53 protein-coding genes (1 of these 53 only partly in view) are annotated in these 56,719 nt (G+C 71.3%); 21 read left to right on the forward strand and 32 right to left on the reverse strand.

Features of this window, described 5'->3' with window-relative positions:
• The 3 genes in view from ACFYL4_RS20565 to ACFYL4_RS20575 are tightly spaced (at most 7 nt apart) and all read left to right on the forward strand, a layout consistent with a single transcriptional unit that may run on beyond the window.
• On the forward strand, positions 1-387 hold the end of the coding sequence (locus ACFYL4_RS20565; protein ID WP_387520013.1) for an ABC transporter substrate-binding protein. 663 nt of this gene lie to the left of the window's left edge; 387 of the gene's 1,050 nt are visible here — the last part of the coding sequence; the start codon falls outside the window, past its left edge; the stop codon is at positions 385-387.
• A gap of 7 nt (positions 388-394) precedes the next feature.
• Positions 395-1,165, forward strand: a complete 771-nt coding sequence (locus ACFYL4_RS20570; RefSeq protein ID WP_357759634.1) for an ABC transporter ATP-binding protein — start codon at positions 395-397, stop codon at positions 1,163-1,165.
• Complete coding sequence (locus ACFYL4_RS20575) at positions 1,158-2,030, forward strand: ABC transporter permease (protein ID WP_357759631.1); 873 nt, start codon at positions 1,158-1,160, stop codon at positions 2,028-2,030. The genes ACFYL4_RS20570 and ACFYL4_RS20575 overlap by 8 nt, the downstream gene beginning before the upstream one ends.
• Here the strand turns inward: ACFYL4_RS20575 and ACFYL4_RS20580 are convergent.
• From ACFYL4_RS20580 to ACFYL4_RS20600, 5 genes are all read right to left on the reverse strand, one after another.
• On the reverse strand, positions 2,020-2,814 hold the full coding sequence (locus tag ACFYL4_RS20580) for a sulfite exporter TauE/SafE family protein (RefSeq protein ID WP_387520016.1): 795 nt from the start codon (positions 2,812-2,814) through the stop codon (positions 2,020-2,022). The two genes, ACFYL4_RS20575 and ACFYL4_RS20580, sit on opposite strands and share 11 nt — an antisense overlap.
• Before the next feature lie 43 nt (positions 2,815-2,857).
• Positions 2,858-4,018 (reverse strand): iron-containing alcohol dehydrogenase, encoded by a 1,161-nt coding sequence (locus tag ACFYL4_RS20585; RefSeq protein WP_387520018.1) that lies wholly within the window; start codon positions 4,016-4,018, stop codon positions 2,858-2,860.
• Positions 4,019-4,170: 152 nt separating this feature from the next.
• Positions 4,171-4,767: a Dps family protein gene (locus ACFYL4_RS20590; RefSeq protein ID WP_387520020.1), complete on the reverse strand. Its 597-nt coding sequence runs from the start codon at positions 4,765-4,767 to the stop codon at positions 4,171-4,173.
• Positions 4,768-4,878: 111 nt separating this feature from the next.
• Positions 4,879-6,093, reverse strand: a complete 1,215-nt coding sequence (locus tag ACFYL4_RS20595) for a cytochrome P450 (RefSeq protein ID WP_387520022.1) — start codon at positions 6,091-6,093, stop codon at positions 4,879-4,881.
• Between the two features lie 36 nt (positions 6,094-6,129).
• Complete coding sequence (locus ACFYL4_RS20600; protein ID WP_387520024.1) at positions 6,130-7,323, reverse strand: PucR family transcriptional regulator; 1,194 nt, start codon at positions 7,321-7,323, stop codon at positions 6,130-6,132.
• 307 nt (positions 7,324-7,630) lie between these two features.
• Between ACFYL4_RS20600 and ACFYL4_RS20605 the strand changes: the two genes are divergently transcribed.
• Positions 7,631-8,458: an aldo/keto reductase gene (locus tag ACFYL4_RS20605; protein WP_387520075.1), complete on the forward strand. Its 828-nt coding sequence runs from the start codon at positions 7,631-7,633 to the stop codon at positions 8,456-8,458.
• 50 nt (positions 8,459-8,508) lie between these two features.
• Here the strand turns inward: ACFYL4_RS20605 and ACFYL4_RS20610 are convergent, their stop codons facing one another.
• Positions 8,509-8,664, reverse strand: a complete 156-nt coding sequence (locus tag ACFYL4_RS20610) for a hypothetical protein (protein ID WP_352388736.1) — start codon at positions 8,662-8,664, stop codon at positions 8,509-8,511.
• An 82-nt stretch (positions 8,665-8,746) separates the two neighbouring features.
• Here ACFYL4_RS20610 and ACFYL4_RS20615 point away from each other — a divergent pair, with 82 nt between their 5' ends.
• Positions 8,747-9,280, forward strand: a complete 534-nt coding sequence (locus tag ACFYL4_RS20615; RefSeq protein WP_357759614.1) for a RidA family protein — start codon at positions 8,747-8,749, stop codon at positions 9,278-9,280.
• 49 nt (positions 9,281-9,329) lie between these two features.
• Here ACFYL4_RS20615 and ACFYL4_RS20620 read toward each other — a convergent pair whose 3' ends face one another.
• Positions 9,330-10,253: a DMT family transporter gene (locus ACFYL4_RS20620; RefSeq protein ID WP_387520027.1), complete on the reverse strand. Its 924-nt coding sequence runs from the start codon at positions 10,251-10,253 to the stop codon at positions 9,330-9,332.
• Positions 10,254-10,317: 64 nt separating this feature from the next.
• Here ACFYL4_RS20620 and ACFYL4_RS20625 point away from each other — a divergent pair, with 64 nt between their 5' ends.
• Positions 10,318-10,908: a TetR/AcrR family transcriptional regulator gene (locus tag ACFYL4_RS20625; RefSeq protein WP_387520029.1), complete on the forward strand. Its 591-nt coding sequence runs from the start codon at positions 10,318-10,320 to the stop codon at positions 10,906-10,908.
• 10 nt (positions 10,909-10,918) lie between these two features.
• Here ACFYL4_RS20625 and ACFYL4_RS20630 read toward each other — a convergent pair whose 3' ends face one another.
• Positions 10,919-11,803 carry a sulfotransferase gene (locus ACFYL4_RS20630; protein ID WP_357759605.1) on the reverse strand — a complete coding sequence of 295 codons (885 nt, stop codon included), beginning with the start codon at positions 11,801-11,803 and terminating at the stop codon, positions 10,919-10,921.
• Positions 11,804-11,969: 166 nt separating this feature from the next.
• Here ACFYL4_RS20630 and ACFYL4_RS20635 point away from each other — a divergent pair, with 166 nt between their 5' ends.
• A complete protein-coding gene (locus tag ACFYL4_RS20635) occupies positions 11,970-12,767 on the forward strand; it encodes a Sir2 family NAD-dependent protein deacetylase (RefSeq protein ID WP_357759602.1) in 798 nt (265 codons plus the stop codon).
• A 181-nt stretch (positions 12,768-12,948) separates the two neighbouring features.
• Here ACFYL4_RS20635 and ACFYL4_RS20640 read toward each other — a convergent pair whose 3' ends face one another.
• The 7 genes from ACFYL4_RS20640 to ACFYL4_RS20670 form a co-directional block, all read right to left on the reverse strand.
• Positions 12,949-16,200 (reverse strand): NACHT domain-containing protein, encoded by a 3,252-nt coding sequence (locus ACFYL4_RS20640; protein ID WP_387520031.1) that lies wholly within the window; start codon positions 16,198-16,200, stop codon positions 12,949-12,951.
• Between the two features lie 162 nt (positions 16,201-16,362).
• Entirely contained in the window at positions 16,363-17,037 is a 675-nt protein-coding gene (locus ACFYL4_RS20645) for a uracil-DNA glycosylase (RefSeq protein ID WP_357759596.1), read from the reverse strand.
• A 93-nt stretch (positions 17,038-17,130) separates the two neighbouring features.
• Positions 17,131-17,658: a hypothetical protein gene (locus tag ACFYL4_RS20650; protein ID WP_357759593.1), complete on the reverse strand. Its 528-nt coding sequence runs from the start codon at positions 17,656-17,658 to the stop codon at positions 17,131-17,133.
• A gap of 17 nt (positions 17,659-17,675) precedes the next feature.
• Positions 17,676-18,026, reverse strand: coding sequence for a hypothetical protein (locus ACFYL4_RS20655; RefSeq protein WP_357759590.1), 351 nt, complete (start codon positions 18,024-18,026; stop codon positions 17,676-17,678).
• Positions 18,023-18,793 (reverse strand): hypothetical protein, encoded by a 771-nt coding sequence (locus tag ACFYL4_RS20660; protein ID WP_387520034.1) that lies wholly within the window; start codon positions 18,791-18,793, stop codon positions 18,023-18,025. Before ACFYL4_RS20660 ends, ACFYL4_RS20655 begins: the two co-directional genes overlap by 4 nt.
• Positions 18,790-19,188: a hypothetical protein gene (locus ACFYL4_RS20665; protein ID WP_387520036.1), complete on the reverse strand. Its 399-nt coding sequence runs from the start codon at positions 19,186-19,188 to the stop codon at positions 18,790-18,792. The genes ACFYL4_RS20660 and ACFYL4_RS20665 overlap by 4 nt, the downstream gene beginning before the upstream one ends.
• A gap of 144 nt (positions 19,189-19,332) precedes the next feature.
• A complete protein-coding gene (locus ACFYL4_RS20670; protein ID WP_387520038.1) occupies positions 19,333-20,982 on the reverse strand; it encodes a protein kinase in 1,650 nt (549 codons plus the stop codon).
• 168 nt (positions 20,983-21,150) lie between these two features.
• On the opposite strand from ACFYL4_RS20670, the gene ACFYL4_RS20675 reads away from it, so the two are divergent.
• Positions 21,151-23,343, forward strand: a complete 2,193-nt coding sequence (locus ACFYL4_RS20675; protein WP_387520040.1) for a protein kinase — start codon at positions 21,151-21,153, stop codon at positions 23,341-23,343.
• Between the two features lie 221 nt (positions 23,344-23,564).
• On the opposite strand, the gene ACFYL4_RS20680 is transcribed toward ACFYL4_RS20675, so the two are convergent.
• From ACFYL4_RS20680 to ACFYL4_RS20705, 6 genes are all read right to left on the reverse strand, one after another.
• A complete protein-coding gene (locus ACFYL4_RS20680; RefSeq protein ID WP_387520042.1) occupies positions 23,565-24,098 on the reverse strand; it encodes a hypothetical protein in 534 nt (177 codons plus the stop codon).
• Positions 24,095-25,042: a hypothetical protein gene (locus ACFYL4_RS20685; RefSeq protein ID WP_387520044.1), complete on the reverse strand. Its 948-nt coding sequence runs from the start codon at positions 25,040-25,042 to the stop codon at positions 24,095-24,097. Before ACFYL4_RS20685 ends, ACFYL4_RS20680 begins: the two co-directional genes overlap by 4 nt.
• A 40-nt stretch (positions 25,043-25,082) precedes the next feature.
• A complete protein-coding gene (locus tag ACFYL4_RS20690) occupies positions 25,083-25,430 on the reverse strand; it encodes a hypothetical protein (RefSeq protein WP_387520046.1) in 348 nt (115 codons plus the stop codon).
• Between the two features lie 5 nt (positions 25,431-25,435).
• Complete coding sequence (locus ACFYL4_RS20695) at positions 25,436-25,984, reverse strand: hypothetical protein (protein ID WP_387520048.1); 549 nt, start codon at positions 25,982-25,984, stop codon at positions 25,436-25,438.
• A 289-nt stretch (positions 25,985-26,273) separates the two neighbouring features.
• Positions 26,274-28,079, reverse strand: coding sequence for a glycoside hydrolase family 15 protein (locus ACFYL4_RS20700; protein ID WP_387520077.1), 1,806 nt, complete (start codon positions 28,077-28,079; stop codon positions 26,274-26,276).
• 411 nt (positions 28,080-28,490) lie between these two features.
• A complete protein-coding gene (locus ACFYL4_RS20705; RefSeq protein WP_357759568.1) occupies positions 28,491-29,171 on the reverse strand; it encodes a hypothetical protein in 681 nt (226 codons plus the stop codon).
• Positions 29,172-29,341: 170 nt separating this feature from the next.
• Here ACFYL4_RS20705 and ACFYL4_RS20710 point away from each other — a divergent pair, with 170 nt between their 5' ends.
• Positions 29,342-30,802: a PLP-dependent aminotransferase family protein gene (locus ACFYL4_RS20710; protein ID WP_357759565.1), complete on the forward strand. Its 1,461-nt coding sequence runs from the start codon at positions 29,342-29,344 to the stop codon at positions 30,800-30,802.
• Positions 30,803-30,863: 61 nt separating this feature from the next.
• Here the strand turns inward: ACFYL4_RS20710 and ACFYL4_RS20715 are convergent, their stop codons facing one another.
• Positions 30,864-31,685, reverse strand: coding sequence for an alpha/beta hydrolase (locus tag ACFYL4_RS20715; protein ID WP_387520050.1), 822 nt, complete (start codon positions 31,683-31,685; stop codon positions 30,864-30,866).
• Positions 31,686-31,996: 311 nt separating this feature from the next.
• On the opposite strand from ACFYL4_RS20715, the gene moaA reads away from it, so the two are divergent.
• The 4 genes from moaA to ACFYL4_RS20735 all read left to right on the forward strand — a co-directional run bounded on the left by moaA (position 31,997) and on the right by ACFYL4_RS20735 (position 38,595).
• On the forward strand, positions 31,997-33,004 hold the full coding sequence (gene moaA / locus ACFYL4_RS20720; RefSeq protein ID WP_357759936.1) for a GTP 3',8-cyclase MoaA: 1,008 nt from the start codon (positions 31,997-31,999) through the stop codon (positions 33,002-33,004).
• Positions 33,005-33,155: 151 nt separating this feature from the next.
• A complete protein-coding gene (locus ACFYL4_RS20725) occupies positions 33,156-34,343 on the forward strand; it encodes an RtcB family protein (protein ID WP_387520052.1) in 1,188 nt (395 codons plus the stop codon).
• 43 nt (positions 34,344-34,386) lie between these two features.
• Complete coding sequence (locus ACFYL4_RS20730; RefSeq protein WP_387520054.1) at positions 34,387-34,986, forward strand: molybdenum cofactor guanylyltransferase; 600 nt, start codon at positions 34,387-34,389, stop codon at positions 34,984-34,986.
• A 123-nt stretch (positions 34,987-35,109) separates the two neighbouring features.
• Positions 35,110-38,595, forward strand: coding sequence for a hypothetical protein (locus ACFYL4_RS20735; RefSeq protein ID WP_387520056.1), 3,486 nt, complete (start codon positions 35,110-35,112; stop codon positions 38,593-38,595).
• A gap of 4 nt (positions 38,596-38,599) precedes the next feature.
• Here the strand turns inward: ACFYL4_RS20735 and ACFYL4_RS20740 are convergent, their stop codons facing one another.
• The gene (locus ACFYL4_RS20740; protein ID WP_387520058.1) at positions 38,600-38,860 is read right to left on the reverse strand and encodes a hypothetical protein; all 261 of its coding nucleotides are present in this window, start codon (positions 38,858-38,860) and stop codon (positions 38,600-38,602) included.
• Positions 38,861-39,406: 546 nt separating this feature from the next.
• Between ACFYL4_RS20740 and ACFYL4_RS20745 the strand changes: the two genes are divergently transcribed.
• The gene (locus ACFYL4_RS20745; protein WP_357759547.1) at positions 39,407-39,616 is read left to right on the forward strand and encodes a dodecin; all 210 of its coding nucleotides are present in this window, start codon (positions 39,407-39,409) and stop codon (positions 39,614-39,616) included.
• Positions 39,617-39,684: 68 nt separating this feature from the next.
• Here ACFYL4_RS20745 and ACFYL4_RS20750 read toward each other — a convergent pair whose 3' ends face one another.
• The 3 genes from ACFYL4_RS20750 to ACFYL4_RS20760 all read right to left on the reverse strand — a co-directional run bounded on the left by ACFYL4_RS20750 (position 39,685) and on the right by ACFYL4_RS20760 (position 43,109).
• Positions 39,685-40,473 (reverse strand): hypothetical protein, encoded by a 789-nt coding sequence (locus ACFYL4_RS20750; RefSeq protein WP_387520060.1) that lies wholly within the window; start codon positions 40,471-40,473, stop codon positions 39,685-39,687.
• 174 nt (positions 40,474-40,647) lie between these two features.
• The gene (locus tag ACFYL4_RS20755; protein WP_357759541.1) at positions 40,648-41,367 is read right to left on the reverse strand and encodes a cell wall anchor protein; all 720 of its coding nucleotides are present in this window, start codon (positions 41,365-41,367) and stop codon (positions 40,648-40,650) included.
• Between the two features lie 194 nt (positions 41,368-41,561).
• Positions 41,562-43,109 (reverse strand): LCP family protein, encoded by a 1,548-nt coding sequence (locus ACFYL4_RS20760; RefSeq protein ID WP_387520062.1) that lies wholly within the window; start codon positions 43,107-43,109, stop codon positions 41,562-41,564.
• Between the two features lie 445 nt (positions 43,110-43,554).
• Between ACFYL4_RS20760 and ACFYL4_RS20765 the strand changes: the two genes are divergently transcribed.
• The 3 genes from ACFYL4_RS20765 to ACFYL4_RS20775 all read left to right on the forward strand — a co-directional run bounded on the left by ACFYL4_RS20765 (position 43,555) and on the right by ACFYL4_RS20775 (position 46,454).
• Positions 43,555-44,463: an Lrp/AsnC family transcriptional regulator gene (locus ACFYL4_RS20765; RefSeq protein WP_357759536.1), complete on the forward strand. Its 909-nt coding sequence runs from the start codon at positions 43,555-43,557 to the stop codon at positions 44,461-44,463.
• 111 nt (positions 44,464-44,574) lie between these two features.
• Complete coding sequence (gene folP / locus ACFYL4_RS20770) at positions 44,575-45,483, forward strand: dihydropteroate synthase (RefSeq protein ID WP_387520065.1); 909 nt, start codon at positions 44,575-44,577, stop codon at positions 45,481-45,483.
• 224 nt (positions 45,484-45,707) lie between these two features.
• The gene (locus ACFYL4_RS20775) at positions 45,708-46,454 is read left to right on the forward strand and encodes an RraA family protein (protein WP_387520079.1); all 747 of its coding nucleotides are present in this window, start codon (positions 45,708-45,710) and stop codon (positions 46,452-46,454) included.
• Positions 46,455-46,539: 85 nt separating this feature from the next.
• On the opposite strand, the gene ACFYL4_RS20780 is transcribed toward ACFYL4_RS20775, so the two are convergent.
• The gene (locus ACFYL4_RS20780) at positions 46,540-47,241 is read right to left on the reverse strand and encodes a FadR/GntR family transcriptional regulator (RefSeq protein ID WP_357769421.1); all 702 of its coding nucleotides are present in this window, start codon (positions 47,239-47,241) and stop codon (positions 46,540-46,542) included.
• Between the two features lie 168 nt (positions 47,242-47,409).
• Here ACFYL4_RS20780 and ACFYL4_RS20785 point away from each other — a divergent pair, with 168 nt between their 5' ends.
• Positions 47,410-48,678, forward strand: a complete 1,269-nt coding sequence (locus tag ACFYL4_RS20785) for an MFS transporter (protein WP_357769415.1) — start codon at positions 47,410-47,412, stop codon at positions 48,676-48,678.
• Positions 48,679-48,697: 19 nt separating this feature from the next.
• On the opposite strand, the gene ACFYL4_RS20790 is transcribed toward ACFYL4_RS20785, so the two are convergent.
• From ACFYL4_RS20790 to aceA, 3 genes are all read right to left on the reverse strand, one after another.
• Positions 48,698-49,546, reverse strand: coding sequence for a type II CAAX endopeptidase family protein (locus ACFYL4_RS20790; protein WP_357769413.1), 849 nt, complete (start codon positions 49,544-49,546; stop codon positions 48,698-48,700).
• Positions 49,547-49,583: 37 nt separating this feature from the next.
• The gene (locus ACFYL4_RS20795) at positions 49,584-49,829 is read right to left on the reverse strand and encodes a hypothetical protein (RefSeq protein ID WP_357769411.1); all 246 of its coding nucleotides are present in this window, start codon (positions 49,827-49,829) and stop codon (positions 49,584-49,586) included.
• A 279-nt stretch (positions 49,830-50,108) separates the two neighbouring features.
• The gene (aceA, locus tag ACFYL4_RS20800) at positions 50,109-51,407 is read right to left on the reverse strand and encodes an isocitrate lyase (protein ID WP_357769409.1); all 1,299 of its coding nucleotides are present in this window, start codon (positions 51,405-51,407) and stop codon (positions 50,109-50,111) included.
• Between the two features lie 218 nt (positions 51,408-51,625).
• On the opposite strand from aceA, the gene ACFYL4_RS20805 reads away from it, so the two are divergent.
• Complete coding sequence (locus ACFYL4_RS20805; protein WP_357769408.1) at positions 51,626-53,065, forward strand: helix-turn-helix domain-containing protein; 1,440 nt, start codon at positions 51,626-51,628, stop codon at positions 53,063-53,065.
• Positions 53,066-53,160: 95 nt separating this feature from the next.
• On the opposite strand, the gene ACFYL4_RS20810 is transcribed toward ACFYL4_RS20805, so the two are convergent.
• Positions 53,161-54,321, reverse strand: a complete 1,161-nt coding sequence (locus ACFYL4_RS20810; protein ID WP_387520068.1) for an alpha-hydroxy-acid oxidizing protein — start codon at positions 54,319-54,321, stop codon at positions 53,161-53,163.
• Positions 54,322-54,485: 164 nt separating this feature from the next.
• Here ACFYL4_RS20810 and ACFYL4_RS20815 point away from each other — a divergent pair, with 164 nt between their 5' ends.
• Positions 54,486-55,433, forward strand: a complete 948-nt coding sequence (locus ACFYL4_RS20815) for an ATP-dependent DNA ligase (protein ID WP_387520081.1) — start codon at positions 54,486-54,488, stop codon at positions 55,431-55,433.
• A 3-nt stretch (positions 55,434-55,436) separates the two neighbouring features.
• Here ACFYL4_RS20815 and ACFYL4_RS20820 read toward each other — a convergent pair whose 3' ends face one another.
• Positions 55,437-56,390 (reverse strand): Ku protein, encoded by a 954-nt coding sequence (locus tag ACFYL4_RS20820; protein ID WP_387520070.1) that lies wholly within the window; start codon positions 56,388-56,390, stop codon positions 55,437-55,439.
• Positions 56,391-56,572: 182 nt separating this feature from the next.
• Here ACFYL4_RS20820 and ACFYL4_RS20825 point away from each other — a divergent pair.
• Positions 56,573-56,719 (forward strand): acyl-CoA dehydrogenase family protein (locus ACFYL4_RS20825; protein WP_387520083.1); only part of this gene is annotated, 147 nt, incomplete at its 3' end.

Below are 56,719 nucleotides of genomic sequence, written 5' to 3' on the forward strand. Positions count from 1 at the left end.
ACCGACGGGCAGTACGTCACCACGCTCCTCGTCGTCAGCGCCGCCTACCTGGAGGACAACCCCCGGGCCGTCGCCGACCTGTTGCGCGGGCACGTGGAGTCCGTCGACTGGATCAACGACCATCCGGAGGAGGCCGCCGAGACCTCCAGGACCCACCTGGAAGAGCTCACCGGTGGCGAACTCGACCCCGAGCTGACCACCGCGGCCTTCGAGAACGTCACGTTCACCGTGGACCCGGTCGCGCCGTCGCTCCTGGTCCAGGCGGAACAGGCCGAGGCCATCGGCCTGCTGGACCCCGTCGACCTCAACGGAATCTACGCCCTCGACCCACTCAACGACGTCCTGGCCGAGGCCGGGCACGAGCCGGTCGCCGGGCTGGAAGGGTAAGCGCACCATGACCGCCATCACCGAACCCCGGACCGGCACGAACGCCGTGGAGATCGACACCGTCTCCAAGGTCTTCGGCCGTGGCCGGGGCGCCGTCACCGCGATCGACGGCATGTCGATCACCGTCGGCACCGGGGAGTTCCTGGCCATCGTCGGCGCCTCCGGCTGCGGCAAGAGCACCCTGCTCTCACTGGTCGCCGGACTGGAACAGCCCACCACCGGCGCCGTGGACGTCGGAGACCACCGCGTCGCCATGATGTTCCAGGAGGCCGCGCTCTTCCCGTGGCTCACCGTGGGAGCCAACATCGAGGTTCCCATGAAGGTGAACAGGGTTCCCGCGGCCGAACGCCGCAGGCGGGTGATCGAGCTCCTGGACCTGGTCCGCCTGACCGGGTTCGAACGCAAGCGGCCCCACGAGCTCTCCGGCGGCATGCGCCAGCGCGTGGCCCTGGCCCGCGCCCTGGCCCAGGACGCCGACGTGCTGCTCATGGACGAGCCCTTCGGCGCACTCGACGCCATGACCCGCGACATCCTCCACGACGAGCTGGAGCGCATCTGGCAGGAGAGGTCGCTGACCGTCCTCTTCGTCACCCACAACGTGCGGGAGGCCGTGCGCCTGGGCGACCGCGTGGTGCTCCTGTCCAGCCGACCGGGGCGGGTCATCGAGGAGTTCACGGTGGACGGCGAACGGCCCCGGCGGATCGACTCCGTCCCCATCGCCGAACAGGCCGCCGCCATCACCGACCGACTGCGTGAGGAGGTTTCGCGCCATGCCTGAGACCGACGTGCGGGACCGCCAGGTCCAGGGGCTCGACGCCCTCGAACTCCAGCCCCAGAGGGGAGTCGGCGAACGCGGGGCCGCCGAGGTCGCGCGCGGGATCTGGTCCGCCACCTGGCCCAAGCTGGCGGCCGTGGTCATCGTGCTCGCGGCCTGGCAGGCGGTCGTGTGGTCCGGCTGGCGGACGGAGTTCGTCTTCCCCGGCCCCGACCGGGTGCTGCCCACCCTGTTCCACGAGGTCACCAGCCCCGAGTTCTGGACCGCCGTCCAGGTCACCATGCGCCGCGCCTTCGTGGGGTTCGTGCTGGCACTGGCCGTGGGCGTGGTCGTCGGACTCGCGGTGTCGCAGTTCAAGCCGCTGCGCGCGGCGATCGGCTCGCTGATCACCGGCCTCCAGACGATGCCCTCGATCGTGTGGTTCCCGTTCGCGATGCTGTTGTACGGCATCAGTGAGTCCGCGATCATGTTCGTGATCATCCTGGGGGCGGCCCCGTCGATCGCGGGCGGCCTGACCTCGGGCATCGACTACGTCTCGCCCTCCCTCCTGCGGGCGGGCCAGGTCATGGGGCTGCGCGGGGTCCAGCGCTACACGCTGCTGGTCATCCCGGCGGCACTGCCGATGTTCGTCACGGGGCTCAAACAGGGGTGGGCGTTCGCCTGGCGCTCGCTGATGGCCGGCGAACTGCTGGTCATCATCAACCAGCAGAACTCGATCGGCTGGGCGCTGAGCCAGGCCCGCCAGCTCAACGACGCCGAGCGCCTGCTCAGCTACATCATCATCGTGCTGGTCATCGGCATCATGATCGACGTCTTCTTCAGCTGGGCCGACCGTTCGCTGCGCCGCCGGTGGGGCATCACCCAGTAGCCAGCCCTGCCAGGGTGGCGGCTCCCGCGGCGGTGACCAGCACGCCCAGCAGGAGCCGCAGCCGCCGCTCCCCGAGTCGGCGGCCCAGTGCGGCGCCCACGAGGGCGCCCAGGGCGCCGCCCGCCCCCATCGCGACTCCCACACCCCAGTCGGGAGCCGCGGGGGCGGCGCCGAACCCGATCCGGTCGAAGACGGCGTAGGCGCACAGCCCCACCACGGACGTGACCAGGGTGGTGGTCAGCCCGGCCACGGCCGCGCGGGAGGCGGCCCACCCGCCCGCGACGATCAGGAGCGGGGCGAGCAGGGAGCCGCCGCCGATCCCCACGGCCGCGCCGAGCAGGGCACAGGTCCCGGCGGCCGCGGCCAGGGGGAGGCCGCCGCCGTGTCGGTGCCCGGGTGAGCCGGTGCCGGGCCGCGGGCGGGCCCGTGTCACGAGCAGGCGGGCGCCCATACCGAGCATGAGCACCGCGAGCAGACCCCGGAACAGCGCCGGGTCGGCCAGCCACGTCACGCGCACGGCCGCCCCCGCGACCGCGCAGGGCACCGCTGCCCCGGCCGCGACGAGGGGGCCGATCCCCGCACCGTGCGCGGAGCGGGCCAGTCGGCCGAGCCCGAACGGGGTGGACACCACGTTGTAGAGCAGGTTGGTGGCGCTGACCGCCGGGCCGTGCAGGCCGAGTACGCCAATCTGCACGGGCAGGAGCAGAACGGCACCGGAGACACCGACCGGCGTGGTCAAGGCGGCCACGCACAGGCCGGCCAGGGCGGCGAGGAGCAGGATCACGACGAAACCCTACCGTTGAAGTAGGAATTTCGGGGTGCTTCCGTCACGCGTACACGGCGTGGTACAGCTCGACCACCTCCTCGACGTCGGGCACCCTCGGGTTGTTGCCGGGCGAACCGGAGGCCAGCGCCTGCTCGGCCATCAGCGGCGCCAGCTCCCACCAGCGCTCGGCCCCGATCCCGTACTCGTGCGGGGTCGGTACCTCCAGCTCCTGGTTGAGCAGTCTCAGCTCCCACACGAGGGCGCCGGTGGCCTCTCCGTCGGTGCTGTCCGGGGCGGCCAGCCCCATGGCGCGGGCGCAGTCGGCGTACCGGGCGGGCGCGGAGGGCAGTGAGAACTCCGTGACGGCGGGCAGCAGCATCGCGTTGGACAGCCCGTGCGCCACCCCGAAGTGCGCTCCCACCGGACGGCTCATCCCGTGCACCAGGGCCACGCTGGAGTTGGAGAAGGCCATCCCCGCCTGGGTGGCGCCCACCATCACCGCCTCGCGGGCCGACCGGTCGCGCGGGTCGGCGTACACCGCCCTCAGGTGGGTGAAGATCGTCCGCATCGCCTCCCGCGCGAAGCCGTCGGAGACCGGGTTGGCCCGGACGCTCACGTACGCCTCGATCGCGTGGGTGAGGGCGTCGATCCCGGTGTCGGCGGTCAGCCGCCGGGGCATGTCCAGGGTGAGCTCGAAGTCCACCAGGGCGGCCCGGGGAAGCATCGCCAGCCCCGCGCACAGCATCTTCTCCCCGGACTCCGCGTCCGTGATGATGCTGTAGCGCGTGCACTCCGAACCGCTACCGGCGGTGGTGGGCACCGCCACCACCGGCAGTGCGGGCGAGTCCGTCACCGCGGGGGCCCGGTAGTCGCGCATCCGGCCGCCGTGCGCGCCCAGCAGGGCCACGGCCTTGGCGGTGTCGATGGGGCTGCCGCCGCCCACCCCGACCAGGGAGTCGAAGCCGCCCTCCCTCAGGGCCCGCACTCCCTCGTCGACCACGGTGGTCGTGGGGTCGGGGACGGTCTCGGCGAAGACGCCGGGGGACAGGCCGGCCCCCCCCAGCCCGACCACGAGCTGCCGGAAGAACGGCTGTCGGGCTATGAAGGGGTCGGTGACCAGGAGAGGTCGGGACAGTCCGAGGGAGTCCAGGGTCCCGGCCAGTTCGGCCGAGGCCCCCGCACCCACACGGATGACCTGGGGCAGGACGATGGAAGCGGACACTCGGGGTACCTCCGGGGGCGGTATCGGGCACCGGTGCCCCCGGAAAGGCCGGGGGCACGGATCGACCACCGGTACCTACCCCTCACTCCGGTTCGACTCCTCCCGGGTCGTACCGATTTCGTACCGACCCCTCCGTCGCGGGTCGCCCCCGGTCAGGCGTGGACGAGCGGCGTGTCCACGAGGTGCTCGGCCACGAACCAGGCCTCGAGTTCGTTGGTGCGGATCACGTCCGAGACCAGGACGTCGTTGGTGCCGTCGTCCCCCATCTCCTGCACGCGCGCGGCCGCGTCGTGGGCGTCCTCCAGGATGGCCTCGTGCGCCTCCAAGAGGCGGGACAGCATCGCCGGGACCTCCTCGACACCGTTCGGCGGCCGGGGGATGTGGGTCAGCTCCGCGACGTGTCTCGGGTCGCCCACCGCCACCCCGCCCAGGGTCTGCACGCGCTCGGCGACGGTGTCGATGAGCTCCGTCTGCTCGTCGGCGTGCTTGTCCATCAGCAGGTGCAGCTGGTAGAAGGTGTGACCCCGCATCAGCCAGTGGTGCTTCTTGTACATGTCGTGCAGGATGCGCAGGTCGCACAGCACCTGGTTGAGCCGCTGGCACGAGTACATGCGCGTGTCGTAGGACAGGCCGACCGGGAGCTGTCGGACCGTCCCGAACTTCTGGATCTCCTCGCCCCTCTGGTGCAGCCACGGCTGGCTGCTGCGCGGCTTGGGCGTTTGGCTCGAACTCTGATCGGCGGTGGTCACTGCGCTCCCCCTCAGGGTCGGTGTGCTGCTCGGGGCAGGGAGCCCCGCCAGCCAGTCTTGGTCACCGACCGTTGTCGGAAGAGAAAACGCACGCCATGCGGGGGCAAGGATTCAGGCGGCCGTGCGGTCGAACGCGACGGGGAGGGCGAACAGCCCGTGCATGATCATGCTGGGCCACCACCGCAGCTCGTCCTCGCGTACGGCGAGCCGCAGCCCGGGGAACCGCCGCAGGACGGCGGTCACGGCCACCCGCGCCTGCACCCGGGCCAGCCGCGCGCCCAGACAGAAGTGCGCGCCGTGCCCGAAGGACAGGTGCGAGGCCCCGCGCCCGGGGTCGAAGGAGTCCGGGTCCTCGTAGCGCTCCGGGTCGCGTCCGGCGGACAGGAGGGACACCAGGACCGGTTCGCCCGCCTCCAGCCGGACCCCGCCCACGGTCGCCGGTACGGCCGGGAACCGCCAGGTCGCGTTCTGCAACGGACTCTCCAGCCGCAGGGACTCCTCGATCGCGGGTCCGACCAGCTCGGGGTCCTCCCGCAGGCGCGCCATCTCCTCCGGGTGGCGCAGCAGGAGCAGGAACATGGTGCCGATCAGCGCGACCGTGGTCTCGTGCCCGGCCACGAGCAGCAGGAACGCCGTCGAGGTGACCTCGTCGCGCATGAGCTCGCCCGAGCGGTGCGCCTCCACCAGGTCGCCCAGGAGGTCGTCTGAGGGCGAGCGCAGCCGCGCGTCCACCAGCTCTCCCAGATAGGCGTCGAACCAGTCCGTGGCGGCGCCGATCGCGTCGAGCTCGTCCGGGGAGGAGGAGTCGATCACGGCCGCCTGCCGGTGGAACTCCGGCCGGTTCGCCCGGGGGACCCCGAGGATGTCGCAGATGATCGCGATGGGCAACGGGTAGGCCAGGTCCCGCACCAGGTCCGGGGCGGGCTCCCTCTCCACCGCGTCGAGGAGTTCGCCGGTGATCCGTTCCGCGCTCTCCTGCAATTCCCGGACCCGGCGCGGGGTGAACGCCCCGGCGGTCACACCGCGGAGCCGGGCGTGGTCGGGCGCGTCCGCGTTGACCATGCTGCGCACGAGACTGGGCCGGTGGTCGAAGGGCAGCCCCAGTCCCGCCCGGTACCAGACGGGGTCGGCGCGCGCCGGGTCCTTGAGCATGTTCGGGTCGGCCAGCACGTCCCGCGCGTCGCCGTACCGCGTCACCAGCCAGGCCCGCGCCCCGCCGGGCAGGTCGACGCGGTGGACGGGGGAGTGTTCGCGCAGCCACCGGTAGGCCGGGTGCGGGTCCGCCTCGAACCCGGGTCCGTGCGTGGCGGGAGGTGTGGGGGACATGGCGGGCCTCTCAACGGGGGGTGTCACGCCCGTTTCCTACCCGTCCGGGCCCCGTTCAGTACCCGTCCGGTCGGCCACGGCGCAGGCGGTCTCCAGGACGAAGCGGGGCCAGGGGCGGTGCGGGTCGTGGCCGGTCAGTTCCCGGACCCGTCGCAGCCGGTAGCGCAGTGTCTGGGCGTGGACGTGCAGCGACTCCGCCGCCGTGGTGGCCGCTCCCGTGTGGAAGTAGGCGCGCAGTGTCTCCAGCAGGTGCCGGTGTTCGTGGGTCAGCAGGGGGCCCAGCACCACGCGGCGTACGGTGGCGGGGGTGACGGTGCCCCCGTTGATCAGCGCCAGCACGTGGGCGTCGGCCTCGCGCAGCAGACCGTCCGGCTCGAAGGCGTGCGGGGGCGCGGTCTCCACGGCCCCGTCCGCCAGGCGGTACGCACCGGACAGGTCCGCGAGTCCGCGCGGCTCCAGGACGCAGGCCCGCCATCCCCGGCCCACCAGGGAGGCGGTGACCGTCCCGGCCTCCTCGGGAGCGGTCAGGACCACCACCCGGCCCGAACGCGTGGTCACCAGGGGGTCCGCGGCGTCCGGTGAGGCCTGCGCCAGCAGCTCCAGACCCACCGCCACGGTGGCGTCCGCGACGGACACGGGTTCGGCGACCACCAGCACCGCCGGGTCGGGCGGGCTCAGACCCAGGGTCCGCGCCCGGTCGCGGACGGCCCCCCGCGAAGCCTGGCGGCCGATCAGCAGGTCGTCCAGGAGTGCCCGCCGTGCCCGTTCGCGGTCCGCGTCCAGGCGCTGGGCGGCCTCGGCGTGGCCCGTTTCCAGGCTCTCGGAGATCTGGTCGAGGGAGGTCAGCCAGAGTTCGCTGAGGGCGAACACGTCCGCGGCGTCGAGGGTGTGGCCCGCCCGTTCGCGCAGGAGCCGCACCGCGGCGGCCGACCCGACCCGGTGCGCGCGCACCACGGCCCCGATCGAACGGCCGTCGGCGGCCCGGGCCCGGCCGATCCCCCGGAGCCGTTCCACGTCCTCCGGGGGCAGCCGGAGCTCCCCGCGCACCCACAGCTCCAGCGAACGCCGGACCAGCCATCCGGTGATCGCCCGCACCTCCGCGAGTTGGGAGCCGTGGAGCGCCCGGTAGGCGGGCACTTCGGTGTACACCTCGGTGACGATCCGCTCCACCAGATCCGCCCGGTCGCGTTCCAGTGCGACGCTGACCCGCGCGCGCTCGTCGCGCCCCATGCCCTCCCCGTCCGTACCGGCGCCGTGGCGCCCCCGGCACCGCCGCGCGCGGTGCCCCGCCCGAGGGGCGGAGCGGGCAGCCTATCGCCCGCGCGCGTCTGCGGCCGAGACCGGCCATCCGGGTAAAAACCGTGCACATGCGCGGCGCAGCCTCAGGGGTCGGCCCGCGCTGACATGGCAGTATGCGCACACGAGCCCGGGTGAGAACGCGTGTCCAACACCGAGCGACGGCGTGCCGGGTGCGCCGCTCACACCGGTCGGGTCGGGGGAACGGCCTGACCGGACGGGGAAACGGGGGATGAGGACGATGACGGTTCCCGGCATCACGCTGAACAACGGGCTACGGATGCCGCAGCTGGGATTCGGTGTGTGGCAGGTGCCCGACGACGCCGTGATCGAGGCGGTCTCGCACGCCCTCGCGGCGGGCTACCGCAGTATCGACACCGCCGCCGCCTACGGCAACGAGCGGGGGGTGGGCGAGGCACTGCGGAGCTCGGGGCTGCCGAGGGAGGACGTGTTCGTCACCACCAAGCTCGCCAACTCCGACCAGGGCTACGACGCGGCCCTGCGCGCCTTCGACACCAGCGCGGACCAGCTCGGCGTGGAGGTGGTGGACCTCTACCTCATCCACTGGCCGCTGCCCGAACGCGACCTCTACGTGCCCACCTGGAAGGCGCTGGAGCGCCTGTACGCGGAGGGGCGCGCCCGCGCCATCGGCGTGTGCAACTTCCAGCGCCCGCACCTGGAGAGGGTCATGAAGGAGGGCGGGATCACGCCCATGGTCAACCAGATCGAGCTGCACCCGCTGCTCTCCCAGGGGGAGCTGCGCGGCTTCGACGCCGACCACAACATCGCCACGGAGGCCTGGAGTCCGCTCGGTCAGGGGGAGCTCCTGCGCCACCCGCTCGTCACCGAGATCGCCGAGGAACTCGGACGCACCCCGGCGCAGGTCCTGCTGCGGTGGCACGTGCAGCTGGGCAACGTGGTCATCCCGAAGTCGGTGACCCCGGAGCGCATCCGCTCCAACTTCGACGTCTTCGACTTCGAACTGTCGGAGGAGGACATGGAACGCCTCGACGGCCTCAACGAGGACCACCGTTTCGGGCCCGACCCGGACACCTTCGACGCGGACTGAGGCGGACACCGACCCGGCCGACGGCGCGGTCGGGCCGTGTTCGGCGCGGCCTAGCGGAGCTCGCGGAGCCTGCGGGCCCCCGCGAGGGTGGCGTCGATGCCGTCACGGCGCACGCGGGCGACGTACACGCCGCCGCCGACGAAGATGGCGAGGAACAGCCCGACCACGGCGGTCAGGGCCAGCACGGACAGCACGGAAGAGATCATGCGGCCATGGTAGCCGCATGTCGGACGACGCTCTCACCGGGGGAGTCCCGGGTGCGCGCCGAGCGAGACGGAGGGTCCGCCGATGGACCGGACACCGCACGAGATCATCAACCCGCTCTCCCTCCCCGACCCCGTGGGCTACTCACACGCCCTGGTGGTGAACCCGGGGCGCACGGTCTACGTGGGCGGCCAGACCGCGCTGCGCTCCGACGGAGTGCTCACCGGCGCATCGCTGGTGCAGCAGTTCGACCACGCCCTGGCCAACGTGGTGGAGGCACTGCGCGCGGCGGGGGCCCGGCCCGCGCACGTGGTGAGCATGCGCGTCTACACCACGTCGGTGGGCGTCTACCGGGTCAACCTGAAGGCCCTCGGCTCGATCTACCGCCGCCACATGGGCCGCTACTACCCGCCGATGGCCGTCCTCGGCGTCACGGAGCTGCTGGAGAACCGGGCCCAGGTCGAGCTGGAGTGCGTGGCGGTGATCCCGGAGGCCAGCGACGACGCGGAGCTCGCGGAGGGGGAACCCCGCGAGCTCGTGGAGGAGGTCGACGACCCGTTCGTGGACGATCCAGCCACGGAGGAGCCCGAGGAGGGGTCCGAGGAGTCGCGGATCTGACCCGTGGGCCCCGGGCGGGTGGTGTCCGTGCCCCGCCCGGAGCGCCCCCTCACCGTCCGGGTGAGCGCACCAGGAGCACCGCGGCCACGCACACGGCCATTCCGGCCAGCGCTCCCGGGCCCACCGGGTCGCCGAACATCAGCCAGGTCCACACCAGGGTGGTCGGCGGGGTCAGGTAGAGCAGCGCCGACACCCGGGCGACACTGGTCCGGGCCAGGTTGACCCAGTACAGCCCGTACCCGCCGAGGGTGGACAGCACGACCACCCATGCCACCGCGGCCCAAAAACCCGGTGTGGCGGGCGGTGCCAGGGTCCCCGTCGAGGCCGCGAGGCCGGTGAACAGCACCGCGCTCACCGCGCACTGCACGGCCAGCGCCTCCATCAGGCTCCCGCCCGGGCGCGAGCGCCGTTCCACCAGGGTCGCGGCCACCAGGGACAGCATCGCTCCGAACGGGAGCGCGTAGGCCCACCACGGGGCGGCACCGGCCCTGAGCAGGTCCGCGCCGACCACCAGGCCCACTCCGGCCAGGCCCACCACCAGGCCGAGCACCTGTCGCCCCCGGACGCGCTCGCCGAGCAGCGGCACCGCGAGCGCCGCGGCCACCATCGGCTGGAGGGCGGCCACCAGCGCACTCGTTCCCGCGGGCACCCCCGCCTCGGCGGCGGCGACCACCCCGTACAGGTACCCGGCCTGGGCCAGCAGACCCAGGAGCGCGTGCAGGGCCAGGTCGCGCGGTGCCATGCGCGCCCCCCGCCACAGGCACCACCCCACCAGCAGCGCGCCCACCACCAGGAAGCGCCAGGCCAGCAGGGTGGTCGCCGGGGCCTGCCGGGTTCCCAGCTCGGCGCCGACGAACCCCGAGCTCCACATGACCACCAGCCCGGCGGCCAGCAGGAGGGGGAGCGCGGCGCCGGCGCGGGAGCGGTTCGTCGGGTCCGGTCGGGTGCTCTGGTGCGGGGTCGAGACGTCCATGGGGCAGAGGTAAACACACCGGTCGGTATACTCACAATGTAGTCACGGGGAAGGAAATCCGAACATGGCCAGCGTCACCACGTCACCCCAGCTCACCCCGGCCGCCCGCCGCGTCCTGGACACCGCCTCCGAGCTCTTCTACACGCGGGGCATCAACACCGTCGGCATGGAACTGGTCGCCGAACGCGCCGGAGTCACCAAGAAGACCATCTACGACCGGTTCGGCTCCAAACAGCGGCTGGTCGTCGCCTACCTGAGGGCCCGCGACGCCCGATGGCGCGACTTCCTGGCCGCCCGGATCGACCCGCGGGCCACACCGCGCGCACGCGTCGCCGCGACCTTCGAGGCCCTGGACGCGTGGATGCGCGAGGAGAACGAGCGCGGATGCGCCATGGTCAACGCCTACGCGGAACTGTCGGAGCCCGAACATCCCGGCCGCACCGTCGCCGAGGAACAGAAGCGGTGGCTGCGCGACCTCTACGCCGGGCTCGCCCGTGAGGCCGGCGCCACCGCGCCCGAGGAGCTGGGGGAGGTCCTCGCCATGCTGCACGAGGGAGCCGTCGTGGCGCGCAACGTCACCGGGACCGCCGACGCCGCCCTGACCGCCCGGGCGGCCGGGAACGCCCTGCTCACCGCCCACGGGGTGTCCGAGTGAACCCGTCCCCCTACAGGTAGCCCAGGCGGGAGAGCTCGTTGCGGGCCACCCCGTGCACGTCGCCGTGGTCGTCGCGGGACAACCGCTCCCGCCACGAGCCCACGCCCCAGGAACGGTCGGCCAGCAGTTCGCTGGCCGAGACCCGGGCACCGGTGAACCCGAGCAGCCGCTCGGCGGTCTCCACCTCCCGACCGTGCACGTCCTCATAGCGCAGGGTCATCAGCTGGTCGGGGCCGATCTCCTTGCGCAACCGAGCGGACATGCGCACCGCGCCCCGCCAGCGCATCGCGCACTTGGTCGCCACCGAACCGTCCGTGAACGCGCCCAGGTCCGACTCCTCCTCCAGACCGAAGAAGTGGTTGGGGAACTCGTGGTCCAGCTTCATGAAGCTGGGTTTGAGCCAGGCCAGCGACCGCTCGTCCTCCATCATGTCCGCGACCACGTCCCGCCCGTCCCGGATGATCTGCACGAAGCGCGCGTCGGGGAAGGCGGCGTGCAGGGCGTTCGCGGAGTACAGCAGATCGGGGCTGGCGTCGCCGTAGCGGAGCGCGGAGGCGCTGTGCGCGCAGGGCTCGGCCGAGGCGTTGGCGGGAACCCCCGCGCCCGGCCCCGGGCAGCGGGGGCAGGTCAGGGGAGTGAGCTGCCAGCTCTCCGCGTAGGCCTCGCGCAACAGGGTCGCGGTGCCCGACACCTTCTCCTGGGCCAGGGAGGGGCGTCTGGCCACGGCGTAGACCGCGTTGAGCACGCCCGGGGAACCGGCGCCGAGATGGAAGCCGGGGGCTCGGGCCAGGGCGTGGGCGATCACCGGGACCCCGGAGTGGGGTGCTCCGAGCACGAACACGGGGCGCTCGACCTTGGTCCCGTTGACCACGAGGATGTAGGAGGGCTGCTTCATGATTGTGTCGTATTTTTGCACCCTTTGCCCTCCTCGTGTGCATCGGTCGGTACCTGGAGGCACCCGCCCCACACGTTCCCCGAGGTTAAGGGCAGGAACGGTCCGGAAAGCGCCGTGCTACGCCAAGACCGGGGAAAGCCCCGCAAAGACGCTGTAAGAATGGGGTATGGCCTCGATGACCGACGACACCACGCCGTTCCACGACCCCGAGGGGTACGAACGGGCGGCGGAGCTGCTCGCCCGCGCGCGACGCATCACCGTCCTGACCGGCGCCGGAGTGTCCACGGACTCCGGTATCCCGGACTTCCGCGGCCCGCACGGGCTGTGGACCACCGACCCGGACGCCGAGGCGATGTCGGACATCGACAGCTACATGGGCGACGTCGACGTGCGCCGCCGCACCTGGCTGGCCCGCCGCGCCCACCCGGTCTGGCGCGCCGAGCCCAACGCCGCCCACAGGGCCCTGGCCGACCTCGCCGCCTCCGGGCGCCTGCACGCCCTCGTCACCCAGAACATCGACGGTCTCCACCAGCGGGCCGGGGTCCCCGCGGACGAGGTCGTCGAGGTCCACGGCACCATGCTCCGGGTGACCTGTATGTCCTGCGGGCTGCTCAGCCCCAGCCCCGAGGTGCTCGACCGACTGGACGAGGAGTCCGACCCCCACTGCGTCGTGTGCGGGGGCATCCAGAAGACCGACACCATCTCGTTCGGCCAGCGCCTGGACCCCGAGGTCCTCGAACGCGCCGCGCGGGCCGCCCGCGAGTGCGACGTGTTCGTGGCCGTGGGCACCTCCCTCACGGTGCACCCGGTGGCCGGGCTGTGCGACGTCGCCATGATGGCGCGGGCCTCGCTGGTGATCGTCAACGCCGAGCCCACGCCCTACGACGACTACGCCAGCGCGGTCCTGCACGACCCCATCGGCGACGTACTCCCGGCCCTGGTCGAACGGGCCCTGGCGGACTAGGGCGTGTTTTTCAGATCATTCCGCGCTCGCGTGGCCAGGCTGCCTCTCGCTGCGCCGATGAAGCTCGGACAGCCAAACCCGGGCTGACCTTCGCTCATCGTCTTGCGAGAGATGGCCTGGCGGCCGCTCGCGGAGCTGGCGGCTCCGCCGCCAGAAGGCGAAAGCACCCAAAAAACACACCCTAGGAGCGGCCGTCCGGCGGCGGCCCGGCCGAGCCGAAGGGCGGGGTGGACCGTCTGACCCTGCGAACGCGGGCCGGACGTTCGTCCTCGGCGTCGGCCGCCGGACGCGCCGCCGGTGAACCAAGGACACGACTTCTCCAACGCAGGAGCAGGCCCGCGTCCCAGTGATCGATGTGAGGGCGCAGCTGATCCAGCAGCAGGACCACGGACCCGGTCGAGGCTCGGAGCCGGTCGTCGATGTCCCGACACCTGTTGAGGAAGTCCATCACCTGCTTCTCCAGGATCGTCCTCCGGTCCAGGTGCGACGGCCACAGCGCGAGGTCCTCCATCGCCTGACGGAGCGTCACGAGTTCGACCCCGCCGAGCACGGGACCGGCCAGGAGCCGCTCATAGCTCCGGAGCCGCTCCGGCAACTGGTGTTCGGTGAGCTGGTCGAGGGGTTCCAGGCGCAGCCGCAACACCTCGTGGGTCTCCACCCAGGCCTTCCCGTCCTCGTCCGTCAACCAGGTGCCGATGTCGTGGGAGACGTGGCGCATGTAGGGGGTCAGGAGCAGCGCGAGCCGTGAGGCCGTTCCGTTGGCCCGGATCGCCGTGGACCGCAGCAGCCGGGAACTCACCGTCCGGTACGGCACCTCCACCTCGTACGGGTTGAAGGTCGCGGGGTTCCCGGGGGAGTCGGCGCGCAGTTCGAATCCCACGCACTCGCCGAGGTTGACCGGTTCGCCGTGGTCACGGCTGAGCACGCTGTGGGGCCGCCGCAGATCCCAGTATCCGAGGTGACGCATGCGCACGAGGTCGACGATGCCGAACCACTGGGAGGCGGACAGCGCCCGCCACAGCGACACCGTGCGCCGCCAGGAGTGCCAGGTGTCGGTGGCGTCGGGGTAGAGGCGCTCCAGGGGGATCGGCCCCTCGCTCACCAACACGAGCAGGGTCACCAGGTTGGCCGTGTACCGGGCCTCGCGTCCGGTGACGGGCAGCCGCACCGGCTCGTACCCCGCGAACGATCGGTTCGGCGCTGGGAAGGGAGCCTCCCGGAACAGTTCCACCAGCAGTTCCAGGACCTCCTCGCGTAGCCCCGGCTCCCCCTCCAGCCGCCGAGTGAGGAGCTCGTCCAGGAAGCCCACGACCCGGTCCCGGCCAGCGAAGGCGGCGAAGGAGGCCAGCGCGTACAGCTCGCCGTCGTCCAGGTGCGCGACGCGGCTCCGGCGCCGGGACGCCCGGGACCGGTCCTCCACCAGCTCCTCCAGGACCGCGACGACCATGCGGGCCACCAGGTACTCGCCGAACGTGGCGTGCAGGAACTCGAAGGCGCTGCTGGTGCCGTCCGTGGTCTTGGACCGCGCCTCGTGGACGAAGAAGAACCGGCCCAGAACCTGGTGGGCGGGGGCGATCCGGCCGTGCAGATCGGGGTGGTCGGGGCGGTGGGCCGACTCCGGCATGAGGGCGGCCAGGTCCTCGTCCAGTTCGTCGGCGCGCACGCTCTGGCGGCTCCGGGCGAACATCGCCATCGCGGTCACCTCCAGCCTGCGCAGCTCGTCCTCGACCGCCCGTTCGAGATCGCGCCCGCCCAGGTGGGGCCGGTGCTTGTCGACCTCTCGCCGGGCGAACATGGTGAGCAGCCGCTCGTACAGCTCCCCGTGGGAGAGTTCCTCCGAGGCGTGCATCAGGGCGTTGTCGTGGGCGTCGTAGACCAGCAGCATGATCAGGAGCAGCGGCTGTTCGGCCAGGTCCCGGTAGCGGAGCACCGTTTCCAGCGGCAGGGGTTCCAGGTCGGACGAGGCGAGCGCGTCGGCGTTGGCGTCGTTCCAGACCCCGAGCATCCGTTCGATCCGGGCGTCGTCGAAGGGCTCCAGGCGGATGACGGTCGTCCCCACGGGAAACCGCGCCCGGTCGGCCACCAGGGTGCGGCTGGTGACGATCACCGCCACCGGCTGACCCAGGGCCTCCTGCCTCTGTTGGAACTCCTGGACCCGTTCGAGGTAGTCGGAGCGGTCGACCCCGGTCGCCTGGAGGAGTTCGTCGAAACCGTCCAGGACGATCACCGGCAGCGCGCCGTCGGCGTCGTCGGCCATCTCCCGCCAGGACACCGGAGTGTGCAGGTCGGCCCGTAGCCCCTCCTCGATCTGCACGTGCAGGGGCGCGTTGGCGCTGACCGATCGCAACTCCACCCGGACGGGCAGGAAGTCCTCCGGCGGCAGCTGGGCGGCGAGCATCTCGGTGAACTTGGACTTGCCCGCCCCGGGGTGTCCGAGGACCACAGTGGGGAACTCCCTGGCCCGTGGGTGGGTGATCAGGGAGGCGACGGCGCCCTGGAGGTCGTCCCGGACGGGGACGTCCTCCCACCACGCGTCGCTGGCCGGGTTGGGGTTGCCGTACTCCTGCGCCAGGGCGATCCGTGCTCGCGGCGGGACGTAGGCGGTACGCAGCGAGGGGAGCGACAGACCGGACGGCACGTCGTTCGAGCGCAGCACCGGCCGGTCCAGCACGGTCTGGTAGGACGCGGTCAGCTCGCGCCTGCGGCGGGTGACCGGACGCCCGGAACCGATCCGGGTCAACTGTTCTCGCAGCTCGGAGAGGCCGGTGCCGATCTCGCGGCGGGTCCGCGCGTGCTCGTCCAGGTGCAGCCACATCCCGAACTCGGGGACCTCGGCCGCGAGCCGCCGGACGTTCTCGTCGAGGTGGCGGGGGGCCAGGAAGGCCATGGCCTCCGTGAACCTGCGCATCAGCGGATGGGTCTGCGTGGTGATCCCGTAGCGTTCGGCCACCGCCAGACCACAGACGAAGTGCGCGATGTCGACCGCCGCGAAGTCGCGGACGAACGCGCCGTGGTCCTCGGGGGAGGACGCGATCGGGAACGCCGTGCCCAACCCCGGGAACGCGTCCAGACCGTCGCCCAGCACGGCGAACTGCTCCTGCGAGGTGATCTCCAGGTCGTCCAGCCCGAAGGGCATGCCGATCCGGGTGAAGGCCTCGTCCGCCGCCTCGAAGGCCGAGGTGACCACCAGGACCTGGTACGCGGCCTGTATCCTCTCGGTCCGCGACTGGCGGCTCCGCCCCCGCAGCCGGCCGCCCAGCCCCTCCAACAACCGACGGCCCCTGCCCACCAGGGCGCCGCGCAGGCCGAACAGGTCGGGGACGCCCACCAGTCCCAGGCCGCCGTCGGCCACCTTCTCCGCGAGGTCGAGGACCTCCGAGTCGCCGTCGCCGAGGATCGTGAGCGCGTCACTGTAGGTGAGCCGTCGGGCCATCGTGTGCCTCTTCCACGTCCGGGGGTGCCTGGGGGCGGGAACGCGATCGGACCCGACACCGGGGGAGGCGTCGAGTCCGCACGTCAGAAGGGGTGTCGCGGGTATGGGGTTGTTCGTTGGGCGGGCGCCCAGGGGGGAGCGGCCCACCACGGGTGGGACGCCCTACGGCAGCTGCCAGTTCACCGGCTCGGCGCCCTGTTCGGTGAGCATCTGGTTGGTCCTGCTGAACGGCCGGGAACCGAAGAACCCGTTGCGGGCCGAGAGCGGGCTCGGGTGCGCGGACTCCACGCACGGGACCCCCGGCATCATCGGCCGCAGGTTGCGGGCGTCACGCCCCCAGAGAATGGCCACGAGCGGCTTGCCACGCTCGGCCAGGGCCCGGATGGCCTGCTCGGTGACGGCCTCCCAGCCCTTGCCCCGGTGCGAACCGGCGTTGCCCGGAGCCACCGTCAGGACCCTGTTGAGCAGCAGGACGCCCTGCTCGGTCCACGGGGTGAGGTCGCCGTTGGAGGGCATGGGGGTGCCCAGGTCCTCGCCCATCTCCTTGTAGATGTTGCGCAGGCTGGCGGGCAGGCGCACCTCCGGGGCGACGGAGAAGCTCAGCCCGACGGCGTTGCCCGGGGTGGGGTAGGGGTCCTGGCCCACGATGAGCACACGCACGTCGTCGAAGGGCTGCTGGAAGGCGCGCAGGACGTGGTCCCCGGCGGGCAGGTAGGTGCGACCCTCGGCGACCTCCTGGCGGAGGAAGTCACCCATAGCGGCGATCTGGGGGGCGACCGGCTCCAGCGCCTTCGCCCAGCCGCTGTCCATGATCTCGTTCAGGTCCTTGTTCGACATGGCCAGAACACTAGCGCCAGCCGCGGACAACCACGGCCGCTCCGGAGGTTTCGCCCCGAAGCGACACCGGTTGGAGACCTCCCGGTACCGGGGTCACGCGTACAGGTCGAGGAGGAGTTCCGCGAGGGCGTAGAGCACGGCGACGCCGAGAAGGGCCCGGACGAGGGCGGCGGACACGGCCACACTTCGGCTGACCGCCCGCAGCCGCCGGTTGGCTCGGTGGAGGCGCTCCCGCCTCGCCTCCAGATGCCGTTTCAGCTCCACCCGCTGTTCCCCGGCCCGCCGCTCCGCATCGTCAACGCGCTCCCGGAGGTCACGCAGGTGCCGACGGGCCTCCGCCGGACCGACGACGGTCTCGAGCCGTTCCGGGTGGTCGGCGGCGGGCATGGCACCGTGGACGTGCCGCTCGTGGTCGCGGACGGCGGCCAGCCGTTCCCGGAGCGAGGCGCGGCTGATCTCCAGTTCGCCCTCACTGCGTTTCAGCAGCAGGGTCGTCACCACCAGGCGGTCGGTGGCGTGGATCGCCCGCCGCTGGCAGACGAGGTGCACGGCCTTCAGGGCCACCAGCACCGGAAGGGAGACGACGATCAAGACAGCGGCGGCCGCGCTCTCGGGAGACATGGAGGCCTTTCCTCGGGTCAGAGCTCTCGAAAACCGAAGGGGAGCGTCTCCTCGGAGCGGGCTCTGGAGGCGAGGAGTTCCCTCGCGGCGTACTCGTCCGCGACCGTCCGCTCCGGGGACTCCTGTCGTGACGACACACGGCTCAGCGACGTGATCCTGAGCCGCAGTGCCGTGTCCGCCCGAGCGATCTCGTCCCTGCGCTTCTGGTGGGACTCCAGGACCCCCTCCAGCGAATCCAGGTCCTCCAGTTCGGGTGATTCGACGCCCGCGGCGTCGACCCTCAACGCGTGCACCACGGAGACGACGATCAGCACCATCGCGACCATCAGGGCGGCCAGGAGGAGCGTCGAACTGACGGGAGCTGTCACTGCCGCACTCCAGGGGAATCGGAGAACCCGTGGTCGAGGGTCTGCCCGGCTTGGTCGACGAGGTCGTTCCTGGAGGACTCCCACCGGTCCTCCATGTTCGAGGAGGGCCCCGGCGTGGCCGGTGGCGGCGCGGAGTGGACCCGCACGACCTCCCGCAGGACGTCCCGGTACCGGTCCTCCGGAGCCCCGGCCCGTTCGAGTGCCTCCGCCCCGGTACCGCCCACGGCGTGTTCGGCCTCGGTCAGCGCCCGCTCCAGCTCACGGCCCCTGCGCTCGGCGTTGAGCAGCAACTCCCGGGCCGTCGTGACGTAGCGGTTGGCCCGCTCGATCACCGACCTGACGCGGTGCTCCTGCTCCTGGGTGAGTCCGGGCAGTGAGACGACCTCGTAGGTTCCATCGTCCCTCCTGCTCACGTTTCCGGCGACCTGGAGGGGCTCGAAACGCACGTTCAGTGTCGCGAGCCGGTACTCGAAGTCCCGCCTGGCCGATCCGAGCCTGTGAGAGAGCCACCGCACGGACTGGTCGTCGCGTCGCGCGTCGCGGCGTCCGTTCTCGGCGATGGTTTGACGGCGGCGCTCGATGTCCCACAGCAGACTCCGGGACTCTCGGCGAAGGGTGTGCAGCGCGCTCCTCTTCTCCAGCGAGGTGAGGCGCAGCTGACGCTTCTCGTTCTCCCGCTTCAACAGGTGCAGCCTGACACTGCCGACCACGTTGAAGACCGCGGCGCCGACGAACAGGACGGCCGTGACGACCAGGAACGCGGTCACGGCTCACCCTCCGTCCGGCCCTCGCCCGGCTCCCGGGAACCTCGCAGCGCCCTGGCGGTCGTCTCGAGGATCTCCCGTTCCGCCGCACTCGACTCAGGGAAGGCGTCGTCCATCTCGCGCAACACCTCGACCTCACGCTCAACGGAGTCGATCGCGCTCCTGACGTGTCCGGACCGCCTCGAGGCCGCCAACGCGATCTCCTCGTAGGTCGCGGACAGCTGCGTCAGGGAGTTTCGGACGCCGATTTCCGGGCCGTCCATCACATCCAGTCGGGCCGTCTTCTGGTCCTCCTCAGTCCTCTCACCGTGGCCCTGGAGAAAGCCGTGCACGGCGTTGCTCAGCAAGATGACGACCACGGAGGCCGCCATGGCGTAGACCGCGAAGTCCTGGAGCACGGGGCCCTCTCCGGTGACGGTGATGGTTCTGGGGACCTGTTCTGAGGACAGTGTTCCGCCCTCGCCCTCCGAGTGCCAGAGTGGATACCCCACGTGACCGCTTCCGGCCAGCGCGCGGCACTCGGGACCGCTCCGCCGGTGCGGTCAGCGGCGGGCGCGCTCGCGCCACCGCTCGAGTCGGGCGCGGGCGAGGCGGGTGTGTTCGGAGCCCTCCCCGTGCAGGCGCGCGTGCAGCGCTACCAGGTCCTCGTACCCGCGCACGGCCTCCGCGGGACGCCCGGCCGCCCCCAGGTAGGCCGCCCGGTAGTGCAGGGCGCGCAGGGTCAGCGGATCGCCTTCCCCACGTGCTCGGACCAGGTCGGGGACCAGCTCGCCCAGTTCCCGCACGGCGCCGGACGGGTCGCCCGACTCACCCAGTTCGAAGGCGAGGTACAGCCGTGTGGTGTGCACCCTCTCCGCGTCCGCCCCGTGCGCCGCCACCAGGTCCGGAATCAGGGCGGCGTGGGTCCGGGCGGCCAGCGCGTGGTTCCCGGCGCGGCCCGCGTTCGTCGCCAGGTAGTAGCGGGCGGCCAGGCTCTCCGGGTGGCACGGACCGTACAGCCGGAGAAGGTCGGGCAGCAGAGCCTCGAAACCGCGCACCGCCCGCTCGTGGTCCCCGCCCTTGCCCGTCGTGTACGCCTCGCGGCGGCGGGCCCGCAGGGTGTCGGGGTGGTCGGGGCCGAACACGGAGTGCAACGCGGGCAGCAGGTCGCGGAGCTCCCGTGCGGCCCGGTCGAACTCACCGGCCGCCGCGCGCTCCCGGGCCGCCGCCGCCCTCGCGCGCAGCCGGTCCGGGTCGGTCTCCTCCCGCGGGGCGGTTCCCGGCGGGAGCGCCTCCTCGGTGTACGGGAGGGTGGGGGAGACGGACGGGCCCGGGGCCGGGGCGGGGCGCAGCGGGAGCAGAAAGGGTGCCAGCCGTTCCCGCACGTCCTCGGCGTGCGCGGGCCGGTCGTCGGCGCTCTTGGCCAGCATCACCGCGACCAGCCGGGCCAGCTCGTCCGGGACCTCGGGCCGCAGGGCGCGGACTGTGGGGGCGGGGTCGGTCAGGTGCATGCGCAGCACCGTCAGCGGGTTGGGGTGCCGGAACGGCGGGCGCCCGGTCAACAGCAGGAACAGGATGGCGCCCAACGAGTACAGGTCGCTCCGCCGGTCCACGCGGTCACCGCGCACCTGTTCCGGCGACATGTACAGCGGAGTGCCCACCACCTGCCCGGTCCGGGTGATGCGGTCGTTGCGGTCGGCGTCGGTGAACGCGGCGATCCCGAAGTCCAGGACCTTCAGGGTGCCGTCGCCGGTGCCCCGCTCGACCACCATCAGGTTCCCCGGCTTGACGTCGCGGTGCACGATTCCGGCCGCGTGCGCCGCTCCCAGCCCCGCCGCCGCCTGCGACACCAGGGCGACCGCGTGGCCCAGCGGCAGCGGCCCCCTCTCCTTCGACAGCGCGCTCAGGGACCGGCCGCGTACCAGCTCCATCACCGCGAACATCGAGTCCGTCCCGTGCGCGTCATCGGAGTCGTGGCCGAAGTCGTACAGGATGACGATGTGGGGATGACCGGCCAGGCGCGCCGTCAGCCGGGCCTCACGCCGGAACCGGGCCTCGGTTCCGGCCGGGTCGGCCCGGCCCGGCCGGATCAGCTTCACGGCGACCGGGCGGTCCAGCACCTCGTCACGGGCCCGCCAGACCTCCCCCATCCCCCCACTGCCCAGGAGCGAGACGAGCCGGTACCGCCCGCTCAGAACCCTGTCCTCCGCCACCCGTACCCCACCTTCGGACCGTGCTCGGCGCCGCCACCGGACGTCGCGGCGGTCCCGTGGCCGTACGGGGCGTCAGGGTACAGCCGTTGAAGCTACTGTGTTGCTGTGCCGACGGCACCCGGAAACCCGATCCCCCCTGATCCCCCGTGTGGAAAGAGTGTCAGAGCCGTGAGCCTGAATCTCTACGTAGGTCCGGACTCCCAACCGGACAAGTACCGTCTGGTCCGTGTCGTGGGGCGCGGCGGCGAGGCAACGCTCTACCTGGCGCAGGTCAGCCTGGCGGGGCAGACCGAACCCGTCGTGGTGAAGGTCCTCAACTCCGACGTCACCTCCAACGAGGAGCAGTTCGCCGAACTCAGCGCCCGCTGGAGCGAACAGGCCGAACTGCTGCGCTTCATCAACCGGCTCGGCGTCGTGGGCGTGCGGGAGCACTTCGAGGGCGCCCCCGAGCACCCCGCGGCGGGGACGGTCGAGGGGGAGGGCCCCGCCGACGAGCGTGCCCTCTACCTGGTGATGAACTACGTCGACGGACTCGACCTGCGTGACTGGCGGGCCGAGAACGTCGTGGAGGGGCCGCGCGGCCGACGCGAGGTCATGCGCTGTCTGGAACAGATCGCCCAGGTACTGGACGTGCTCCACTCCGGTCGGGCGACCCCCTCCAAACGCGTGGTGGTGCACGGCGACCTCTCACCCGGCAACATCATGGTCAGTTCGGAGGGCCAGGCCACCCTGGTGGACTTCGGCCTGAGCCGGATCGCCGCACGCCACATGACCGCGCGCCCCTGGTTCACCCCCGGGTACGCGGCCCCGGAGATCTTCGACGGCGAGTTCTCACCCGCCACCGACCGCTACGCCTTCGGGGCGATCGCCTACTTCGCCCTCACCGGCCAGGACCCGCCGCCCGCCCCGGAGCAGCTGCGGGCCAGGCTCGCGGAGCTTCCGCTCGTGGCCGAGGCTGAGGAGTCACGGCGCGCGCTGGTCATGCGCATGTTCTCGGTCGACCCCGCCGAACGCCCCGGGGCCTCCGACTGGGTCCGCGCCCTGCGTTCCCTGGCGACCTCCTCGGTGCCGTGGACCGCTCCGACCTCCGACCCCGCCGGTTTCGGCGACCCCGGTGACCCTGGCGACCCCGGTGACGCGCTCGGTGCCGCCAGCCTGGTGAGCCCCGCACCCGGGACAGCCCCCGAGGTGCCCGCCGAGCACGACTCCGGAGTGGAGGGAGCCGACCCCCCGTCGGGCGCCCGCTTCACCGGTCCGCCGCCGGTCGGCGCATCCGGCCCCGACATCCCTCCGGCCAGGAGCGAGGACGACGGGGACCGGGCCGCGCCGGAACCGCGACGTCCGGTCGGCGGCATGCGGGGCGTCCCCTCCGCCCGGTCCGGGGAGCGGCGGGACGATCCGCCACCCGGCACGGCGGCCCCGGCGCACACGGGCGGGAACGTCCCCGGTCCCCGGCTGCCCCCGGTGCCGCCCCCGTCCCAGCCCAGCGGCCCCCCGGTGCCGCCCCAGCCGCGCGACGCCACCGGCGGTGCCCGGCCCGGCGGCCCCGGCGGTTTCCCCCACACCGGTCCGACGAGTCATCCCGTGTCGCGGCCCACGCCCCACCACGGCTCCCCGGGGTACGGCGGGCCCCAGGCGACCGGGCCGTCCGCCGCTCCGCCCCCGCCGCCCGCCGCGCGTACCAGCGAGAGGCCCCGACGGAAGTCACGCACACCGCTGCTGGTCGGGTTGGCGCTCTTCGCGGTCCTGTTCATGGTCGTCGGGGCCGGGGGCACCTACGTGGTGATGGACCGGGTCCTGCCCTCCCTCACTGGTGACGCGGAGCCGGACGGCACCCAGCTCGCCGACACCTCCACCGAGGCTTCCCCCGCGCCCTCCGAACAGCCCGACCCCACCGAGGCGGTCGGGGCGGGCACGTCGTCCCCGACCCCGAGCGAGGAGGCTTCCTCAGAACCCGAGCCGACGTCCGTCCTGATCACCCAGATGGAACCGGTGGAGGTCTCGCACGGCCGGTGGGAGCCGTCGGCGGGCCGGGCCGAGATGAACGGGGAGGTGTACTCGCGGGCCCTGCTCTCCACCACCTGCGCCAGGTGTCGGGGGTGGTCCGAGTACAACCTGAGTCGCGACTGGACCCTCTTCACCGCGACCATCGGTGTCGACGACCGTTCGAGCTCCAGCGGCACGGTGACCCTGAGCGTGCTCGTGGACGGCGAGCCGGAGGTCAAGGAGACGCTGCGGCTGGGCGAGACGATGGAGATCGAGGTCGACGTCTCCGACGCCCTGCGCCTGCGCCTGGAGGTGGACAGCTCGGACGACGAGGTCCGGCCGGTGTGGGCCGACCCCACCCTCGTCGCCGACTGACCGCTTCCCGGACGACGGGTCAGAGTACGTACGAACGCTTGTGCCTGGTGAACAACCCCTCTTCACCAGGCACGAGCGCTCGCACGGACCGTCTCGCACCAGTTTGACGAACCGAATTACCGTTCAAAGGTGAAAATCTCATGGATCTCGGAAAGGAACCCTCCCTCCCAGATGTATAGCTTGACCGGAACCGCATGTGCGCTCGTCGCATATCAAAAGAGTCACGCGAGAGGGCCGAAAGCCAGATTGATGATCGTGTAAATAACCGTGGCGATCAGACAGAAACGGATGATTGCTGTCGCAATAATGAGTGCTTGGTCAACAAGGCGAAATCTGCGGTTCAATACTTGGATGCGCTCGCGCTTTTCCGAGAGCTGACGCGTCAGATCCTTCTGCTCATCCTTGGCCTTCTGTTCGATTGCCGCAGAATATTGCAGAAATCCATCTATATTCTGGCGGGCCTGCTGAGAAGTGACGATGGCCTTGAGTTTCTCTTGGTGCTCGGCATCTGGTATTTGTCCGAAGATCTGCTTCTCGACGTTTCGGACTGCCAATATGCGCTTGCAGAAAGATCTCTGTGCTATCTCAAGGAGCTGTTCCTGTTCCTCACGTTCCAGTCCGACGATCACCAGTTGATCCCTGGCGCTGAGGAGCCTGCGCCGAGACGCTGAAAAAACCCGACCGAGGGCCAGGTAGGCTAGAATAGATAGAATAAGAAAGGATATGGTGATCGAAGTTTCCAGAGTTTCGTTCATGCGGCCATGTCCTTGTCTTCCAATTCTTCCATGTCCTTCGGGGGTAGCGTTTCCTGAATCCCGACTGCGCGAGAGCGCAGATTTTCAAGGATGGCCCGGCGGAATGCAGGGGTAGCCGCAGGGGCGGGACTCACATCCTCTGCTGTTTGATCCGTAGCGCCCTCTGGTGAACTTTCCGACCTTTCTGAATGCATTGGAGTTCCTCCTTCGCTGGACGGTTCCTCCGCAACATCTGAGTTGGGCTCGGTGATGGCTGCGGGGTCATCGCCCTTACTTGAGATCTCCTTGAGCATCGAATCGCAGTATTCCACGATTTTCTCGGAGATCTCCCTTAGGTCGTCGTCGGACAGGTTGTAGGATTGGAGAAGCTCTTCTGGCTCGCTGTCAATGACCAACTGTAGCCGCTTCTTTTCTTGTTTCATTTCACGGATTTGGGGAAGCAGGGCTCGTCTCGCTTGACGAACATTCCGGCATGTACTGTTGTGGCGTGCGATAAATTGCTCCGCTGCCTTCTTTTCCGCATCATTGAGGTTCGGCAATGAAAGGATCTTGTATCTGCCAAGGGTTGTTTTCTGGAGGATCCCGGCTTCGACGAGTGGTTGCAGTTGGACCACCTTGTTTGCCAGTAGCTGTTTCGCCTTTTCTTCGGTGTCTTTGCATTCTTTGAGGGCGTTTTCGATGTCGTCCAGTCGCTCTCTCGCATTTTCAATGACTTCAACGCTGATTTCATTTCGGATCTCTGATATTTTTGTCAGGTTCTCAAGGGTGTCGTTGACGAATTCCTCTCTTATTCTCTCGTGGTCATTTTGAAGATTGTCCGTCTTCCTTTTGTTGTTGTAGGTCTTTAGTCGATTGAAAAGTATCGAGTATGTTGCAGGGAAAATCATCAAGCCGACCCCGGCGACTGCTGGAATCGCAATCCAAAGAATGGTCGTCATGGCCATGGTTGCCTCGCGTTCTGGGGGGCGTGGTGGTGTGGGGTGCTCATTCGGATATATTCCCCTCGGGTGTAGTGAGCCTCTCTGATTTTTCCCTGAAGTCAAGGAAGTTGCTCTTGCTGTAACTGAAAATGGGCTCGGCGGTCTCCTCTCGCAAAGTTTTGGCGACCTGTTGGAGTGAAGTTATCCTGTTGAGGAGTTCCCCTTCGGCTTGTAGTGTCTTGTGGTGCCTCTTCCTCAAGGTCTTGACATCTTGCTCTAGCTTGTTCATGTAGTCGATATCTGGAGTGACGATCTCTGATCGCGCCAGCATTACTTTCTGGATGAAATAAGCAGAAAGAATAAATATCGAAATGAGGAGTGCGGTGAAGAGGATCGTGGTGCTCGTGGACATGCCGATCACATTTCTGGAGTCGTCTGATTGCTTTTGCGGGGGCTTTGCGCTTCTTCGGGTTTCCGTTCCGTGGTCGTGGAGAGGGTCTCGGATGGAGCTTCTGGGGGGCCCACTTTCGAAGTGGGGTCGCTAGGTGCCTGCTGGGTGATTTGTTGGACCTCTTCTCCCGTCTTGCTTGTAGTTTCCTGCGTCCCTAGCATCTTCTCCGTAAGATTCTTGAAGAGAGTGTTAGACGGATCCAACTCCTTGGATTCTAGCGACTTTGTCGCGTCCTCCGCTTTTTTGGTTGCTTCCTGGAGGGCGGTGACCGTTTTCAGCCCATTATTGACGAGTGTTTCACATGTGCCCTTAGCTACATTGTGCAAGACCAGGGCGTCTTCGCTTTTCTGAAACATTTCTTTTTCGGGGCTTTTGTTTGTTTCGTCGATGACATCGAGTCGATTTGACTCGGCTCTCTGGGATTGATATCCAAAGTAGCTTCCAACTGAGGCTGCGATAATAGAAAACGCGAGCATCAATACGCGCACGACGGCGAGTGCCGGGTTGTTTGACAAGGGGGTGATTCCATCCTTGGGTGCGGTGTTTCGTTTTCGGAGCGGACGTCCGAACTCCCTCGTGCATGTTCGCGGAGCCCGGTGCGCGCAATCTTGCTCCTCCAGTTCGGGGCACGGTGGCGAGGCGGCTGTGGTGTCCGGCACCGGTAAGGTGCCAAATCGTCTTTTTAGCAGGCGAGCTCGGCGTGCGTAACGGTGGGGTCTGGCCACTTGCGGCCAGGGTTTTGACCTTGTCGAACGCCCCCGTACCGGAGTAGGGGGGCGTTCGTACGGCTGCGGGGGCGTGGGGCTACTCGGCGCGCCAGCCGCCCTGGCGGTCGGCGAGGTTGAGCGCCGTGGTCACCAACGGCACGTGGCTGAAGGCCTGGGGGAAGTTGCCCACCTGGCGGCCGTCGCCCGGGTCCCACTCCTCCGCGAGCAGACCGACGTCGTTGCGCAGGGACAACAACCGTTCGAACAGCTCCTTGGCCTCCTGCTGGCGGCCGATGGACAGCAGCGCGTTGGCCATCCAGAAGCTGCACGCCAGGAACGCGCCCTCGTCACCCGGGAGCTGGTCGGCGGAGTTCTCCAGGTCGGTGCGGTAGCGCAGCACGAACCCGTCCACCATGAGGTCCTCACGGACCGCCTCGATGGTGCCGACCACGCGCGCGTCGTCGTAGGGGAGGAACCCGACCTCGGGGATGAGCAGCAGGGCCGCGTCCAGCTCCTTGCTGCCGTAGTACTGGGTGAAGGTGTTGCGCTGGGGGTCGTAGCCGTACTCGCACACCTCGGCGTGGATGGTGTCGCGCAGCGCCCGCCACCGTTCCACGGGTCCCTCGGTGCCGAATTCCTCGATGCTGCGCACCGCGCGGTCGGCCGCCACCCAGGCCATGACCTTGGAGTGCACGAAGTGCTGCCGGGGGCCGCGCACCTCCCACAGGCCCTCGTCGGGTTCGTCCCAGCACCACTCCAGGTAGTTGACCAGCGACCTCTGGAGCCCCCACAGGTGTTCGCCGCCCTGGATGCCCGAGCGGCGGGCCAGGTGTAGGACGTCCATGACCTCGCCGTACACGTCCAGCTGGTACTGGCCCACGGCCGCGTTGCCGATCCTGACCGGGGCGGAGTCCTCGTACCCGGGCAGCCACTCGGCCTCCCACTCGGTGAGGCGGCGCTCCCCTCGGATGCCGTACATGATCTGCATCAGCTGGGGCTCCCCGGCGACGGCGCGTGCCAGCCACTCGCGCCAGGCCATGGCCTCGTCGGTGTAGCCGGAGCGGATCAGCGCCTCCAGGGTGATGGTGGCGTCGCGCAGCCAGCAGTACCGGTAGTCCCAGTTACGGACGCCGCCGATCTCCTCGGGCAGGGAGGTGGTCGGCGCGGCCACGATCCCGCCGGTGGGGCGGTAGGTGAGCCCCTTCAGGGTGATGAGCGAGCGCACCACCGCCTCACGGTAGGGGCCGTCGTAGGTGCACTGGTCCACCCACTTCTCCCAGAACCGTTCGGTGCGCGAGAGCGCCTTCTCGGCGTCCAGGTGGTCGGACTCCTCCACCTGGGAGGGGTGCCAGGTCATGACGAACGGCACCCGCTGCCCGGCGGTGACGTCGAAGGTGGTGTCGTGGGTGAAGTTGTGCCCCTTGAGGGCGACGGGGGCGCTCAGCCAGATCGCGTCGGGTCCGGCGATGGCGACCAGTTCGGTGCCCGCGCGGTGCATCCACGGCACCACGTGCCCGTAGTCGAACCGGATGCGCATGGTGGTGCTCATGCGCACGGTGCCGCTCAGGCCCTCGACGATCCGCACGATGTGCGGGACCCCGCCCCGGGGCGGCATGAAGTCGATGACCCGGACCGATCCGGTATCGGTGTCCCACTCCTGTTCGAGGATCAGGGTCTCGCCCCGGTAGTGGCGCCGGTCGGCCCGCCGCGCCCCGTCGGCGGGGCGCAGTGTCCAGTGCCCGTTCTGTTCGTCGCCCAGGATCGCGGAGAAGCAGGCCGAGGAGTCGAAGTCGGGAAGACACGCCCAGTCGATGGACCCGTCCCGACCGACCAGCGCGGCGGTCTGCATGTCGCCGATCATTGCGTAGTCCTCAATCCAGCCGGGCACGCGGCTCACCCCCAACACGTCGTCTTCGTCTGTGCGGTGGCGCGGGTCGCGCCGTGGCGGCGTGGTGCGCCGCACTCACGACCTCCGCGCGCCCGTTCGTACGCCCACCCGTGCGCGCACTCCGTCGGGGACCTGCCGCCCGACCCGGTCACGGGTCGGGGCGTCGTTCGGGTCATGGCTTCCCCCCGGACCGCCCGCCGTCTCGTACCCCGGTATGTGCCCAGGCTCGGGCGGGCGAAAAGGGAGGTTGTGGAAAGGACCCGTCCCCCTACGGTCACCGCGGTACCCATCCTCCCCGCTCCCTGGTGCCCCTGGCTAGCGGCTGGGACGGGCGCTCTCGGAGATCCGTTGGGTATGTCAGGGATTGTTCACCTTCGTCCGGGGTGGGGGTCGTCCCACGGGCCCCACCCCGCGCTGCCGGGACGACTATCGGCCCGACAGAGTGGGGCTTTCCGGTGTCTCCTCGGGCATACGCAGCAGGGGCAGGAACACCTGCGCGAGCGGTCCGATCGTCACCATGAACACCAGGGTCCCCACACCGACCGTCCCGCCGAGGAGGAGCCCGGACACCGCCACCGTCACCTCGATCAGGGTGCGGGCGAACCGGATCGAAAGCCCGCGCGCGGCCAGGCCGGTCATCAGCCCGTCACGGGGTCCCGGACCCAGGCCCACGCCGATGTACAGGCCGGTGGCCACGGCGCAGACCAGGACCCCGGCCGCGAGCATCAGGACGCGTAGCGGCAGCGCGTCGGTGGCGGGCAGCAGCCACAGGGACACGTCCACGGAGACGCCGACCACGACCACGTTGCTCAGCGTCCCGAGCCCGGCCCGCTGCCGGAGCGGTATCCACAGCAGCATGAGCAGGGCGCCGACGATGACACTCCAGGTACCGATCGACAGCCCGGTCTGGTGGGCCAGTCCCTGGTGCAGCACGTCCCAGGGCATCGCGCCGAGGTCGGAGCGCAGGAGCAGGGCGCCGCTCAGGCCGTACAGGTACAGGCCGAGGTAGAGCTGAGTGAGGCGGCGCGGCCGGGGACGCGGGAGGACCGGGGTGATCAGCACACGTCCGGCCAGGGCGGACACGGGGTTCCGGGGACGTTCGGGCAAGGCCGGTCTCCTCTTTCGCGCGCACCGGCGCCACGCCGGGACGTATCCGTGGGGTGATTGGATGACCATCCAGAGTTGGGGCCACATCGGTATCGTGGCCCAGGCGGGGTGCGGATTGAAGAGCCAATCCCAGCAACTGGCCCGATTTCTCCCCTGGTGAGGTGAACCCCATGGCGAGGCAGCGCACCGACCACCCCGGTACCGGCGGCGGTACCCGGAGGATCAACGGTCGGCTTCTCGCCCGGCTGATCGGCGAGGCCCCCGTCGAACGCCCCTACTACCTCGCGATCGCCCGTGCCGTGAGCGGGCTGGTCCTGGACGGCAGGGTGCCCACCCACACGCGGTTGCCCGCCGAACGCGACCTGGCGGCGGCCCTGGGGGTGAGCCGTAACACCGTCACCGCGGCCTACGCCTGGCTGCGGGAGAACAGCTTCCTCGACAGCAGGCAGGGCGCGGGGAGCTGGACGGTCCTGCCGGACTCGGGAACCCGGGGCCCCGCGCCGTTCGTCCCCGCAGCCGAACAGATCGACCTCGGGGTGGCCGCGCCCCCGGCGGTCGACGGCCTGCGCGAGGCCGCCTTCCACGCCTCCGAACAGCTGGCCGCGCACGTGGGAGGGATCGGCTACTACCCCTACGGGCTTCCGGAGCTGCGGCACGCCATCGCCCGCCGGTACGTGGAGCGGGGCCTGCCCACCACCCCCGAGCAGATCTTCGTCACCAGCGGCGCCCAGCAGGGCGTCACCCTGGCCATGGACCTGCTGGTCAACGAGGGGGACGAGGTGCTGTTGGAGTCGCCCACCTATCCGCACGGGCTGGACGCGGCCCGCCGCAACGGCGCCCGCGTCCGCACCACGGGGGTGACCCCGCAAGGGTGGGACATGGACTACCTGGTGGACGCCTTCCGTCAGCGCAGGCCCTCGGTGGCCTACATGATCCCGGACTTCCACAACCCGACCGGTGCGCTCATGGACGACGACGAACGCCGGGTCCTGGTCCGTGAGGCCCGCAGGGCCGGGAGCCATCTGATCATCGACGAGTCCGGGGCCGAACTGGCCATCGACTCCGGCGACCTGCCCGCCCCGGTGGCGGCGCACGACACCGACGGGCGCGTGCTGACGGTGGGTTCGGTGGCGAAGCTGTTCTGGGGAGGACTGCGGGTGGGCTGGGTGCGTGCGACCCCGCCGATGGTCAGCCGCGTCATGGCGATCCGACAGCGCTTCGACCTGGCCGGGTCGGTGCACGACCAGCTCACCGCGACCCACCTGATGTCCGACGTGCTGCGTATCCGGGCCGAACGCAGCCGACAACTGCGCCGCAACCGCGACGCCCTCCTGGCCAGCCTGCGCGAGCGCCTGCCGGAGTGGCGGCCCAGCGTGCCCGGCGGCGGCCTGGTGCTGTGGGCCGCCATGCCGCAGCCGGTGGCGACGGCGCTCTCGGAGGCCGCCGTCCGGCACGGGGTGCACCCTGCGGCGGGGCCGGTGTTCGGCGTGGACGGCACGTTGGAGCGTTACCTCCGCCTGGCCTACACCCGTCCGCCGGACGTGTTGGCCGACGCCGTGGAACGCCTGGCCGCGGCCTACGCCGAGACCCTGGCCCACCCCTCGCAGCCGCGCGGTCGGCTGTACGTCTGAGCCGACCGGCGCCGCCGGTCGGCCGGGCCGCGCGGGCGGGGGCCGACCGGTGGGGGCGCCGTCAGACGGCGAAGCGCCGGGCGAAGCGGACCACTTCGGCGATCACCTCGTCGCGGTTGGTCTCGTTGAACACCTCGTGCCGCGCGCCGGGGAAGATTCGTACGGTGACGTCCTCACCCGCGACCGCCTCGATCCCCACCTTGGAGTCGGTCGGCGGCACCAGTCGGTCCTCGTGGCCGTGCACCCAGAGCAGGGGGAGGGAGCCGAGGCTCCCCGCGGCGTTGCCCCGCTCCAGTTCGGTGGTCAGGGCGTTCACGGTGGTGCGCTTGAAGGGGCCGTGCCAGACGAGCTCGTCGGCCGCGTACGCCGCCCCGACCCCGGGGTCGCGCGAGAGGGTGGCGGGGTCGATGGGGGCATCCGGGATCACCTCCGCGGCGGCGAGCTCCTCCAGGGCGCTCCAGCGCCCGAGGACCGGACCGGACAGCGCCAGGGCCTGGACGGCGCCGGGGTGGACCTGCGCGTAGCGGGTGGCGATCAGCCCGCCCATGGAGTGGCCGACCATCACCAGGGGGAGGCTGCGGTAGGCGGTGCGGGCCTGGGTGACGACCCGGTGCACGTCCTCGACGACCCCCGAGAAGTCCTCGATGAGGACGCGTTCGCCGGAGGAGCCGCCGTGGCCCCGGTGGTCGGCGCCGTAGACCGCCGCTCCGGCCGCGCACAGGTCCCGGGCGACCTGCTCGTAGCGGCCCAGGTGCTCGCCGTAGCCGTGGACGAGCACGGCCAGCCAGGTCGGTTCGCCTTCGGTGGGGGCCCAGGCGCGTGCCGCGAGCCTCTCCGAACCGTCGGGTCCTCCGGCCAGCCCCCACTCACGTGTGCTGATCACCGTGTCCTGTCTCCTCGTTGCCGTGGTCGTCTGCGACGATCGGGTGGTCGCCGCCGGAGTGGTCACCCTAGATCATCGGCGTCCCGGTGTCGGGGCGCGTGGTCGGCGCCGGGACACCGCGCGTGTTTGGGGTATGGGCCAGGGGCGGCGGCCCGCTCTCGTGCGAGTCGACGAAATATGCCAAATGGTGTGATTGAGGCGACTCGCCGCGAAACTGGATCTTCTACGCTTGTGTGGGGGTATCCCACTCGTGGGTGTGCCCCCTGCTTCCCCGACAGGCAACCCGGACTGGAGAGAGGAGGATGACGCTCGTGCTGGCCGACTCCTATGGCCGCGTGGCGACGGACCTGCGTGTGTCGCTCACCGATCGGTGCAACCTCAGGTGTACCTACTGCATGCCGCCGGAAGGGCTGGAGTGGCTCCCCAAACCGGAGCTGCTCACCGACGACGAACTCCTGCGCCTGATCCGCGTCGGCACCACCCGCCTCGGTATCGAGGAGGTCCGCTTCACCGGGGGCGAGCCCCTGCTCCGGCGCGGGCTGGCGTCCATCGTGGCGGGTACCACCGCCCTCACCCCTCGGCCGCTCACCGCCCTGACCACCAACGGTATCGGGCTCGCGCGCACCGCACCGGCCCTGGCCGAGGCGGGGCTGGACCGGGTCAACGTCTCCCTCGACACCCTCGACCCCGTCGTCTTCGAGAAGCTGGCCCGGCGCCGCCGCCTGCCCGACGTCCTGGACGGGCTGGCCGCCGCCGCCGACGCCGGTCTGACGCCGGTGAAGGTCAACGCCGTGCTCATGCGCGACGTCAACGACCACGAGGCCGCCGACCTCCTTCGCTTCTGCGTGGAGCACGGGTACGAACTGCGGTTCATCGAACAGATGCCGCTGGACGCCCAGCACGGCTGGCGTCGGGACACCATGATCACCGCTGACGAGATCCTGGCCCTGCTGGAGACCGAGTTCGACCTCGCCCCGGCCGACTCCGACACCCGGGGCAGCGCTCCGGCCGAGCTCTTCCACCTGCGCGGCCGGACCTTCCCCAACGGGGACCCCGCCACGGTCGGCGTGATCGGATCGGTCACCCGCCCCTTCTGCGGGGCCTGCGACCGGGTCCGGCTCACCGCCGACGGTCAGATCCGCAACTGCCTCTTCGCCCGCGAGGAGTCCGACCTGCGCACGCCCCTGCGCGAAGGTGCCACCGACGACGAGATCGCCGAACGCTGGAGGGCGGCCGTTCGGTCCAAGCTCCCCGGCCACGGCATCAACGACCCGAGTTTTCTCCAGCCAGCCCGCCCGATGTCGGCCATCGGCGGCTGACCCGGCCCGCCGCCACGGACGGCGGCGGCACCGGGGGACGTCTCCGCGGAAATGGGGTTGCCGTCCCCTTTCGCTCTCTGGCTTGATGATCCGGGGCACCGACGACACACGCGGTGCCCCGGGCGAGAACGAGAGAAACGGGAGGTGTCCCATGCCCTACACCGAAGTCCCCGGCGAGCGGGTGCCGATCCGCATGTGGGCCGACCCCGCGCAGGTCGAGCCCGCCGCCATGGACCAGCTGCGCAACGTCACCCGCATGCCCTGGACCCACGGGCTGGCCGTCATGCCCGATGTCCACTACGGCAAGGGCGCCACCGTGGGTTCGGTGATCGCGATGCGCGACGCCGTCAGCCCCGCCGCCGTGGGGGTCGACATCGGATGCGGCATGACCGCCGTGCGCACCGGGCTCACCGCGGAGCGGCTGCCCGACGACCTCGGAGCCCTGCGTTCGGCCCTGGAGGCGGCGATCCCGGTGGGGTTCCACTCCCACGACGAGCCCGTCGACCCCGCGCGGGTGCCCGGCCTGAAAGGTTCCGACTGGGACGGCTTCTGGAACGGGTTCGACGACCTGGCCCCCGCCGTCCACCCCCGCAACGAGCGCGCCCGCCGCCAGATGGGCACCCTGGGCGGCGGCAACCACTTCCTGGAGGTGTGCCTGGACGACGCGGGCACCGTCTGGATGGTCCTGCACTCGGGGTCGCGCAACATCGGCAAGGAACTGGCCGACCACCACATCGGGCGGGCCCGGGAGCTGCCGCACAACCAGGACCTGCCCGACCGCGACCTCGCCGTGTTCCTGTCCGGGACCCCGGAGATGGACGCCTACCGGCGCGACCTGTTCTGGGCGCAGGACTACGCCCGCCGCAACCGCGACGTCATGATGGCGCTGGCCTGCCAGGTCCTGGCCGATCGCGTGCCCGGAACCACGTTCGAGCAGCGCATCTCCTGCCACCACAACTACGTGGCGGAGGAGACCTACGACGGCGTGGACGTGCTCGTCACCCGCAAGGGGGCGATCCGTGCGAGTTCGGGTGCTTTCGGGGTGATTCCCGGAAGCATGGCGACCGGTACCTACATCGTGAAGGGCCTGGGCAACCCGGCCTCCTTCAACTCCGCCTCGCACGGGGCCGGACGCCGCATGAGCCGCAACAAGGCCCGCAAGACGTTCACCCGGGACGACCTGGTCGAGCAGACCAGGGGAGTGGAGTGCCGCAAGGACCTCGGCGTCGTGGACGAGATCCCCGCCGCCTACAAGGACCTGGAGTCGGTGATCGAGGCCCAGACGGACCTGGTCGAGGTCGTCGCCCACCTGCGGCAGGTGGTGTGCGTCAAGGGGTGAGCCCCGCCCTCCCGGCGGACGCCGCGTGCGGCATGCTGGGAGGGTGACCGACAACCTCGACGCCGTGGTGCTGGCCGGGGGAGCGGCGACCCGTATGGGCGGCGCCGACAAACCGGGCCTCACCGTCGGCGCGCGCACCCTGCTCGAACACGTGGTCGGCGCCGTACGCGACCACGCGCCGCACGCCCGCGTGACCGTGGTCGGCCCCCCGCGCGAGCGCCCGCGGGCCCGCTACGTCCGTGAGGACCCGCCGGGCGCCGGGCCGGTCCCGGCCCTGCGGGCGGGGCTTCCCGCAGTGCGGGCTCCGCGGGTGGCGCTGCTCGCCGCCGACCTCCCCTACCTGGCCGCGCATCACCTTGGCGCCCTGTGTGACGCGCTGGCCTCGGGCGATGAGGGGGCGCTCGGCGCGGTGTTCGTGGACACCGGCGGCCGCGAGCAGTGGCTCACCGGGGTCTGGGACACCCGCGCCCTGCGCGCGGCCCTGGCCGACTACGCCGGACGGTCGCTGTACGGCCTGCTCGGCCCCCTCGACCCCGTCCGGGTACCGCTCACCGGCGCTCCGGAGGGGTTCGACGTGGACACCCCCGAGGAGCTCGAACGCGCCCGGGCCGCTCGGACGCCGGGGCATCCGGGACCCAGCTGATCGACCCGGCAGTAGGGGGCGGAGTGGGTCAGGGCCACGTGACCTGCGGGACTTGCCCCCGCGCCCGCCTTGGGCCATCATGGCCGCCATGACGATCAGAAAGGGCGGAATCCGCCCGGGCCGTTGAGCCCCACCGCGCCGACGAACGGGTCGGCCGCCGAACTCCTCGCTTCCCTTGAGGGCCTGGGTCACCACGCGCGCACCCGCGAGCTGGCCCTGTACGCCCGACTCCGCTCCTCCACGCCACGATCGGAACCGCTTCAGCGCGAACTGTCCGCGCTCGGCCACCACCGCGACGCCCTGCACGCCGCGATCGTCGCCAAGGACCTCGAGACCGTCGCCGGATACCTGAGCGGGCCCGACATGGAGCTGCGCGGGGCTGCACTGCGCGCCGTCCGCACGCTCCCCCTCCCGGACCCGGTGATATCGGCCGCCCTCGACGACGCCCCCGGCGGTCTGCGTCGCGCCCTGTACCGAAGCCTCTTCCAGGGGCGGCGCGCGGAACTCGCCGACACCCTGTTGGAGCAGGTCCGGGCCGAGCACGGCGACGCCGAGGCGGCCGCCCTGCTACCCGCCTGCTCCCGCGACACGGTGCGGCACCGACTACCCGAGCTCGTTCACGCGGTGCGCTCGTGGCGTCGACTGGCCCGCCGTCACCCGGACACGCTCGCCGACCACATCGCTGACCGTTTCGGCGCCGCGGACGCCGACCTGTTCGTCCAGCACCGCTGGCAACGCGCCCTCACGGCCCTGGACCCGGTGCGACCCGCTCGGGTGGCGGAGATCGTCGGTCCCGACCAGATGCGCCGCTACCCGCACGCCGTCCGGGTCTGCGATGCCGCGGCCCATCGGCGCTCACCCCACCCTGAGGTCTCCAGGGGCCGCCGGGCCGACCGCGAGCTGATACGGGCGATGCGCACCCGCCCGGCCACCGCCCGGTGCGTGCTCCGGTCCCTGCCCAGGAAGGAGGCAGCCACCCTTGTGGACCGGACCGTCGCACAGTGGAACGGCCCCCGATCCCCCGAGGGACTGCTGCCGTTCCTGGGCCTGCTGCCCCGCGACCGGGCGGCCGATCTGGCGCGCGAGGCCCTGACCGAACTGGCGGTCTTCCAACGCGTCAACAGCCGTTCCCACATCCCCGACCAGGACCTCGACGCCATCGCGCACCTGCCCTACGCCGAGGCGGCCGAACAGCTGGGGGAGGCCGCCTCCTGCGGCGACCCCGACCGCAGGGCCCGGGGCTTGGCCCGCCTCGTCGAGGCCACGGCGCGTACCGGCGACCCGGTACTCCTGGCCCGGGTCCTGGCGGAGCGGGTGGAGCGTCACGGCGCGGACCGCGACTCCGTCCGCCGTGCCCTCCTGCTCGCCCTGTGCGAGGTCGACCCCCGCCTGCTGGTGCCCTGCCTGCCGTCCCTGCACCGCCTGGTGGAGGACACGGTGCGGGCCCGCGACACCTCGGCCGACACCCGCGACGTCCTGCGGCACCTGGCTTCGCTCGTCCTGCGCCACCCGGACACCCGGGTCGGCGAACCGGCGGTGCTCTGGGGGACCAGGGTCTACCGGCGGCTGGTCGAGCGGTTCGGCGCCGACGGGCTGGGCGAGCCCGACCGGCCCCGGCACAACGCGCCCTGGTGGGCGTTCCGGAGGCGTCGGAGGCCCTGGTGGGTCCCCCAGGAACACGGCCCCCACCGCCACGGACCCGCACCCCGCCTGTACCAGGTCCTGCCGCCCGGAGCGGAGGACCTCCTCCTCGAACAGCTGAGCGGATACCTCTCCGGAGCGCGCCGCCGGGGCGACCACGGGCCCGCCGTCGCGCTGGCCGCCGAACTCGGCCACAGGGGACGCCGCGGTACCGTGCTCGACGGCCACCTGCGGGCCGCCGTGCTGGCCGACCCCGACCCCGGCTCCGCCACCTCCATCCGCGCCGCCGCCCTGTACCTCACCGGTCCTGACCGCGACCGCAGAGCGCTCAGCCTGTTCGAGGAGGACCCGGCCACCGCGTGCCTGCCCCGTGTGTGGGAGCTGCTGACCCGCCGGCACCCGGCCTCGGTGGCGCTGAGCGCCCTGGAGTCCGCCGCGGCCGTCCCGGGCGGGGGCGCCCACGGCGCCGCGGTGTGGGTGCCCCGCGTCGACCGCGCGCTGTTCCGTGACTGGCCGACCGCCGCTCGTGACCGGCTCCTCGCACACCTGCTCGCCGTCGTGGCGGAACCCGCCCTGGCCGCGGCCGACCGCGAGTCGGCCCTGCGAGCGCTCAGCGGCCTCCCCGGGGCACACCGGCACCTGGCCTCCTTCCTGGACGACGGAGAGGTCGTGCTCCGGGATGCGGCCCTGTCCGCGCTCGGCCGTTGCGACCAGCCCGAGCTCGCGCTCGAACTGATCGCCGCACACGCGGGCGGGCCCCGCTCAAGGGCGGCCGGACCGGCTCTGTCCCGCTGCGCCGAGCGGGCCCGGCCCTCCGTCCTCGGTCCGCTCCTGTCCCGCGTGTTGGAGGGATCTGGGAAGGTGACCGTCCGCCGGACCGCCGCCCGGCTGCTGGTCCGGCACCGTCCGCCGGGAGCGGTGGCGACCCTGGTCCGCGTGCTGCGCCGAACGGACGAACACCGCGACGTGCTCGCGGCCGTGGCGGCGGCCCTGCTCTGCCTCGCGGACGCGCCGGGGGCCCTCGACGGGCTGGCCGAACGGGTTCCGGACTTCACCGAGGAGGAGATTCAGGTGGCCCTGCTGGGGGTGAACCCCGAACAGCTGGCCCCGGAGGTCCGGCGTGCGGCGGCCGACACCCTCGCGGCCCTGCCGCCGCCCCGCCGAACGCACTGGCGGATGAGCGGCTGGTGGGGGTGGTGGACCGCATGGGGGTCGGAAACGTTGGACGACGTCATGGCGGCTGTCTGCGACCTGGATCAGCCGGGCGAGCGCGTGCTGGCCACGCTCTGGCAGGCCCTCGCCCGAGGCAGGGGGCAAGAGCGCCTCGCCGGGGTCCTCCAACTCCTCGTGGACCAGGTGCCCGGTCCCGAGAACCCGCTTCCGGTCGCGGGGACGCGTGCCCTCGAGCGCGTCAGGGACGCGCACCGCAGGGCGTGCAGGGTGACGGGCCTTCTCCAGTCGGCCCGCCTCCGCGCTCCGGTGGGGGACCCGGAGATGCGCGACCAGGTCGACCGCGCCGTGGACCTGCTCACCGCGCGCCCCGAACTCCTCGACATCGCGCTCCCCCTGCTCGAGGTGGATCTGCGGCTTGCTGTCAGGGCCGCCGAGGACACTGACGAGGCGGAGCCGCTGGTGGCCCACCTGCTTCGGCTGGCGCGGCTGCTCGCCAGACGCCCCGGGTACCACGATGACCGGTGGGACTCCATGGTCCGGCCGCTGTGCGGTCGTAACGGAGGTTCGGGAGTCGGATGGGAGACCGCGGCCCAGGTGGCGCGGCGTCTCCTGGACGAGGCCGAGGCCGACGGCGGTCGGGTGGGTCAGATGACGGGACTGCTCGGGCTGGCCCTGGTCCGGAACGCGCTGAACGGCAGCTCCTGGGCCCGGCCCTGGCCCGAGCTGTTGGCCGTCGCGGAGCGCTGCCGCCACGAGGAGGTACGGCTGGGGGCTTGGGCCACCACCGTGCGGTGAGGGGTCAGCCGCGGGAGTCGGGGCCGCCCCCGCCTTCCTGGTCGGCGGCCTCACCCTCCAGGAACGCGGCCATCGGTACCGTCTCGCGAAGGAACCCGCGCAGCCCCAGGAAGTGGGCGAGGTAGGCGCGGTGCTCGTCGCAGGCCGCCCACACCTTGCGGCGGTCGGCGGTGTGCAGCTTGGGGTTGTTCCACACGAGGGCCCAGTCGGCCCGGGCTCGGCAGCCCTTGCGTGAGCAGTGCGTGTCCGGCGCGGTATTACCCAATGCTGGTCCCCAGGCGACAAAGCGGATTCGGTGGTCAAGCCCCGGCCACGGACGGGTATTCACGCCGACCGGGTGCGGACAAAAGGCGACGCCGGGTGGTTACGGGGGCAAACCACCCGGCGTCGCACGCGATGTTTCGACGGGGGCTCGAAACATCGTCCCGCGCTTCGACGGGGGACCGAAGCGCTAGACCCAATGTACACCGACGCCCCCCGGGGTACGTCAAGAGTGAGTTACGACGTTGTCTCGGGACAGTCCCGCCAGGGTGGGTCCTCGGCCCCTGGTCAGGGCCTGTCTGGTACTTCTCCTCGCCTTCCCTGGCACTTCGGTGACTCCTTTCCCTGGCCGGAACCTCTTCCTCCCGGGCCAAACGCACCCCAACCGGGACCAAAGTCCTCAGAAACCTTCGGCAAAGTACTCTGATCCGTTCTCGGGAAAGGTCGCTGGAGGAAATCCGGAGGCCAGTGTGACGAAGGGGGATTGAGGGGAGGCAGGGAACGGGGCCGGGTTCGCGCGGCCCCGACCACCGACCCACAGGGGGAGACCATGAGCGGGCACACCTACCGCGTCACGGAGATCGTCGGCACCTCGCCGGAGGGTGTCGACCAGGCGATTCGCAACGGCATCCAGCGGGCCTCGGCCACGCTGCGCGGGCTCGACTGGTTCGAGGTCACCCAGGTGCGGGGCCAGATCGAAGACGGCGGGGTCGCCCACTTCCAGGTGGGGCTCAAGGTCGGGTTCCGGCTGGACGACTGAGCGTCCCCCGGGCGGTGCCGCGCGGCGGCACGGGTGGCACCGCGGGGGCGCCCCCGCGGGCCCGCTGCTCAGTCGTCGCCGGGCTCCGGGCCGCGCAACACGTCCACGTGCACGTGGTCGAGATGGCGCAGGATCTCGTTGTCGGGGTCGGCCTCGTAGTGCCGCCATCCCATCGTCGGGTACCGGGTGCTCCAGATCTTGTCGTCGAAGATGATCACGTCGATCTGGTAGTCGGGGGCGTGGGCGATCAGCCAGTGCGCGAGCAGCCACCCCTCGCGGCGGTTGTCCTCGTTGACCGGGCGGTAGAAGACGTCGAGCGCGCGCCCCTCGTAGTGGGCCGACTTCTCACCGTGCCCGGTGTCGTACCCGCCCGCGACGTAGCCGCCGATCTCGGTGTCGGCGAAGTCGTTCTCGATCCCCTTCTTGAGGGCCTTGGCGCGCGGGGTCAGCCCGGAGCCCAGCTCCTCCTCGAACTCGACGTCCTCGCCCGAGTAGCGGCAGCTCAGCGCGGGCCCGGCGTCGTCCTCGGGGCCGTTGACCAGGGCGTCCATCACCGCGTCCGGAACGTCCTCGACGTCGGGCCGTTCGATGGGCGCGGCGTCCCCCTGGGCGATCACCGCGGCCGCCGTGGTCGCACGCCTGGCCTGGTCGCGGTCCAGGTCGACCCTCTCGTCCCCGGTCCAGACGGAGCACTCCGGCCCCCACGGCGAGGTGGAGGGGAGGAGCTGGTGGTGCTGGGTCACCCAGCGCGCGCCCACCATGGCGATCACGAGCAGCACGGTCAGGATCGCCACGGACAGGATCAGCCCGTGCCATCGTCGGGGGACCCGATCGGCCCCGGGAACTCTGTGGGTCATGGACTCCGCCCCTCCAGGCCGGGGGCGGTGCGGTCGTGCCGCCGCGACTCCCCAGGCGTGCGTGTTCTGCCCGGCATACCTACGTATTCCTGCGTATATGGGACGCGGTGGGGGTGGCTCTCATTCCCGGAAGTGACCGGGATCAACCCCAGGAGGCGGCAGCGGTGTCCGTCGTCACCACACCGACCACAGGACCATCGCGCCGCCCAACAGCAGGGTCAGCGCCCACACCCGGTCCATGGTCACGCCCTTCCAGCGCAGCGCGTGCACGCCGAGGAAGTCGTAGGCCAGCAGAGCCGCGACGCCCGCCGCCGCGAGCATGGCCAGGGAGTGCACGCCGGTGGCGGCCAGGCCGAGCAGGGTGGCGTCCCACAGGTTCCACGCCCCCTCGGCGGACGCCGCCGCTTCCGGGACGCCGGCCGGAGCCGCCGCCGGAGCCACCGCCCCACCGGTGTCGTGCGCCCCGTGGCCGCCGTCCTCCACGTGCGTGTGGTGCAACTGCCCGGCGAGCACCGGCATGAGCATCAGCCCCGCGCCGTGCGCCGAGGACATCAGGAAGGACCAGGCGGCCAGCTGCCACAGCGACAGGCGCACGTCGCGCCAGTGGAACCGGTGGCGCGACAGCAGGACCACCAACCCCACCAGCACGATCACGCCACCTCCGATGACGGGGAAGAGCACCGAGGCGGTCGCCGAACCGGTGACGGTGATCGCCACCGCGGCCACCGCGACGCTCCCCGCGTGCCCCGCCGCGATCGCGGGCAGGGCCGTGAGCACCTGACGGCGCCCGCCCTCCTGTAGACCCCTGCCGACGGCGAGCAGCCACCCCATGCCCGGGTGCAGCCCGTGGAAGGCGCCCAGGGCGACGAGGGTCCAGAGTTGAGCTGTGGTCACCGCGCCAGGTTCACACGCGGGCCCGGGGCTGACAACGGTGCGTGGTCAAGTGTCCGACACCGGTCACCGTGCGTCGCCGGGGTTTGCCGTCACCCCCCAGGGGCACGCGCGAGCCCGACGACCGCGGCCGCCCCGACGACGTCGGAGCGGCCGCGCACCACCCGGGTTCCGGAGGACCGGCCCCGGGGATGGGATCAGGGACAGATGGCGCCCAGGTCGGTGGCCTCCGAGCCGACCTGGCGGCCCGGGTCGGCGGGCGCGGGCTCGTCCAGACCGGTGTAGCGCTGCCACTCGGTGCGCTCGTCCTCCTCCCACTCCTCCCACTCCTCGGGGGTCGGGTCCTCGACGTCCTCGGGGCCGTCCCCGTCCGGGGAGGCGGAGGGGCCCTCGGACGGCACGCCGTCCTCGCCGTCGACGGCCCCGACGGCCTCGGCGACCAGCACCTTGATCTCGTCCCAGTCGGGGTTGCCGGTGCTCACCTGCGGCGGCGACAGCTGGAGCGCGCTCATGTCACCGTGGTCGGTGAGGTCGTCGGCCAGCTCGATGAAGGCGGGCACCTTCGACTGCGGGATGTCGGTGGTGAGCGTGCGCTTGGTGGCTCCGGCCAGGCGGCGATAGCTGGTCAGGACCGTGGTCGGGTCGACCTGTTCGGCCACGTACTTGACCAGGCAGCCCTGGCGCCCCATTCGGCCGTAGTCGTCCGAGCCGATCCGGGAACGGCCGTACCAGAGCGCCTCGTGGCCGTCCAGACGGCGCACGCCGGGCTCCAGCACCCCGCCGTGCACCCCGTACGGAATGGGTTCCTCGATGCGCACGCGAACCCCGCCCACGGCGTCGATCAGGTCGCGGAAACCCATCATGTCGACCATCGCGTAGTACTCGACGTCCAGGCCGAGGTTGTGCCCGATGACCTTCTTGAGGGTGTCGGCGGCGGGGTCGGCGGCGATCGGGTTGAGCGCCAGCTCGTCGGGCTCCTCGGCGACGGTCTGGTACACGTCGTTCAGCAGCAGGTCGAAACCGTACGGTTCCGGGTAGCGCTCGGCGAGGGCGCTGCCCTCGGGAAAGCGCACGTTCTCCAGGTTGCGGGGCAGCCCCACCAGGACCGCGTCGCCGGTGGCGGTGTCCAGGCTCGCCACCATCATGGTGTCGGTGCGCACCCCGTAGCGGTTGTCGGCCGAGTCCGCTCCGATGAGCAGAACGTTCACCCGCTCCGCGCCGTACCAGGGGTCCGCGGCGTCGTGCGGCGGGAGGTCGTCGCGCTCGGGGGCGTCGAAGACCTCCCCCAGCGTCTCGTAGGCCGTGTACCCGCCGTGCAGTGCCCAGGCCGCCGGGACGGCGACGGTCAGACACAGCACCAGCACGACCGCGCCGCCGAGCAGGCGCGTGCCGAACCGCGCCCCCTCGGGCCGGGTGATGGTCCACGAGTGCACGATCACGGTCAGCCAGAGCATCGCCACCGCGAACACGGCGGCCATGACGCCCAGCAGCCAGCGGTCCTGCACGGCCATCCCGGCCAGCACGGTCATGGCCCCCGACTCGTGGGTGCCGACCCAGTACGCGCAGAACACCAGGGCCGCGACCCCCAACAGGTAGGAGCCGAGGATCACGGCTCCGGCGAGCCGACGCCTCATGCGCAGGTGCGCCACACCGGGCAGGGGCAGCGACGCGGCGGTCCACAGCAGCGCCCCTCCCGTACTCGGGCGCACGGGCGCCTTGTCCGGCCGCTCGTCCTCCGCTGCCACCAGGGTGTCCTCTCAAGCCGCGGGGCGACCGGGGCCGCCCCGTCCTCTACTCCTGTTTGTTCGCGCCACGCCGCCCGTGGCCGTCACTTCCCGTCGTCGTGCCCTTCCCGGGAGCGTGCGGGGGAGGGGCCGCCGGGCGGCCCCTCGCGGTGCGCCGCGACCGCCGTCGTGGGCGTCACGCGGGCCTGTGTGATCAGTGTGGCGCTTTGTCGGTGTTGTGTGCGCAGCGGCCACCTCATAAGGGGTGTTCTATACAAGTCTGTTATGTGGTCGAGAGGCGCCTGTTGGGGCATTGGTCGGCGCCCCCAGGCCGGTCAAAGTGGTGAATCAACCGATTTCTTTGGCGATCAGTAGTGAAGCGGCTCCGCAGCTGCGATGATCTGCCCGGAGGAGGGGGCGCCGTCCGGGGGTAAGGGCGGCGTCATGGGAACGAAAGGCAACCATCGTGCTCGATGCGGTTGACGCCGCGCTCATGCGGGCGTTGCAGGGGGACGGCAGAGCGACGTTCCAGGCCCTGGCGGACGGGGTGGGCCTGTCCAGGACGGCGGTGCGCGCCAGAGTGCGCCAGCTGGTCCAGTCAGGGGCGATCAGGATCGTCGGTGTGTTGCACGCCGGCGTCGTGGGCATGGAGGTCCTCGGTCACGTGTCGTTCAGCGTCGGCGGACCGGTCGGTCCGATGCTGGAGGCGCTGGGGGAACGCGAGGCGGTGACCTTCGCGGCGCAGGCGGCCGGGAGGTTCCCGGCCGTCGCGCAGGTCAGGGTGGCCGACGACGCCGCCCTGACCAAGGAGCTCGCCGACCTGCGCTCACTGCCGGGAGTGGAGGGCGCGGAGGTCTTCCGCGCCAACGCCGTGTACAAGGACGCCCACAGCAGTGTGCGTGAACTGCGCGACATCGAGTTGGACGCCCTGGACTGGCGTCTGGTTCGCAGACTGCTCAAGGACGGTCGGGCCTCGTACGCCGACCTGGCCCGGCAGGTGGGGTTGTCGCAGGCGGCGGCCCGGTCACGGGTGGTGCGCCTGCTCAACTCCGGGGTGGTCCACGTGACCGCCCTGGTCGAGCCGTCGGCCGTGGGCGCCAACGAGCAGCTCGGTTTCGGGCTGCGGTGCCGGGGGGACGCCGACGCGTTGGGCACGGCCATGGCCAACATGGGGCGGATCTCGTTCCTGGCCAGCGGGTTCGGTCGCTACGACGTGATCGGGACACTCACGGCGCCGGACCGCTTCCAGCTGGTGGAGGCCCTGGAGCGCGTTCGGGCGACGGCCGGTGTGGGGCACGTGGAGACCTGGGACCACCTCCAGGTCCGCAAGGAGCGTCGGGGCGGGGAGCGAACGGTCGGCTGGGTCCACGGCTGACCCGGTGACGCGCGGGCCCGGCTCGGGCCGGGCCCGCGCTCGGTTCGTGTCCGGTCGCCGACCGGGTGGGTCGGGTCGCCGACCGCGCCGCCCCTACCCCAGGATGGAGCCATGGTGAAGGACGCTCGGACACCCGAGACAGCGGCGGACCCGGGACCGGGGCCGGGGGGCGGGCGCGTGTCGGTGCCCGGACCCGGGACCCTGCGTCTGCGGGGGCGGACCTTCGCGGGACGGCGCTACGCCGTGATGGGGGTGATCAACCGGACCCCCGACTCGTTCTACGACCGGGGCGCCACCTACGCCCTGGAGGCCGCGCTGGCCTCGGCCGACCACGCCGTGGCGGCGGGGGTGGACGTCATCGACGTCGGCGGGGTCAAGGCCGGGTACGGCGCGCACGTGGACGAGGCGGAGGAGGCGCGCCGCACCGTGCCGTTCGTGCGTGAGCTGCGCGCCCGCCACCCGGACGTGGTGATCTCGGTGGACACCTGGCGGTCGGGTGTGGGCAGGGCCTGCGCCGAGGCGGGCGCGGACATGATCAACGACACCTGGGCGGGTGCCGACCCGGATCTGGCGCGGGTGGCCGCGGAGTACGGCACCGGTCTGGTGTGCAGCCACAGCGGGGGGCTGGCGCCGCGTACCGACCCGCACCGGGTCCGGTACGCCGACGTGGTCGCCGACGTGGTCTCGGGCGTGTGCGCCCTGGCCGAGCGGGCGGTGTCGGTGGGGGTGCGTCCGGACGGGGTGATGATCGACCCCACGCACGACTTCGGCAAGAACACCTACCACTCGCTCGAACTCACCCGTCGTCTGGGCGAGCTGTCGGCCACGGGGTGGCCGGTGCTGGTGGCGGTGTCCAACAAGGACTTCGTGGGGGAGACGCTCCGTGCCGGGGTGACCGAGCGCGGTGACGGGACCCTGGCGACGCTGGCGGTGTCGGCCCGGGAGGGGGCCCGGGTGTTCCGGGTCCACGACGTGGCCGCGGCCCGTGCCGCCCTGGACGCGGTGGCGGCTGTGGTCTGAGAACGCGCTGGACGCCCGGCCAGGCAGGGGTCACCGGTGGTGGCCGCGCGGACACGGTCGGGGCTCAGATGTAACCATCGGTAGCATTTTTACGTGTTTCGGGCGCGCATGCCTTGCGTCACGTTTAAGTTACCCGCGAGTATAGAAGGGGTCGGTCCGAACCGACCGCACCGGGCGCGGGTGTAATGGAGGCTGACGTGGCGCTTGCAGAGACGTTGACGGCTGTGGGAACCGTGGCCCTGGCCCGCTGCGGCGGGCGGCCCTTCGGCACCCACCTCTTCTCCGTCTGGCCGGGCGCCGCGATCGCCGCGAGCGCCTTCCCCGTCCGCTGCGCACCCGGGGACAACCTCGCGCTGCACGTGGCGGTGGCCCAGGCTCCGCCGGGCTCCGTCCTGGTGGTGGACGTCTCGGGGGAGTCCGAGTACGGCTACGTGGACGAGATCCTCGCGGTCGCCGCCCGGACACGGGAGGTGGCCGGGATCGTCCTGGACGGCTGCGTGCGCGACATCGCCGCGATCGCCCGCTGTGAGCTGCCGGTCTTCGGCGCCGGAGTGGCGGTGCGCGAGGCCGGGCACGACGCGGGGGGCTCCGTGGGCCAACAGGTCTTCATGGACGCGGGCGGCCCCGCGCCGCTGCCGGTCCGGCGCGGCGACTGGGTCGTGGCCGACGACGACGGCGTGGTGTGCCTGCCGCGCGGGCAGGTGAGCTCGATCATCACCGAGGCCCTCAGCAGCGTCTCACGGGACCGCGAGCTCATCGACGCCGTGTGCGCGGGGGAGAGCACCCTCGACCTCCTGGACCTGGACCCGTCCCGGGTGACCGGGTGGGAGGGCGCCTCCGACCGTGCCGGTCGGCGCGGTCGGCCCCGCCACCTCGGGGCGCGGCGCGACGGCCGCGCGGCCCCCGACGGGCACACCCGCCCGAGGCTGGGCCCGCGCTCCGCGGTGGGCGACGTCCACGGCGGTGACTGACGTCCCCGGCCCGCGGGGACGGCCGACACACGGCAGGGGCCCGGAACCGGTACCGGTTCCGGGCCCCGCATGCGTTCCCGGGCGCTCAGTCCTCGGTGAGGGACAGGAGCTCGTCGAGGTAGCAGGTGGCCTCCCGGGAGGCCAGGATCGGGTCCGCCGCGCGGACGGCCTCGGTGAGGCCGCTGTGGTCGATGCCCTCCGTCGCCGAGGAGGGGCGGTCGGAGGCCTCGGCGCTCTGCTCGTAGGCGGTGTGCGCGATGCTGGCGTAGACGACCTGGGCGATGTCGTCGTAGAGGTCGATCAGCAGGGTGTTGTGCGTGGCGTTGACGATCGCTCGGTGGAAGGTGAAGTCGGCCTCGACGAAGGCGCCCATGTCCTTGGTCCGCCAGGCCTCCTCGCGCAGGGCCATGGCGCGGTCGATGTCGGCCATGTCCTCCTCGCTGTGGCGTTTGGCGGCCAGCCGCGCGGCCTCGACCTCCAGTGCGCGGCGCACCTCCAGGTTCTCGCGGAGGCGGGAGCGCTCCAGGCGGCGGCGCAGGGCGCCACCGAGTTCGCTGGAGGCGCGGACGAAGGTCCCCGCCCCCTGGCGGATCTCCAACAGGCCCGCGTGGGCCAGGGCCCGGACCGCCTCGCGGACGGTGTTGCGCCCGACCTGCAGTTGTTCGGACAGCTCGGACTCGGTGGGGATGCGGTCGCCGACGCCCCACTCACCGGAGTCGATCTGAGCTCGTAGCTGACTGATGACCTGGTCGACGAGACCGGTCCGGCGTGTCGACGCGAGGGGCACGCTCATACCTCCTAGGGGCGGGTCGCCGGATGACAGGCCCAGCGCACGGGTAGGGAACGGTTAAGGACGGAGCCTAGACCAGTTGGGCGCGGGAATCGGCACCGAACGGCAATGCGTTATCCTCATGAAGTACATGGGGTCATCCTACGAATTTGTGAGCCACGTCCTATGAGCGTCACCCCCACGCGCGCGAACACCGCGCAGGGCACCCCCCTTGCCGACACCGACCGCCCCGGAGCCGCGTCCCGCGCGGCTCTCGTGCTGATCGCCGTCGCCATCGCCCTGGCCGCGCTCAACCTGCGCACCGCGATCACCAGCGTGGGTCCCGTTCTCGACGAGGTCACCCAGGGGCTGGGCATGACCGCGGTGGGCGCCGGCGCCCTCACGACGCTCCCCGTCCTGTGCTTCGCGGTCTTCGGCGGCCTCACGCCCATGCTCGCCCGCCGCCTCGGCTCCCACCGCCTGCTCGTGCTCGCCCTGACCGCCGTCACCCTCGGCCTCGTCACGCGGGCCATGGCTCCCGAACCCTGGCTGTTCCTCACCCTGAGCGCGGTGGCGCTCTCCGGCGGCGCCGTCGGCAACGTCATCCTCCCGGCCCTGGTCAAACAGCACTTCCCGCACCGCGTGGGCCTGATGACCACCGTCTACACCACTGGTCTGGCGGTCGGCACCGCGATCGCGGCCGCCGCCACCGTCCCCCTGGAGCAGGCCACCGGTGACTGGCGGATCGCCCTGGGCTCCTACGCCCTCTTCGGTCTGGTCGCGGCGCTCCCGTGGCTGCTGGCCCTGCGCCACGAGCCCGCTCCCGGCGACGCGCGCCGGGCCCTCAGCGTCCGACAGGTGCTCGGCACCGGGATCGGGTGGCAGGGCGTCCTGTACTTCGGCACCCAGTCCTCGATCGCCTACATCATGTTCGGCTGGTTCGCGCAGATGCTCCGCGACCAGGGACTGGACGCCCAGTCGGCCGGGGTGATGCTGGCCTACCTCACCGCCCTCGGCATCCCGATGTCGCTGGTCATGCCCTCGCTCATCGTCCGGGTCCGCGACCAGCGCCCCTTCGTGGTGCTCTTCGTCGCCGCCTACCTGGCCGGGTTCACCGGGATGTGGGTGGCCCCGCTCAACGGCACCTGGGTGTGGACCACCCTCGTCGGCGTCGGCCTGGGCAGCTTCGTCATGGCGCTGACCATCTTCGCGGTGCGCACCCGCACCGCCGAGGGCACGGCCGCCATGTCCGCCTCCAGCCAGAGTCTGGGCTACCTGTTCGGCGGCGCCGGGCCGTTCCTGTTCGGGCTCCTGCACGAGGTGAGCGGCGACTGGCACGCGCCCATGGCGATGGTGATCTGCCTCGTCCTCGTCAACCTCGTCGTGGGTCTGCTGATCGGGCGCCCCCGCTACCTGGAGGACGCCATCGCCGAGAGGGAAGGCCGGCGGGCCTGAGCACCGGACCCGCCGGGGCTCAGACCGGGAGCCAGTCGATCCGGCCGATGAGGTACACCGCGCCGACGAACGCGACCACGTCGATCACCGTGTGCGCGACCACCAGCGGCATGACCCGCCCGTAGCGCAGGTAGAACCAGCCGAACACCAGCCCCATGACCAGGTTGCCGAAGAACATCCCCACCCCCTGGTACAGGTGGTAGAAGGCCCGCAGGACCGAGCTGGCCAGGACCGCCCTCCACGGCGACCAGCCCATCTGGCCGAGCCGGTGCAGTAGGTAGCCGACCACGATCACCTCCTCCAGGACGCCGTTCTTCAGCGCCTGGAGCACCAGGACGGGGGTGTCCCACCAGTGGCCCGGCAGCGTGCTGGGCACGATGGTGCGGGTGAGGCCCAGCTGCCAGGAGACCAGGTACACGACCAGCCCGCCCGCGCCGATCAGCGCGGCCAGGGCCAGCCCGCTCCAGGTGTCGAAGCCCGGTCGGCGCAGGTCGAAGCCGACCGTGCGCGCGGACTCGCCGCCCCGGTGCAGCAGGTACACGACCATCGCCACGGGCGCGCAGGCGAAGACCACCGCGTACAGCTGGAAGGAGAGGTCGAGCCACGGGCGTCCCTCGGCGCGCGATCGGACGAGGCTGGCGGTCTGGTCGGCCATCGACTCGGGTGCGGTGAGCACGCCCAGGAAGGTGATGGTCGCCGACACGGCGGCGGCGCCCAGGGAGAGCGCGAGGACGCACAGCACCTCCCAACGCAGGAGGGAGCGGCTGGCGAGCGCACGCGGGACGGCGGCGCCCGCGCGCGTCCCCGCGCCGGGGTCGGCGGGGGAGGGCTGGGAGGCGCGCGGGTCCGGCTCGGTTCTGTCGGTCACGCGTCGAATCTACGCGCTGCGGAGGCGGAGCGCCGCCCTAGTCGTCGTCCCCGGCGTCGTCCTCCTCGTCACCGCCCTCGTCATCGCCGCCGATGACGTCGTCGATGCCCTCCTCGATGTTCTTCTCGACCTCCTCCTCGATCCCGTCCCGGACCTCCTGTTCGAGGTCGTCGGTGTTCTCGCAGGCGGCCGCGCCGAACACGGCCACGGCGGCGATCGCGCCCGCCGCCAGTGCGCGGCGGGTCGTGGCGAGGGTCGCCCGGCTGGTGTCGTCCGGTTTCACGTCGGCTCCGTGTGGTCGGGTGGGGTGCGGGTGGTCGGGGCGCGCACGCTCGACCGTGGGGGCGGTCGGGGGCGGGCGCGTGACTCCCGTCTCTTTCGTCGTTCGGAGTCACCGTATACGCGCGGACCGCTCCTGGGGAGGGCCTGGGCACACGAGAGGGCCGCCGGTCATGCGCGAGTGACACGGACCGCGCATGGCCGACGGCCAGGGGGGAGGCCGTCCCGCCCCGCCCCAGCCACGAAAGCGGGGAGGGACGGCCTCAGGGAACGAAGACCAGGGTCAGTGAGCCGCTGAGAACTGGTCTTCTTCGGTGGAGCCGGTGAGAGCCGTGGTGCTGGCCTCGGGGGAGATGGTCGTGCTGATCGCGTCGAAGTAGCCGGTGCCGACCTCGCGCTGGTGGCGGGTGGCGGTGTAACCGTCGGCCTCGGACGCGAACTCGGCCTCCTGGAGCTCGACGTACGACGTCATGCCGTTGGCCGCGTAGCCCTTGGCCAGGTTGAACATCGAGTGGTTGAGCGAGTGGAAGCCCGCGAGGGTGATGAACTGGAACTTGTAGCCCATGTGGCCCAGCTCGCGCTGGAACTTGGCGATGGTGGCGTCGTCGAGGTGACGCTTCCAGTTGAAGGACGGCGAGCAGTTGTAGGCCAGCATCTGGTCCGGGTACTCGGCCTTGATGCGCTCGGCGAAGTCGCGGGCGACCTCCAGGTCGGGGGTCGCGGTCTCCATCCAGAGCAGGTCGGAGTGCGGGGCGTAGGCCAGACCCCGGGCCACGCAGGCCTCGACGCCGTTGCGGAAGCGGTAGAAGCCCTCGGCGGTGCGCTCGCCGGTGGTGAAGGCCTGGTCGCGCTCGTCGATGTCACTGGTGATCAGGGTCGCGGCCTGGGCGTCGGTCCGCGCGATGACCAGGGACGGGACACCGGCGACGTCCGCGGCGAGGCGGGCGGCGTTGAGGGTCTTGACGTGCTGGCTGGTCGGGATGAGGACCTTGCCGCCCAGGTGGCCGCACTTCTTCTCGGAGGCGAGCTGGTCCTCCCAGTGCACGCCCGCGGCGCCCGAGGCGATCATGCCCTTCATGAGCTCGTAGGCGTTGAGGACGCCGCCGAAACCGGCCTCGGCGTCGGCCACGATCGGCGCCAGCCACTCGGGGGCGCTGTCGTCGCCCTCGGACCAGGTGATCTGGTCGGCGCGCAGGAGCGCGTTGTTGATGCGGCGGACCACGGCCGGGACCGAGTTGGCCGGGTAGAGGCTCTGGTCGGGGTAGGTGCTGCCGGAGAGGTTGGCGTCGGCCGCGACCTGCCAACCGGAGAGGTAGATGGCCTTCAGTCCGGCGCGGACCTGCTGGACCGCCTGGTTGCCGGTGAGGGCGCCGAGGCTGTTGACGTAGTCCTCGGTGTGGAGCAGGTCCCACAGGCGTTCGGCGCCGCGGCGGGCCAGGGTGTGCTCCTCGGTGACCGAACCGCGGAGCTTGACGACGTCGTCGGCGGAGTAGGTGCGCTCGATACCGGCCCACCGGGGGTTGGTCTCCCAGTCGCGCTGGAGTGCGGCGCTGGCTTCCTGACGTCGAGCGCTCGTGCTCATGTTCGTTCCCGCCTTACGTGTAGTCCCCAAGGTCTTCGCGCCGGTCGAGGGAGGCCTGCCAGGGGTCAGGGGCTGAACCCTGAGCGGTAAGTTCCCCGCCGGTAACTATGATTCTTGGGCAAGTTCCAAGGGTTTTCCACTCGAAATCGGGTGAAGATCGTTGTTTCTTTCCGTAGGATGAAGCCATGGCGTACTTTGGTGCTGAAGAAATACCGTCTTTGACGGGTGACCTGGATCTCGTCACGTTTGGCCAGCGGCTCCGTCATCTGCGCAAGGCGCGCGGCCTGACCCTGTCCGACCTGGGGGAACGCGTGGGGCGGGCGCCCTCCCAGCTCTCCCTGCTGGAGAACGGAAAACGTGAGCCCAAGCTCTCCTTGCTCACGTCCTTGGCTTCGGCCCTCGAGGTGTCCGTTGAGGAACTCCTGTCGAAGCAGCCCCCGAGCCGCCGCGCGCAACTGGAGATCGCGGTGGAGGAGGCCCAGCGCGACTCCCTGTACCAGGGCCTCCACCTCCCGCACCTGAAGGTGGGCAAGCGGGTCCCCAACGACGTCCTCGAACACATCGTGGGGCTCTACGACGAGCTCAAGAGACGCAACGCCAAGCCCACCGCCACCCCCGAGGAGGCGCGCCTGGCCAACGCCGACCTGCGCCGCCAGATGCGCGAGCGCGGCAACTACTTCGAGACCATCGAGGCCGCCGCCGCCGACACCCTCTCGGCGGTCAACTACACGGCCGGCCCCCTCTCCCAGGGACAGATCCTCGCGATCGCCACCCACCACGGGTTCTCCCTCAGGTACGTGCAGGACCTGCCCCGTTCGGTGCGCTCGCTCACCGACCACGTCAACCGGCGCATCTACCTCAAGCGCGAGACCACGCTGGGCATGCACAGCCCGCGCACGATCCTGCTCCAGACCCTGGGCCACGTCATCCTCGGCCACGACCAGCCCAGCGACTTCGGCGACTTCCTGCGCCAGCGCGTCGAGGCCAACTACTTCGCCGCCGCAGTCCTGATCCCCGAGAGCACGGCCGTCACCTACCTCCAGGAGGCCAAGAAGGCCCGCGACCTGTCCGTGGAGGACCTGCGCGACGTCTACTCCGTCTCCTACGAGATGGCCGCGCACCGGTTCACCAACCTGGCCCACCGCCACCTGGACCTGGTCTGCCACTTCATCCGCAACGACGAGACCGGCATCATCTACAAGGCCTACGAGAACGACGGACTGGTCTTCCCCACCGACGACACCGGCGCCATCGAGGGGCAGCGCATGTGCCGCCAGTGGTCGGGCCGCCAGGTCTTCCAGTCGCCGGACCGCTACTCGATCTACTACCAGTACACCGACAAGCCCAACGGCACCCACTGGTGCGTGGCCCACGTGGACCCCAGCCGCGAACGCAACTTCGCCATCACCCTGGGCGTGCCTTACAAGGAGTCCCGCTGGTTCCGCGGTCGCGAGACCACCAACCGCACCAAGTCGAACTGCCCCAACGGCGAGTGCTGCGTACGTCCGCCCGCCCGGCTCGCCAGCCGTTGGGAGGGCAACGTGTGGCCCTCGGCCCGCGCCCACTCCCACGTGCTCTCGGCCCTGCCCTCCGGTACCTTCCCCGGCGTGGACGAGCACGACGTCTACACCTTCCTGGAGGCCCACAGCCAGGACTGACCCTCCCGCCCCCGTACCCGCGCGAGGGGGCGACGCGCACGGCGCCGCCCCCAGCCGCCGGTCCGGACCCCGGGCCCGCCCGGGGCCCGGACCGGTCAGGCGCGCAGGTCCCGTAGCGCCTCCGGAGTGAGGTCGCCCAGCGACGGGTAGCCGTCGACCGCCATGAGCAGGTCCGCCTCGGCCAGCATCGACCGCAGCACGTGCACGACCCCGTCCGTGCCTCCGGTCGCCAGCCCGTACACGTAGGGGCGGCCGACCGCCACCGCCGTCGCGCCCAGGGCCAGGGCCTTGACCGCGTCCGTGCCCGAGCGCACACCGGAGTCGAAGATCACCGGCAGGTCGGTGGCGGCGGCCACCTCCGGCAGGCACTCCAGGGCGGGGATGCCGCCGTTGGCCTGGCGGCCGCCGTGGTTGGAGACGTAGATCGCGTCCACGCCCCCGTCCGCCGCCCGCCGCGCGTCGTCGGGGTGGCACACCCCCTTGACGATCAACGGCAGCTCGGTGAGGGACCGCAGCCACGGAAGGTCGTCCCAGGTCAAAGGGTTGCCGAAGAGGCCAGCCCACTGCGCTGTCACCGTCTCGCGCGGTGCGTCCGCGCCGACCAGCCCCTGGAAGACGGGATCGGAGGTGTAGTTGGCCAGGCAGTGCCCGTGCAGCATCGGCAGGTGACCGGTGGCCAGGTCGCGCGGGCGCCAACCGGTGACCCAGGTGTCCAGGGTGACGACGATCCCCGCGAACCCCGCAGCCTCGGCCCGCCGGACCAGGCTGGCCGCCAGCTCGCGGTCGGTCGGCGTGTACAGCTGGAAGAAGCCGGGGGTGTCGCCGAACCGCGCGGCCACCTCCTCCAGCGGGTCCTGCGACAGGGTGGAGGCGATCATCGGCACCCCGGCGCGCGCCGCGGCGTCGGCGACGGCCAGGTCGCCGTGCCCGTCCTGGGCGCACAGGCCGACCACCCCGACCGGGGCCATCAGCAGCGGTGAGGGGAGCCGGACCCCGCACAGGTCGACGCCGGTGTCGCGTTCACGGGCTCCCACGAACATGCGGGGATAGAGCCCCCAGCGGCGGAAGGCCTCGGCGTTGGCCTCCTGGGTGTGCTCGTCGCCCGCGCCGCCCGCCACGTAGGACCACACGCGCGGCGGGAGCGCGCGCTCGGCCCGGCGCTCCAGCTCGGGGAAGGTCATGGGGTGCGGGGGGACGGCTCCGGTGAGGCCGTTGAGGTAGATCTCCAGCTGGTAGTCGCCGTGCTGCGGGGCCAAGGTCGCCTCCGGGTCGGGGGTGGGAGGGGCGGGTGTGACCCGCATCATTCAGACGGGCGCGTACGCGTGTCAAGGGTTCGCGGCCGGGGGAGCGGGGTGCGGGCCTTAGCGGGGAATTGGTCTCCCGATGAGCCGGAGCGGGGTACGGGCCACACGTGGAACCGATGCTGGCGAGCGCCGTCGACCGACTTCCCACCGGTGAGCACCTGCTCTACGAGCCCAAGTGGGACGGTTTCCGCTGCCTGGCCTCGACCGGGCCCGTGCGCATGACCAGCAGGCACGGGCGCACGCTCTCGCAGCGGTTCCCGGAGATCGCGGACGCCCTGGCCCGGCAGCTGCCCGAGGGGGTCCTGCTGGACGGGGAGATCATCCGTTGGGCGCCCGACGGGCGGCTGGACTTCGGCGCCCTCCTGCGGCGCAACGGAGCCTCGGCCCGCCAGGCCCGGGCCCAGGGCCGCACGGAACCGTGCCACCTGGTGGTCTTCGACCTGCTGGCGGCGGGCGGCCGGGACCTCGCCCACCGTGCGCTGTCCCACCGGCGCGCGGAGTTGGAGCGCCTGATGGGCCTGGTCGAGCAGCCCTCGCCGCTCACCCTCGGTTGGCAGACCGACAACCCCGACGTCGCCTCGCAGTGGTGGGAGGAGATGCCCGCCGTCGGTGTCGAGGGGGTGATGGTCAAGGACGGGCGGCGTTCCTACCGTCCGGGCCGCAGGGACTGGCGCAAGTGGAAGCACCGCGTGACCACCGAGGCGATCGTGGGCGGGGTCGTCGGGCACGCCCGCGCCCCGCGGGCCCTCATCCTCGGCCGGGTGGACTCCGCGACCGGGGAGCTGCGCGTGGCCGGACGGACCGGGGACCTCGCTCCGGAGCAGTCCGAGGAGCTCGCGGGGCACCTGGTCAAGACCGACGACCACCCCTGGCCCCGGACCCTGGCGGCCACGTGGGGGGAGAGCTCACGCCAGCACTACTCGCGGGTCGTCCCGGACCTGGTGGTGGAGGTGTGCCCGGACCCCGCCGAGGTCGCGGGCCGGTGGCGGCACGTCGTGCGCTACCTGCGCGCGCGGCCCGACCTGGAGCCCGGGGACGTGCCCCGGGACCTGGACACCGAGTAGCGCTCATCCGGCCTCGGCGACCGCGTCGGCGAGCTCCTCCTTGGTCATCCGGGAGCGCCCCGGAATGTCGAGCTCCCTCGCCCGCTCCATGAGCTCGCCCTTGGTCGGCCGGCGGTCGTCGGAGGACCTCGGAGCCGGAGCGCGGCCGCGCCGTCCGGAGGAGCCCGCGCGGTCCTTCCTGCGCTGGCGGAGCGAGGCGCGCAGCGCGTCGTCCAACGCGACCACCTTGCCCTCGCCCTTCTCCTCGGGTTCGCGGCCCTCGTAGGTGACCGTCCCGCCGCGCGCCTTCGCGGCGATCAACTCCTCCAACCTGCGTTCGTACTCGTCGGTGTACTGCGAGGGCTCCCACTCGGCGGTCATGGCGTCGATCAGCTGCGCGGCGAGCCGGAGCTCGCCCCGGTCGACCTCGCCGGTCGGGGGCCGCATGACGTCCTCGGGGTCGCGGACCTCGTCGGGCCAGTACAGGGTGCTCGCGGTGAGCACGCCCTGCTGCGGCGCGACCAGCGCCAGGTGCTGCCGGTTGCGCATGACCAGCGTGCCGAGCCCCGCCCTGCCGGACTCCTCCAGGGCGGCCAGGAGAAGGCGGTAGGGCTTCGCGGAGCTCTTGTCCGGACCGAGGTAGTAGGTGGAGGCGTACCACAGGGGGTCGACGTCCTCGGCGGAGACGAACCCGGTGATCTCCAGGGTCCGGCTCCGCCCGGGCTGGACCTGTTCCATGTCGGCGGGTTCCAGGAGCACGTAGGAGTCGGACTCGTCGACCTCGGCGCCCTTGACGATGTCCTCGCTGGCCACCCGCTCACCGGTGTCCTCGTTGACCCGCTGGTAGCGCACGCGCGCGCTGGTTCCGCGGACGAACTGGTGGACGGTCGGTCCGTGTCGTTCGCGCGCGGAGTACATGCGCACCCCCACGGACACCAGTCCGAAGCTGATCGTTCCGGTCCACACGGTTCCCGGCACTGCTCACACCCCCTGCCTCCCAGTGTGTGAGCGGGGTGGCAAACGCCGGACAGGTGCGCGTCACGTCTCCCTCCCGTTTGCGCGTGGGGGACCGTTGTGCCTGTCCAGGTCGACTGTTACCGTTGGTAGCACTTCATGGTCGCCCCTCCGCCCCCCGGAGGACCAACAAAGGATGCCAGCGCATGAGTGACGCCACCGCGCCCGCCTTCAGCATGGAACCGAGCGAGGAGGTCCGCGACGTCCGGGACTGGGCCCACGGGTTCGCCGCCGACGTCATCCGCCCGGCCGCCGCCGAGTGGGACGAGCGCGAGGAGACCCCCTGGCCCATC

It is taken from the genome of Nocardiopsis sp. NPDC006938, from assembly GCF_042869555.1.
In the GTDB taxonomy this organism is placed as follows: Bacteria; Actinomycetota; Actinomycetes; order Streptosporangiales; family Streptosporangiaceae; genus Nocardiopsis.

What these genes read in the sequence shown, in the direction of transcription:
- ACFYL4_RS20570 (WP_357759634.1), top strand. Translation starts at nt 395, where the DNA reads ATGACCGCCATCACCGAACCCCGGACCGGCACGAACGCCGTGGAGATC.
- ACFYL4_RS20575 (WP_357759631.1), top strand. Translation starts at nt 1,158, where the DNA reads ATGCCTGAGACCGACGTGCGGGACCGCCAGGTCCAGGGGCTCGACGCC.
- ACFYL4_RS20595 (WP_387520022.1), bottom strand. Translation starts at nt 6,093, where the DNA reads ATGTCCCCCACACCTCCCGCCACGCACGGACCCGGGTTCGAGGCGGAC.
- ACFYL4_RS20600 (WP_387520024.1), bottom strand. Translation starts at nt 7,323, where the DNA reads ATGGGGCGCGACGAGCGCGCGCGGGTCAGCGTCGCACTGGAACGCGAC.
- ACFYL4_RS20605 (WP_387520075.1), top strand. Translation starts at nt 7,631, where the DNA reads ATGACGGTTCCCGGCATCACGCTGAACAACGGGCTACGGATGCCGCAG.
- ACFYL4_RS20610 (WP_352388736.1), bottom strand. Translation starts at nt 8,664, where the DNA reads ATGATCTCTTCCGTGCTGTCCGTGCTGGCCCTGACCGCCGTGGTCGGG.
- ACFYL4_RS20615 (WP_357759614.1), top strand. Translation starts at nt 8,747, where the DNA reads ATGGACCGGACACCGCACGAGATCATCAACCCGCTCTCCCTCCCCGAC.
- ACFYL4_RS20620 (WP_387520027.1), bottom strand. Translation starts at nt 10,253, where the DNA reads ATGGACGTCTCGACCCCGCACCAGAGCACCCGACCGGACCCGACGAAC.
- ACFYL4_RS20625 (WP_387520029.1), top strand. Translation starts at nt 10,318, where the DNA reads ATGGCCAGCGTCACCACGTCACCCCAGCTCACCCCGGCCGCCCGCCGC.
- ACFYL4_RS20630 (WP_357759605.1), bottom strand. Translation starts at nt 11,803, where the DNA reads ATGAAGCAGCCCTCCTACATCCTCGTGGTCAACGGGACCAAGGTCGAG.
- ACFYL4_RS20635 (WP_357759602.1), top strand. Translation starts at nt 11,970, where the DNA reads ATGGCCTCGATGACCGACGACACCACGCCGTTCCACGACCCCGAGGGG.
- ACFYL4_RS20640 (WP_387520031.1), bottom strand. Translation starts at nt 16,200, where the DNA reads ATGGCCCGACGGCTCACCTACAGTGACGCGCTCACGATCCTCGGCGAC.
- ACFYL4_RS20645 (WP_357759596.1), bottom strand. Translation starts at nt 17,037, where the DNA reads ATGTCGAACAAGGACCTGAACGAGATCATGGACAGCGGCTGGGCGAAG.
- ACFYL4_RS20650 (WP_357759593.1), bottom strand. Translation starts at nt 17,658, where the DNA reads ATGTCTCCCGAGAGCGCGGCCGCCGCTGTCTTGATCGTCGTCTCCCTT.
- ACFYL4_RS20680 (WP_387520042.1), bottom strand. Translation starts at nt 24,098, where the DNA reads ATGAACGAAACTCTGGAAACTTCGATCACCATATCCTTTCTTATTCTA.
- ACFYL4_RS20685 (WP_387520044.1), bottom strand. Translation starts at nt 25,042, where the DNA reads ATGGCCATGACGACCATTCTTTGGATTGCGATTCCAGCAGTCGCCGGG.
- ACFYL4_RS20690 (WP_387520046.1), bottom strand. Translation starts at nt 25,430, where the DNA reads ATGTCCACGAGCACCACGATCCTCTTCACCGCACTCCTCATTTCGATA.
- ACFYL4_RS20710 (WP_357759565.1), top strand. Translation starts at nt 29,342, where the DNA reads ATGGCGAGGCAGCGCACCGACCACCCCGGTACCGGCGGCGGTACCCGG.
- ACFYL4_RS20725 (WP_387520052.1), top strand. Translation starts at nt 33,156, where the DNA reads ATGCCCTACACCGAAGTCCCCGGCGAGCGGGTGCCGATCCGCATGTGG.
- ACFYL4_RS20745 (WP_357759547.1), top strand. Translation starts at nt 39,407, where the DNA reads ATGAGCGGGCACACCTACCGCGTCACGGAGATCGTCGGCACCTCGCCG.
- ACFYL4_RS20750 (WP_387520060.1), bottom strand. Translation starts at nt 40,473, where the DNA reads ATGACCCACAGAGTTCCCGGGGCCGATCGGGTCCCCCGACGATGGCAC.
- folP (WP_387520065.1), top strand. Translation starts at nt 44,575, where the DNA reads ATGGTGAAGGACGCTCGGACACCCGAGACAGCGGCGGACCCGGGACCG.
- ACFYL4_RS20785 (WP_357769415.1), top strand. Translation starts at nt 47,410, where the DNA reads ATGAGCGTCACCCCCACGCGCGCGAACACCGCGCAGGGCACCCCCCTT.
- aceA (WP_357769409.1), bottom strand. Translation starts at nt 51,407, where the DNA reads ATGAGCACGAGCGCTCGACGTCAGGAAGCCAGCGCCGCACTCCAGCGC.
- ACFYL4_RS20815 (WP_387520081.1), top strand. Translation starts at nt 54,486, where the DNA reads ATGCTGGCGAGCGCCGTCGACCGACTTCCCACCGGTGAGCACCTGCTC.